This window comes from Modestobacter excelsi (genome assembly GCF_005930495.1).
Classification (GTDB): Bacteria; Actinomycetota; Actinomycetes; order Mycobacteriales; family Geodermatophilaceae; genus Modestobacter; species Modestobacter excelsi.
This window is the reverse complement of the sequence record NZ_SJEX01000030.1, coordinates 1-50,298: the sequence shown is the minus strand read 5'-3', so window position 1 is coordinate 50,298 and position 50,298 is coordinate 1. Positions and strand designations below refer to the sequence as shown.

The following is a 50,298-nucleotide window of genomic DNA, read 5'->3' as shown; positions in this document are numbered from 1 at the left end:
GTGGGGGGTCAGCGGGGGCAGGGCTGACGTGCCGGGCAGCTCGACGGTGCGGTCGGCCAGGGCGGCGAGGGCCGGCTCGTGGGTGACCAGCACGGTGCACAGCGAGCCGCGCAGCCGGAGCAGCAGCTCGGCGACGGCGGCGGTGGAGTCCGCGTCCAGCGACGCGGTCGGCTCGTCGAGCAGCAGCACCCGGGCGCCGCGCTGCACCCGGACCAGTGCCCGGGCCAGGGCGACCCGCTGCAGCTCGCCGGGGGAGAGGGTGCGGCAGGCCCGCTCGCGCAGGTGGGCGCCCTGCACCCAGTCCAGCGCGGTCTCGGCCAGGTCGGTGGCGCGGCCGGGCCCGACGTCCCCGGCGTGCCGGCGCAGCTCGTCGACGACGGTGTCGGCGACGGTGGTCGGGGACTGCGGGACGACGGCGACGTCGGCCGGCCGGAGCACCGTGCCGCCGACCCGGGCGCCCGCCCCGTCGAGCAGCTGCCCGGCGAGGACGGCGAGGACGGTGGACTTGCCGGAGCCGCTCGGCCCGCGCAGCGCGACCAGCTCACCGGGGTCGACGGTGAACGAGACGCCGTCCACCGCGGGGCCGCCGCGGCCGGGGAAGGTGACGGTCAGGTCGTCGACGGTGAGGCCGCGCGGCCGGCCGGCCGGGAGCCCGGCCACGACGGGCCGCGGTGCCGGGGTGGCGAGCACCGCGCGAGCGGCGGCCGCGGCCTCGGCGGCGTCCTCGGAGGCGTGGTGCGCCGAGCCCAGCGCGCGCAGCGGGGCGAACGCCTCCGGCGCCAGCAGCAGGGCGAGCAGGCCGACGTCCAGGGCAAGAGTCCCGGAGGTGAGCCGGACGCCGACGGTCACCGCGACCAGCGCGACCGACAGCGTGGCCAGCACCTCGAGCACCAGCGCGGAGAGGAAGGCGATCCGCAGCGTGGCCAGGGTGCGGCGGCGGTGCGCCTCGCCGAGCTCGGCCAGCGCGGCGAGCTGGTCGGCGGCGCGGCCGAGCCCGACCAGCACCGGCAGCCCGCGGACGAGCTCGGCGACGTGCCCGGCGATCCGGTCCAGCGCGCGGGCGGCCGCGGCCGTCTCGTCCCGGGTGTGCAGCCCGACCAGCGCCATGAACAGCGGCACCAGCGGCAGGGTGACCGCGACCAGCAGGGCGGAGAGCCGGTCGGTGACGCCGAGGACGACCAGCAGCACCGGCGGGACGACGGCGGTCTGCGCCAGCGCGGGCAGGTAGGTGGCCAGCGCAGGGCTGAGGTCGTGCAGCCGGGTGGTGGCCAGCACCGCGGCCGGCCCGGTCCCGCCGGCCGCGGCCGCGGCCTCGCCCTCGCCCTCGAGCAGCCGGGTGATCAGCCGGCGGCGGAGGGTGTCCTCGGCCCGGCGGGCGTCCCGCGCGGCCAGCACCTGGCCCAGCCCCGACCCGGCCGCCCGGACGGCCGCACCGCCGACGGCGACCAGCAGGGCGGTGCCGGGCGTCGTCCCGGCGGCGACGTCGGCCACCGCCCGCGCGAGCCCGGCGGCCAGCAGCACCACGCCGGCGGTCTGGACCAGCGCCAGCACCGCGGCTCGCACCAGCGCGCCGGTCAGCCCCGGCACCCCGGCCAGCGCCCCGAGCGGCCCGCGCCCGCCGCCGTCTCCGCCAAAGGCACGCCTTTGGCGAGGGACAGTCCGGGTCATGCGGTCACCGGCTCTGGCGACGTCTCCGGCTCGGCGGAGAGGCGCTTGCGGAACACCCAGTAGGTCCAGGCCTGGTAGCCGAGCACGACCGGGAGCCCGACGCCGGCCGCCCAGGTCATCACGGTGAGCGTGTAGTCGCTGACCGAGGCGTGGGAGACGGTGACGTCGAAGGCCGGGTCGATCGTCGAGGGGACGACGACCGGGTAGGCGGCGCCGAACACGGTGGCGGCCGAACCGAGCAGCACCACCGCCCAGGCGGCGAAGGCCTGGCCCTCCCGGTCGACCCGGATCCGCGCCCACGCGACGAGCACGGCCAGCGCGGCCACCAGCAGCAGCACCGCGGTGGCGACCGTGCCGGAGCGGAGCTGGACCAGCAGCGCCCAGAGCAGCAGCGGCAGCGCGGCCACCGGCGCCCAGCGCCGGGCGAACGCCCGGGCGGCCAGCCGCACCGGGCCGTCGGTCTTCAGCGCCAGGAACACCGCGCCGTGGACCAGGGAGAACCCGAGGACGGCGACCGCGCCCAGCAGCGCCGCCCAGCCGAGGCCGGCGAAGGCACCGCCGACCCGGTTGCCGTCAGCGTCGATCGGCAGCCCCAGCGTGGTGGCCCCGAGCGCGGCGCCGACGCCCAGGGCGGCGATGAGCGATCCGGCGGTGATGACGTGGGTCCAGGTCGTGTCCCACTGGTCGGTGTGGTGGGAGTGCCGCCACTCGAAGGCGACCGCGCGGATGATCAGCCCGACCAGCAGCAGCACGAACGGCAGGTACAGGGCGGGCAGCCAGGTGGCGTACCAGCCGGGGAACGCGGCGAAGACCGCGCCGGCGGCGGTGATCAGCCACACCTCGTTGCCGTCCCACAGCGGGCCGATCGACCGGAGCATCAGGTGCCGGTCCTGCGTCCGGCGGCCGAGCACCGGCAGCAGCGCGGCGACCCCGAAGTCGAAGCCCTCGAGCAGCAGGAAGCCGGTCCAGAGCACCGCGACGGCGACGAACCAGACGGTCTGCAGGTCCATGGTCAGCACTCCTCAGTACGCGAAGGACAGGACGTCGTCGGTCTGGTCGCGGCCACCGGGCAGGTCGTCGTCCGGCGTCCCCTCGGGGGTGTGGCCGGGGGTCGGGGCGCCGTCCCCGGTGGTGACGCCGCGGCGGACGAACCGCACCAGCAGCCACGCCTCGACGACGGCCAGCGCGCCGTAGAGCGCGGTCAGGGTGACCAGCGAGGTCAGCACCTCCCCGGCGCTGACGCCGGGGGAGACGGCCTGGGCGGTGAAGAAGTACACCTGGTCGGCACGCGGGACGTCGGGGTTCGGGTAGACCACGAAGGGCTGGCGGCCCATCTCGGTGAAGATCCAGCCCGCGGCGTTGGCGACGAACGGCGCGCCGACCGCCAGCAGCGAGCCGTAGACGGCGACGGGGTTGGTCGGCACCCGGCCCCTGCGGGTCGACCAGAGCGCGTAGGCCCCGACCGCGGCGGACACCGAGCCCATGCCGATCATCAACCGGAAGTTCCAGTAGGTGACCGCCAGCAGCGGCGTGTAGTCGATCGGCTCGCCGGCCTTGTCGCCGAAGGACGGGTCGTCGGGGTAGGTGGCGCCGTAGGCCGCGGCGTAGGTCTCCTGCAGCTCGTTGACGCCGGGGACGGCGGTGGAGAAGTCGCCGTGGGCGAGGTAGGAGAGCAGGTAGGGGACGGTCCAGGAGTGGACGTCGTCGCACTCGTTGGAGCCGAGCTTGCCGAAGGCGAAGATCGAGAAGGGCGCCGGTGCCTCGGTCTCGCACAGCGCCTCGGCCGAGGACATCTTCAGCGGCTGCTGCTCGTACATCAGCTTGCCCTGGATGTCGCCGGTGACGGCGGTGAGCAGGAACGCGGCGACCGAGACGTAGCCGCCCAGCCGCACCGAGCGGCGCCAGACCCCGTAGTCGCCACCATCCCGGCCCGCCACGTCCGTGGCCGGGGCGTCGGCGAGCTCCCGCTTGCGCAGGTGCCACAGCCCGATGCCCACGAGCGCGGCGCCGGCGACCATCAGCGCGGCGACGACGGTGTGGCTGAACGCGGCCAGGGCGGTGTTGTTGGTGAGCACGGCCAGGAAGTCGACCTGCTCCGGCCGGCCGGTGGCGTCGTCGGTGACGACACCGACCGGGTGCTGCATCCAGCTGTTGGCCGCGATGATGAAGTACGCGCTGACCACCGAGCCGATGACCGCGGCCCACAGCGTGGCCAGGTGCACCTTCTTCGGGATCCGGCCCCAGCCGAAGATCCACAGACCCAGGAACGTGGACTCGAGGAAGAAGGCGAGCAGCGCCTCCAGCGCGAGCAGCGACCCGAAGACGTCGCCGACGAAGCGGCTGTACGCGCTCCAGGCCAGCCCGAACTGGAACTCCTGGACCAGTCCGGTGGCCACGCCGAGGACGAAGTTGATCAGGTAGATGCGGCCCCAGAAGCGGGTCATCCGCAGCCACTCGGGCTTGTCGGTGCGCACCCACATGGTGTGCATGACCGCGACCAGGATCCCCAGGCCGATGGTCAGCGGGACCATCAGGAAGTGGTAGACGGTGGTGATGCCGAACTGCCACCGGGCGATGTCCAACACGTCCACCGGGGTTCCTCCAGCCGCTGACGTACGATCGACACGTTCTTTCTACGCCTAGTAGAAGAGTTTCTCTACGACACGTAGAAGAAGTGCCGTGTGAGCTGGCCGACAGGAGAGCGATGAACACCCTGGGAGATCTGGAGCGCGCGGTGCTCGAGCACCTGTGGGCCGTCGGCGGGCCGGTCACGGCCACCCAGCTGCGCGACTCCTTCGCCGACCGCGGCCTCGCACTGACCACGGTGCACACGGTGCTGAGCCGCCTGGAGCAGAAGGGCTTCGTGGACCACGACGAGGCCCGGCCCCGGCAGTTCCGGGCCCGCGGCAGCCGCGAGGAGCACGTCGCCGAGCTGATGCACGAGGTGCTCGGCCAGGCCGGCGACCGGCAGGCCGCGCTGGCCCGCTTCGTGGGCAGTGTCGGGGCCGACGAGGTGCGGATGCTGCGCGAGCTGCTGGCCGGCGCCGGAGAGCACCCGACCCGCTGACCGTGCTGCCCGCGACCGCGCTCGCCCTGGGGTTGCTGGCCGCCCTGCTGGCCTGGCCGGTGCCGGCGGCGCTGTCCCGGGCCCGGTGGCCGCGGCGGGACCCGCTGGCCGCGCTGGTCTGCTGGCAGGCGATCGGTCTGGCCGGTGGGCTGTCGATCATCGGCGCGCTGCTGACGCACGGGCTGGCGCCGTGGGGGCACTCGCTGCCCGAGGCGTGGTGGCACTGGGTCACCCGGCAGTCCGCCGAGGAGCCGGTGCGCGGTGACCACTGGGTCGCCCAGACCCTCGCCGCCGTCCTCGCGCTGGAGCTGCTCGGCGTGCTGGTGCTCTCGCTGGTGCGCACCGCGCGCACCCGGCGGCGGCACCGCGCGCTGCTGGAGCTGGTCGTCGAGCCCGCGGCGGCGGGGGAGGACACCCGCCTGCTGGACCACCCGGCGCCGGTGGCCTTCTGCATCCCCGGGGCCCGGCCACTGCTGGTGCTCTCCTCCGGGATGGTCGCCGAGCTGGACGGCGCCCAGGTCGACGCGGTCGTGGCCCACGAGCGCGCGCACCTGACCGAGCACCACCACCTGCTGCTGCTGCCCTTCGTCGCCTGGCGCGCGGCGCTGCCGGTGCTGCCTGCCGCCGACCGGGCGCACGACGCCGTCCGGGACCTGGTGGAGATGCGCGCCGACGACGTCGCCCTGGGCTCGCTGACCGGCCCGGACCGGCGGCGGACGCTGGCCGCGGCGATCGTCGCGGTCGCCGCAGGGGCCGGTGGTCAGCTGCCCGACGGCGCACTCGCGGTCACCGGGGGCGCGGTCGCCGTCCGGGTGCGGCGGTTGCTCGCGCCGGCCGCACCGCTGCCGGTCGCGGCCCGCGCGGCCGCACTGGCCTGCGCGCTGGCGCTGCTGCTGGTGCCCACCGTCCTGCTGGTGCTCCCCGCCCTCACCTAGTGGGAGTTCGCCGAAGGCGCGCCTTCGGCGACGACGGGCCTCCCGGGACGCCGAACGGGCACCCGTCCGCCGGCGTGGTGCCTGCGGTCGGGTGCCCGTTCGGGTGGCGCGGCCGGTCGGGCCGTGCGGTCGGATCAGTGGGTGCGGTGCGCCTCGGTGTGGGAGGCGTCGTTCCAGTCGTCGTCGCCCTCGGGCTCCTTGGCCAGCAGGCCGGCGCCGACGGACCAGATGATGCCGCCGACGAGGCCGATCCAGGCACCGATCTCGGTGGTCAGGTCGGCACCCCGCTCGAAGGCGCCCGGCACGTCGACGACGTAGCTCAGCGACAGCAGGACGGCGGCGATGCCGACGGCCATGGCGGTCAGCGAGAGCCCGCGGTGCTGACGGCCGCGGGCGCGGGTGGCCGCGTACTGCAGGCCGACGACCAAGCCGATGCCGAGGAAGGCGACCAGCGGGATGGTGGTGTCGGTCTCGTAGCCGGAGCCGGAGGTGCCGTCCGCACCCTCGGTGGACACCCATGTCAGGAACGTGGCGATCACGAAGACCACGACGCCGGCGGTCGCGACGTGCGCGCCCGTGGTGTTGGCGCGGCGGTCGCGCTGGACCGTGCGGCCCGTGGTCGAGTTGGTGGAGCTGTTTGTTGCCATGACCGTCCGATACCCGCCCGGCATGTCGTCCATCCGCCTTGGCGAGATCTGTGACGGATCTGTCATCCGCCTGTGAGCATTCGACCGGTCACTCGGCGGCGGCGTCGCGTTCCCGGCGGGCGGCGTCCCGTTCGTCCCGGGCGGCGTCGGCGTCGGCCACCGCGTCGGCGAGGTCGTCCTGCAGCTGGACGATCACCTGCGCGGAGGAGAGCGGGTGGCCGTCGTCCAGCAGGACGCGCACCCGGGCCGCGATCCGCAGCTGGGCCCGGGAGTAGCGCCGGTGCCCGCCGGGGGAGCGGTACGGGGAGAGGACGCCGCCGGAGTCGAGGCTGCGCAGGAAGGCCGCCTGGACGCCGAGCAGCTCGGCCGCCTGGCTCATGGTGAGCACCGGGTGGTCGGGGTCGTCCAGCGGCTGCAGCGGGTCGGTGCTCATGGTCCCTCCGGGTACGAGCGAGGGGCGGGGCCGCGCGGCCCCGCCCCTCGCTCGCGGTGTGCGCTCAGCTCTCGACGGACTGCTGCTCACCCTCGATGGTGCGGGCCTCGACCTGGGCGGGTGCGTCCGCCCGGGTCACGCTGATCTTGCGGGCCTTGGCCCGCTCGGCCACCGGGATGCTCACGGTCAGCACACCGTCGTGGTAGCTGGCCTCGAGCCGGTCGGTGTCCAGGCTGCGGCCGAGCACCAGCTGGCGGGTGTAGCTGCCGAACGGGCGCTCGGCGACCTGCCACTGCGCCCCCTCGATCTGCGGGACCGAGCGCTCGGCGCTGATGGTGAGGGTGGTGCCCTCGACCTGCAGGTCGATCGAGCCGGGGTCGACGCCGGGCAGGTCGAAGTGGGCGACGAAGTTGTCACCGACCCGGTAGGCGTCCATCGGCATGCCGGCGAGCGGGCGGGCGGTGGTGGTGCCGCCGCGGCCGGTGAGCTGGTCCAGCGCGCGGAGCGCGGCGGACGTGGCGGCGAACGGGTCGTTGGAGCTCAGCATCATGGCTGCGTACCTCCGGAGATCATGCGGTCGAACGGTCCAGGGATGCGCTGCCCGAGGGGGAGAACCTCTAGCGGCAACTAGAGATTACCTCGACCCGACACGGAGGTAAACCCCTCGACAAGATGAATCTTGCAGTCGTCACCGCAGGTCGTCAGTGCCGCCAGCGGACCGCTGTCGTGATCCCCTCCGGTGGCACCCCGTCGAACAGGGCGATCTCGCCGCGGCGCACCTCGGCGATCGTCGTCGCCAGCTCGACGCCGAAGACGCCGGTCAGCTCCTCGTCGGACTCGAACGCCCGCACCGCCTCCTCCAGCGACGCAGGCAGCGCCGCGATGCCCGCCTCCCGTCGCTCCTCCTCGCTGAGCGTGCCGGGGTCGATGCCGACCGGGTCGGGCAGCGCTGCGCCGGCCCGCAGCCCGGCCCGTCCGGCGGCGAGCAGGCCGGCCATCAGCAGGTAGGGGTTCGCCGCGGCGTCGAAGCTCTTCACCTCGACGTTGGCCGCGGACTGCCGCGCGCCGCTGGGGCCGGTGACGAACCGGACGGCGGCCTCGCGGTTCTCCAGGCCCCAGGCGGCGAACGCCCCGGCCCAGTGCGAGGGGACCAGTCGGAGGTAGGAGGCGACGCTGGGCGCCCCGACGGCGAGCAGGCCGGGCAGGTGCTGCAGCAGCCCGGCGGTGAACGCCTCGCCGTCCCGGGTGAGCCCGAAGGTGCCCGGACCGCCGCTCATCAGGTTCTCCTCCCCACGCCACAGCGACAGGTGCACGTGGCCGCCGTTCCCGACGCCGTCCGCGGTGACCTTCGGCGAGAAGCTGACGCGCAGGCCGTGCGCCAGGCTCACCGCGCGGATGGTGCTGCGCACCAGCAGGGCGGTGTCGGCGGCGGCGACCGGGTCCTCGGCGCCGACCGACACCTCCAGCTGCCCGGCGGCGTACTCGGGGTGGAACTGGTCGACGGCCACGCCCTGGTCGGCCAGCGCCTGGAGCAGGTCGCGCGCGTAGTCGGACACCTCGATGTGCCGGGTCATGCTGTAGGCGGGGCCGGACAGCGCCGGGACGAAGGTGTCGGGGTCGGCGCCCGCGGGGAGCACCGCCTCACCGATCACCCACTCGACCTCGTAGGCGGCCTTGAGGCTGAGCCCCTCGTCGGCGTAGTCGGCCACCAGCCGGCGCAGCAGCGAGCGGGAGCACTGGGCGTGCGGCACACCGTCCTGGGTCCACCGGTCCACCGGCGCCCAGGCCCAGCCGGGCTGACCGGCGAGCACGGTCAGCCGCTCGAGGTCCGGGTGCAGGCGCAGGTCGCCGATCGCGCTGCCGGCGTAGCTGCCGGCGACGATGGAGTCGTCGACCAGGAACCCGTCGAAGACCGGGCTCATCCCGACGCCCCACTGCGCGGCGCCCGGCAGCTTGGCGAGCGGCACCGACTTCATCCGGGTGATGCCGCTGGTGTCCACCCAGGGCAGGACGACGCCGACCACCCCGGCCTCGGCGAGTGCGCCGAGGCGGGCCTCAGCTGCGGCCCGTCGCTCGTCCCGCTCGTGCAGCTCCATCCGGGCCTCCGTCGTCTCGTGGCGCTGACCTGGCCCGCATGGTGCCGGGGCTCGCGTGAATCTTGTACGACAGAACCGCCCATCAGGGGCAGCTGTGGCGCACACTTCCCGCACTTCGCCGTTGACCGGCGCGACCGCGACCTGCAGGAGGGTGCCCGATGGCCGTCTCGACCCCCCGCCCCGACGGAGCGAGCACGACCGACCAGGCGCGGGCCGGCGGCCTCACCCGGTCGCTGTCGGTGTGGCAGGCCGTCGGCCTGTCCGTCGCGCTGATGGCGCCGTCGATGGCGGCCAACATCAACCCGCAGGGGACCGCCGGGACGGTCGGCCGGGCCGTGCCGCTGGCGTTCCTGCTCGCCGCCATCGGGGTGCTGCTGGTCGCCTACGGCTTCGTCCGGCTCTGCCAGTACTTCCACCACGCCGGCTCCGTGTACGCCTTCGTCGGCGCCACGCTGGGCCCGCGGACCGGGCTGGTCTCCGGGTTCGGCCTGCTCGGCACCTACTGCTTCTACGGCGTGGTCACCTCCAGCGCGACCGGCATCTTCGGGACGGCGTTCCTGCAGGCGGTCGGCATCTGGGAGAACCCGCCGTCCTGGGCGCCGTTCCTGCTCGCCGGCGTCGCGCTGGTGGGGGCGCTGGTGCTGACCATCGCGCCGGCCAAGCGCGGCACCTCGGTGCTGCTCAGCGTGGAGGGCGCCACCGTGGCGCTCATCCTGGTGGTCAGCGCGATCGTGCTGGTCCGGCTGGTGTCGGGGAACGTGCCGGCCGACGCGCCCTCCCCGGACGCCGGGTTCACCCTCGACGTGTTCACCGTCGCGCCAGGCACGGAGCTGTCGGCGGTCTTCCTCGGCGTGGTCTTCGGCTTCCTGTCCTTCGCCGGGTTCGAGGCCGCGGCGACGCTGGGCGAGGAGGCGCGCAACCCGCGCCGGGACATCCCGCGGGCGATCCTCGGGACGGCGGTGTTCGGCGGGATCTACTTCGTCGTCGTCACCGCGATCGAGATGATGGGCTTCGGCACCGACGAGGCGGGGGTGGCCGCGTTCGCGTCCTCGCCCTCGCTGCTCGGTGACCTGGGCAGCAGCTACATCGCCGGCTGGGTCGGCGACGTGATCACCCTGGGCGCGGCGATCAGCGCGTTCGGCTGCTGCCTGGCCTGCGTGGTCGGCGCGTCGCGGCTCACCTACGCCTTCGCCCGGGACACCCGGCGCGACACCTCCCGCGCCGGCGGGCTGGCCACCACCACCGCGGCCGGCACCCCGGCGGTCGCGGCCATCCTGGTCACCGTCGTGATGGCGCTGGTCCAGCTGGTCTGCGCGGTGTTCTTCGACGCCGAGGCCTTCGACACCTTCCTGTGGTCGGGCACCATCGGCACGCTGATCCTGCTGGTCGCCTACCTGCTGACCACGGTCGGCGCGATCCGGCTGGTGTTCGTCCAGCGCCGGATGCCGGCGGTGCCGATGTGGCAGGTCGTCGTCCCGCTGCTCGCCCTGGTCGTGCTGGGCTACACCGTCTACCGCAACGTCGCCCCGTACCCGGCGTACGACGACGGCCCGGCGTTCTGGTTCCCGATCGTCGCCGGGGTCTGGCTGCTGGTCGGGCTGGTCGCGGTGGTCGTCGCCCCGGCCATGGCGCAGCGGGCCGGGGCCGCCCTCACCGCGGCGGAGCTGGGTGCGCGCCAGGAGGAGCAGGTGGCGGAGGGGCGCTGACGGCGTCCGCCGGCTCGCTGGGGTCGGGCGGGTCGAAGGTGACGTGCACCGTCTCGAAGCCCTTCTGGCGCTGGGCCTTGGCCAGGCCGGTGTAGCTGCGCCGGTCGCCGGCGGTGAGGTCGACGGCGTCGGTGAACGGGGTCAGCAGCGCCCGCGGCCACAGCCGGTCGACGTGCACCACGTTGATCTCCACGCACAGCACGCCGATGACCGCGGCCAGGTAGAGGAAGGCGAGCAGGCCGAGGACCAGGGCGAAGACGCCGTTCACCGCGCTGGCGGTGCTGACCACGTGGCTCACGTAGTTCACGCCGAAGGTCTGCAGCAGCTGCCAGAGCACGGCGGCCGCGAGGGCGCCCGGCGCGACCTGGCGGACGGTGAGGTGCCGCGCGGTGGCCAGCCGGAAGGCGAAGACGAAGACGACGGCGTTCACCGCGACGGAGGCGACCAGTGCGAGGACGCGCAGGGCCACGCCCAGCGATCCCGCGTTGCCCGAGCCCATCGTCGACAGCGCCGTCGTCCCGAGGACCGCGAGCCCGGCGGTGCCCAGCAGCAGCAAGCTGCGGCCCCGGGCGAGGAAGGGGTTGGGCCTGCTGTTGCGCGGCACCGACCAGGCCGTGTTCATCATGTGCTGCACCGCCTGCGCCACACCGAGCCCGCCGTAGAGCGAGCCGAGCACGCCGATGACGATGCCCACGGCGCCACCGCTGAGCTCCTGCGGCGTGCCGAGCTTCTCGCCGACCACCGGGAACTGGCTGAGCGCGGAGTCGATCAGCCGCTGCCGCAGCTCGGGGTCGCCGGCCAGCACGTGGCCCAGGATCGTGGAGAACAGCAGCAGCAGCGGGAAGAGCGAGACGAAGGCGTAGTAGGTGATCAGCGCAGCCAGGTAGGGACCGGAGTCGTCGACGTACTTGTAGACGACGGCGATCGGGAAGCCGGCTGCCTTGTGCCGGCGCTGCAGGCGGTCGAGACGGTCGGCGACGGGCACGCACCCACTGCACCACGCTGATCGGTCGCGCACCACGGGAACGAGTCCCGGTCGTGATGTCAGCCGGTGCGGGTGGCGATCCAGCCGGCGGCCAGTCGCCGGGCCCGGCCGACCGGGTCGTCCCCGGGCAGCCCCGGTGTCGTCGCGGCGCGGGCGTACCCGCTCAGCGCGCCGTCATAGCAGAGCAGCAGCGTTGCGGCGACGTCCGCGGGATCCGGCAGGGCCGCGGCGACGGCCAGCTCGTGGAGCCGCCCGGTGAGCAGCCGGGAGTCGGCCTCGAGCCAGCGCTGGCCCGGGTGCCCCGGCGGCAGCTCGGTCGCTGCGGCGAGGAAGGCGCAGCCCCGGCGGTTGCCCTGCTGCTGCCGGAAGCGGCCGACCGCGTCGAACACCGACAGCAGCCGGTCGACCGGGTCGCGGTACCCGGCCAGCACGGCGTCCCAGGTCTGCCGCCAGGTGGTGTGCCGCTCCTCCAGGTAGGCGGCGACCAGCCCGTCCTTGCCGGCGAAGTGGGCGTACATCGTGGCGGGGGAGACCCCGGCCCGGGCGAGCACCGCGTCGACTCCCGTCGCCGCGATGCCGGACTCGTAGAACAGCTCACCGGCGGCGGTGAGCAGCCGCTCGCGTGCCGGTCGGGTCGCGGAGGAGGGGGCCATGCCGCTATCGTAACGATCGTTATGGTGAAACGATCGTTATGGTAAATGGATCCTCCCGGACGTCGTCCGGGCTGGTGCCCGCGGGGCTGGCCGTCATCGCCGTCACGTACGGGCTGGCCCGCTACGGCTTCGGCCTCTACCTGCCGCAGCTGCGCAGCGAGTTCGGTATCACGTCCAGCACCGCCGGGAGCATCGCCGCCGGCAGCTACCTCGCCTACTGCCTGACCGCGCTGCTGGCCCAGCGCTGGGTCGGCCGGGAGCGGCCCCGCGCGGCACTGTGGCTGGCCGGCGGCACCGCCGCCCTCGGCTCCGCGGTGGTGGCGGCCGCCTCGTCGACGGTCGTCCTCGCGGTCGGGGTGCTCGTGGCCGGTAGCGGCGCGGGCGCCGCGACCCCGGCGCTGGTCGCCGCGGTGACCGCCACGGTCCGACCCGCCGTCGAGTCGCGCGCCCAGGCGGTGGTCAACAGCGGCACCGGAGCCGGCGTGGTCGCCGGCGGCCTGCTCGTCCTCTCCATGCCCGGGCACTGGCGCTGGGCCTGGGCCGGGTTCGCCGTGCTGGCGCTGGCCGCCACCCGGGCGGCCGACCGCCGCACCGCCTGGCCGTCCGCCGTCCGGTGCGAGGACGCCGTCCGGTGGGAGGACGCCGCCCGGTGCGAGGACGCCGCCCGGGCACCGCTGCGCCGGCTGACCCGGCCGCTGGTCGCCGCGGTCCTCGGTGGGGCGGGCGGTGCCGGGGTGTGGACGTTCGGCCGGGAGCTCCTGACCGGCGACGGTGCGCTGTCCGACGGCGTCACCGGCCTGCTGTGGTGCGCGCTCGGGGCGGCCGGGCTGGCCGGCGGGCTCAGCGGCGACGTCGTCGCGCGGGCCGGGCTGCGCCGGGCGTGGGCCGGTGCCGTCACGGTCGCCGCGGCCGCCGTGCTGCTGCTCGCCGCCGCTCCCGGCAGCCCGGTCCCCGCAGGCCTCGCGCTGGCCGGCTTCGGCTTCGCGTTCGTGGTGCTCAGCGGGGTGCTGCTCGCCTGGGGAGCGCACCGGGTCCCGGCCGCGGCGCCGCAGGCCGCCGCCGTCCTCTTCGTCGGCCTCACCGTCGGCCAGGCCGCGGGCGCCCTCGTGCTGGGTGCCGTCGCCGACACGGCGGGCACACCCGCGTCGTTCGCCGGAGCGGCCGGCCTGCTCCTGGTCGCTGCCACCGCGGCCGAGCCCCGCTCCCGGCATCCCGCCCTGGCCCCGCCCGGAGGCTCGCCCCGAGCCTCCGAGGAGTGAGGAGGACGGGGGCCTTCAGGTGGGGAAGTCGACGCCGGTGAGCGCGGCCGACGCCGTCCACAGCTGCCGGGCGAGGGCCGGGTCAGAGGCCGCCGGACTGCGCCCGGCGAGCGTCGGCGTGCCGCGCACCAGGGGCCCGGACGGTCCGGCGTAGCTGCCGCCCGGCACGTCGGCGACCGCGGCGAACAGGGTCGGCAGCGCACCCTGCTCGCTGCTGACCGCGGCCACCCGGTTGCCCAGGGCCATCGCGGCGTCCTTCAACCGGCTGCCCGACCTGCTCTGCAGGTTGGTCGCCGCCCAGCCCGGGTGGGCCGCCGTGGCCCGCACCGGCGAGCCGGCCGCGGTCAGCCGGCGCTGCAGCTCCAGGGTGGACAGCAGGTTCGCCAGCTTCGACTGGGCATAGGCCCCGGTCGCCGAGTACGGGCGGCGCTCCCAGTTGAGGTCGTCGAGCACGATCCGCCCCGAGGTGTGCAGCCCGGAGGAGACCGTGACCACCCGGTCGGTGACGTGCGGCAGCAGCAGGTTGGTCAGCGCGAAGTGCACGAGGTGGTTGGTGCCGAACTGCAGCTCGAAGCCGTCCGCGGTGCGGGCCTCGGGCACCGCCATGATCCCGGCGTTGGCCACCAGCACGTCCAGCGCACCGGTCCACTCCTGCGCGAACGCGCGCACCGACCCCAGGTCGGCCAGGTCCAGCCGGCGCACCTCCACCTGACCCGGCAGCCCGGCCGCCGCCTGCTCGCCGCGGGCGGTGTCCCGCACCGCCAGGACGACGCGCGCCCCGGCCGCGGCCAGCGCCCGGGCCGTCGCCAGCCCCAGCCCGCTGTTGCCGCCGGTCACCACCACGGTGCGGCCGGTCTGCGCGGGGATGCCGGCCGTCGTCCACGAGGTCATGCAGCCGAATGTAGGTCCGCCGCCGGTGGTCCCGCCGGGGCAGGATGACCGGGTGAGCCAACCGGACCCCACCCTCGCCGACCTCCCGCTGGTCGACCACCACTGCCACGGCCTGGTGCGCCGCGACCTCGACCGCGCGGAGTTCGAGGCGATGCTGACCGAGTCGGCCGGACCGAGCACGCTGGGCGGCTCGCTGTTCGACTCCCAGATCGGCCTCGCCGTCCGGCGCTGGTGCGCCCCGGTGCTGGACCTGCCCGTGCACGCCCCGGCCGAGGACTACCTGGCCCGCCGCACCGAGCTCGGCGCGGACGAGGTCAACCGCCGGATGCTCACGGCGGCCGGCACCCAGACCTTCCTCGTGGACACCGGCTACCTGCCCGAGCCGATCACCAGTCCCGACGAGCTCGCCGCGCTCACCGGCGGGCGCGCCCGGGAGGTCGTCCGGCTCGAGGCCCTCGCGGAGGAGGTGCTGGCCGGCGGCGTCGCGGCAGGGGACTTCGCGGAGACCTTCGGCAGCCGGCTGGCCGCCCGCACCGTGGACGCCGCCGGGGTGAAGTCCGTCGCCGCCTACCGGGTGGGCCTGGCCCTGGACGGTGCCCGCCCCACCGACGCCGAGGTGACCGCGGCCGCCGACCGGCTGCTGCGCCGGGGCGGGCAGCCGCGGATCGCCGACCCGGTGCTGCACCGGTTCCTGGTCTGGAGCGGCATCGACCGGCAGCTGCCCGTGCAGTTCCACGTCGGCTACGGCGACGCCGACGTCGACCTGCACCGCTGCGACCCGCTGCTGCTCACCGACCTGCTGCGGGCCACCGAGCCGGCCGGGGTGCCGGTGATGCTGCTGCACAACTACCCGTTCCACCGCAACGCCGGCTTCCTCGCGCAGGTGTTCGGGCACGTGTTCGTCGACGTCGGGCTGGCCACCCACAACCTCGGCCACCGCTCCGATGCGCTGCTCCGCGAGCTGCTGGAGCTGGCGCCGTTCGGCAAGGTGCTGTTCTCCTCCGACGCGTTCGGCCTGGCCGAGCTCTACCTGCTCGGCACCGTGCTGTTCCGCCGCGGCCTGGGCCGGTACCTGGCCGACGGGGTCACCGAGGACGCCTGGACGGCGGCCGACGCCGCCCGGGTCGCTGCGCTGATCGGCGCCGGGAACGCCGAACGGGCCTACCGGCTGGGCACCTGACATCTGCCCGCAACGCCGGTCCGGGAGGATCGCCGGGTGAGCTCACCCGACCCGGCCGTCCCCCCGCCCGTCCCGGTCGGCGAGCCCGACCCCGTCCTGGTGATCTGGTACGAGCGGTTGTCGGCCGCGGTGGCCGAGGAGCTGCCGGCCGCGGTCGAGCTGCGCCACCAGCTGCACGCCGACCCCCGCATCTCCGGGGACGAGCAGGACACCGCGGACGCCGTCGTGGCCGCGCTCGGGCTGGGGGAGGGGCGCCGGGTCGCCGACACCGGGCGGCTGGTCCGGGTCGTCGACGGCGCCGGACGGGCGGTGGCGCTGCGCGCGGAGCTGGACGGGCTCGGCGTCGAGGAGCGGACCGGTGTCCCGTGGACCTCCACCACCGATGTCATGCACGCCTGCGGGCACGACGCCCACCTCGCCGGGCTGGTCGCCGTCGCCCGCGCTGTCACCCGGGTCGGCGGGCCGGCGCCGCTGGTCCTGCTGCTGCAGCCGCGCGAGGAGCGGGCACCCTCCGGTGCCGCGGACGTGGTGGCCGCCGGCGTCCTGGTCGAGGAGCGGGTCGACTCCGTGGTCGCCGCGCACGTGCAGCCGCAGCTGGCCGCCGGTGTCGTCAACGCCACGCCCGGGCCGGTCAACGCCGCCACCGACGAGTTCACCCTCACCGTCACCGGGCACGGCGGCCACGGCGGGTACCCGCACACCACGCTCGACCCGGTGCTCGCGCTGGCCGCGATCGTGGTCAACCTGCAGCAGCTGGTCAGCCGCCGGGTCGACCCCACCGTCGGCGCCGTGCTGGCGGTCACCCAGCTCGACGCCGGGTCGTCGTTCAACGTCGTCCCGGACACCGCCCGCGCCCGGGGCGGGCTGCGGGTGATGCGCGAGGAGGACCGCGCACTGCTGCTGCAGGCGCTCACCGACGTCGCCGAGCACACCGCCACCGCCTACGGCTGCACGGCGACGGTGCACAGCGAGAACAACGAGCCGGTGCTCGCCAACGACCCCGAGCTGGCCCGCGCGACCGTCCCGTGGCTGACCCGCAGCGAGATGACGGTGGACGACACCTGGCGGTCCTTCGGCGCCGACGACTTCGCGCACTTCTGCATCGGCCACCGCGGGCTGATGCTCTTCCTCGGCGTCGACGGCGGGCCGCCGAGCGCCGACGGGCGGCGCCCCGGGCTGCACTCGCCGCGCTTCCTGCCCGGTGACGACGTGATCGGCCAGGTCGCCGCCGCCCTGCTCGCCGGGTACCTGGCCGGTGCCGAGCTGCTCGGACCGGTGGCGCCCCCGGCCTGAGGTGGGCGACACCACGCCCGGCGGGCCGGAGCCGGCCGGACCGGCACCTAGCCTGACCGGGTGCCGGCCCACTCCCACAGTCCTGGACCCGACACCGGGGGCGGGGCCCAGCCGCCGGACCCGGCGGTCGTCGCCCGCCGTCGCCGCGCCGTCCGGCTGATGCTCTACGTGCTGGTGCCCATCGGGCTGGCCACCCTGGCCGGGCTGGTCGTGCTCTGGCCCAGCGGGGGGAAGACGGCCGCGCAGCAGGCGGCGGAGTCCTTCCTGCCGCCGGGCACCACCTACCCGGAGGCGACCATCGCCTCGCTGGAGCCCTACCAGTGCGCCGAGGCCACCGGCAGCGCGCCGGCGCAGACCTGCGCCACCGCGGTGATGGTGATCGGCGACGGTGCCGGCGCCGGGGACTACGTGCAGGTCGACCTGTCGGCCGACGTCGTCGCCGAGGGCGTCCAGGTGGGCGACGAGCTGGTGCTCAACCGCGACCCCGGCACCGACGGCGGGGACGCGGTCTACTCGTTCCAGGACTGCCCGCGCGGCACGCCGATCGTCGTCCTCGCGCTGTTGTTCACCCTGGTCGTCGGCGCGGTGGCCCGGCTGCGCGGGCTGCTCGCGCTGCTCGGGCTGGGCTTCGCGTTCGTCGTGCTGATGGAGTTCATGCTCCCCGCGCTGCTGGCCGGCGGGTCGCCGGTCTGGGTCAGCCTGGTCGGCTCCTCGGCGATCATGTTCGTCGTCCTGTACCTCGCGCACGGCTTCTCCGCCCGGACGACGACGGCGCTGCTGGGCACGCTGTTCGGCCTCGGGCTGAGCGCCGTGCTGGGCGCCGTTGCGGTCGCCGCCGCCCACCTCACCGGGTTCAACGACGAGAACACCGTCCAGCTGCTGCAGTTCGACCCGACGCTGGACTTCTCCGGGCTGGTGCTCGCCGCCACCGTCGTCGCCGGGCTCGGCATCCTCAACGACGTCACCATCACCCAGGCCTCGGCGGTCTGGCAGCTGCAGGAGGCCGCGCCCGCGGCCGGGTGGCGTGAGCTGTTCCGCCGCGGCATGGCCATCGGCCGGGACCACATCGCCTCGACCATCTACACGATCGTCTTCGCCTACGCCGGGGCGGCGTTGCCGCTGCTGCTGATCTTCGAGCTGTACCAGCGGCCGTTCTGGACGGTGCTCACCGGGACCGAGGTGGGCGAGGAGGTCGTCCGCACGCTGGTCGGCGGGATCGCGCTGGTGCTCGCCGTGCCGGTGACCACGCTGATCGGCGCGCTGGTCGCCACCGCCGCGTCGATGCGCGGCGGGCCCCCCGGGCCCGAGCCGACCGAGGACGACCGCGAGGCCCAGCGGCGCCGGGAACGGCTCCGCGCGCTCCGCGAGCAGGCGGCTGCATCCGGTCCGGCCGCGTCGGGTCCCGCCGCCGGGCCGCCCCGGCGGGACCCGCGGTGACCGCGCCGGGGGCCGACCGGGATGCTGCCCGGGTGACCGCCGACCTGCTCGCCGCCGCGGCCGCCGCGCCGGGCTTCATGCCGCCGGACGAGGGCCGCGCCCTGTACGAGGCGGCGCGCACGGTCGCCGTCCCCGGGCCGCTGCTGGAGATCGGCAGCTGGATGGGCAAGTCGGCGCTCTACCTGGCCGCCGCCGCCCGCGAGACCGGTCGCCAGGTGGTGACCGTCGACCACCACCGGGGCTCCGAGGAGCACCAGCCCGGCTGGGAGTACCACGACCCGTCGCTGGTCGACCCGCTCGTCGACCGGATCGACACCCTGCCGGCGTTCCGGCGGACGATCGCCGCGGCCGGCGCCGAGGACGTGGTCGTCGCCGTGGTCACCCGGTCGGAGGTGCTCGCGCCGCTGTGGTCGACCCCGCTGGCGCTGCTGTTCCTCGACGGCAGCCACACCGAGGAGTCCGCGCGCCGCGACCAGGACGCCTGGGTCGCCAAGCTGGCCGTCGGCGGCACCCTGGCCATCCACGACGTCTTCCCCGACCCGGCGGACGGCGGCCAGGCGCCCTTCGGCGTGTACTCACGGGTGCTGGCGTCGGGGGAGTTCACCGAGCTGCCGGGCACCGGCTCGCTGCGGCTGCTCCGCCGCGCTCCGTCCTGACACCGGGGTGGGGACGATGTCGCCGTGCCCGTCCGCATCTGCCTCCTCGGCCCGGTCGCCGTGGTCGACGACGACGGGCGGCCGGTCGACGTCGGCGGACCGCGGGCCCGGGCGCTGCTGGCCCGGCTGCGGCGGACGCCGCCCGAGGCGCCGCTACGCGCGCAGGCGCACGGCTACCTGCTCGACGTCCCGGCCGGTGCCGTCGACGTCCACCGGTTCGAGACGCTGGTCGCCCGGGCCAGGCGTGAGCACGGGCCCGAGCGGGTGGTCGCCCTGCTCCGCGAGGCCGAGGCGCTCTGGCGCGGCCCGGTGCTGGCCGACCTGCGCACGCTCGCGTTCGCCGGGCCGCTGGCCACCCGCTGGAGCGACCTGCGGCTCACCGCCGCCGAGCTCCGGCTGGCCGCCGAGCTGGACCTCGGCCAGGCCGGGGCGGTCCTGGTCGAGCTGGAGGAGCTGGTCGCCGACGGACCGCTGACGCCGGCTGACGGCCGCTGACGGGCACGATGGGGGCGTGACCGCAGTCGACGACCTGACCCGCACTCGGGCGGAGACCCTGGCCCACATCGCGGCGCTCACCGCGGAGTTCGACGGGGTGGTGGCGGCGTCGGCGTCCTCCAACGCCGACGACGAGCACGACCCCGAGGGCGCGACGATCGCCTTCGAGCGGCAGCAGCTCGCCGCCCTGCTGGAGCAGGCCCGGCAGCGGCTGGCCGACGTCGACGCGGCGCTGGCCCGCGCCGCGACCGGGGACTACGGGCGCTGCGTGGAGTGCGGCCGGGAGATCGCCCCCGAGCGGCTCGCCGCCCGCCCGCAGGCCCGCACCTGCATCGCCTGCGCCCGATGACGCTGTACCCGCCGATCGAGCCGCACGAGACCGGCATGCTCGAGGTCGGCGACGGCCACGCGCTGTACTGGGAGGTCTGCGGCAACCCGGCCGGGAAGCCCGCGGTGGTGCTGCACGGCGGCCCGGGCTCGGGGTGCACGCCCGCCAGCCGCCGGTACTTCGACCCGGCGCGGTACCGGGTCGTGCTCTTCGACCAGCGCAACGCCGGGCGCAGCACACCGTGGGCGGGCGAGCCGGAGGTCGACCTGTCGGCCAACACCACCGCGCACCTGCTGAGAGACATCGAGCAGCTGCGCGAGGACCTGGGCATCGAGCGATGGCTGGTCCAGGGCGGGTCGTGGGGCGTGACCCTGGCGTTCGCGTACGCCGAGGCGTTCCCGGAGCGGGTCAGCGAGCTGGTGCTGCTCGCCGTCACCAGTGCCGACCGGTGGCTGCTGGACTGGATCACCCGGGACATGGGACGGGTCTTCCCCCGGGAGTGGGACCGGTTCCGGGCCGGTGTGCCGGAGCGCGACCGCGACGGTGACCTCGCCGCGGCCTACAGCCGGCTGCTGCACGACCCGGACCCGGCGGTGCGGGCGAAGGCCGCCCAGGACTGGTGCGACTGGGAGGACACCCACGTCTCGCTCGCTCCGGGCGCCGAGCCCGCGATGTCGGTCATGGACCCGGCACGTCAGCTGGCGATCGCCCGCCTGGTCACGCACTACTGGGGCAACGGCTGCTTCCTCGAGGACGGTCAGCTGCTCCGCGACGCCGGCCGCCTGGCCGGTGTCCCCGGGGTGATGGTCCACGGCCGGTTCGACGTCAGCGGCCCGCTGGACGTGGCCTGGCGCATGCACCAGGCGTGGCCGGGCAGCGAGCTGGTGGTGGTGGGCGACGCCGGGCACGGCGGCGGCAGCACGGCCGCCGCGGTGGTCGCGGCCACGGACCGGTTCGCCGACCGCGGTCAGCTCACGTAGCGGCGGGCGGTGGAGCTGCGCTGGGTGTGCTCCAGCGCCGCGAACCGGGCCTCGGCGTGCGGCGGGAGCACGGTGCGCTCGCGGAGCACCCAGGGCAGCCCGCGGACGGCGGCGAGCAGCCCGCGGGCGGTCACCCGGTCCCGCGGCACGGTGCGCAGCAGGTGCACGGTGCGGCGCAGGGCCGGCCGGAACGGGCGGCGCAACCACGTCGTCCAGAGCGTGTTGCGGATGCCGTCGGCCCGCCGCTTGTGCGGGTCCCGTGCACTGCTGGCCTGGTGGTGGACGGTGAGCCCCGGCAGGTAGCAGAGCTCCCAGCCGGCCGATGCGAGGTCGCCGGCCATCAGCTCCTCCTCGCCGCCCAGCCAGAGCCGCTCGCTGAAGCCACCGACCTCGTCGAAGGCCTCCCGGCGGAGCACGCTGGCGCCGGCCAGGAAGCTGCCCAGCGCCGGGCCGGGCAGCCAGTCGGCGCCGACGACCGGGGAGTCGCGCAGCTCGGCGACGATCGGGTCCTCGGTGCTGCCGGGCTCGACCAGGATCCGCGCGGTGAGCACGGCCAGCCGCGGGTGCGCGTCGAGGGTGTCGGCCGCCATGCGCAGCGAGCCCGGCTCCCACCAGGTGTCGTCGTCGCAGAAGGCGACGTAGGGGGTGTCCAGCCGGGCGACGCCCAGGTTGCGGCCGACCGCGCCGAGGTTGGTGGGGCTGGCGATCAGCTCCACCCAGGGGTGCTGGACGCGGACGGCGTCGGCGGTGCCGTCGGTGGAGCCGTTGTCCACGACGACGACGTGCGGCTGCTCGGGCAGCCGGCGCAGCCGGGAGAGCGCCAGCAGCAGCTCCTCGCGCCGCTGGTGGGTGATGACCACGACCGCGACCCGCGGGTCCGCACCGACCCCGGTGGACAGCGGGGCGGCGAGCTCGCTAGTCACCGGGCCAGCGCCCGGACGCCGGCCATCACGTGCCGGGGCAGCACCCGGCGGCGGCGCAGCGCCGCGGGGACCCGGGGGAGGGCGCCGGCCAGCCCGCGCCGGCCGGGACCGCCCGCGCGCGCGGCCCGGACCAGCTGACCGGCCAGGTCGCGCAGCGGGTAGCGCATCAGGGCGGTGAGCACCCGGCTGCGCCAGATGCCCGCCTGCCGGGTGGTCGGTGCGTCGCGCGAGGTCGAGGGGTGGTGGTGCACGGTGACGCTGTCGACGTAGGACAGCCCCCAGCCGGCGGCAGCCAGGTCCAGGGCGAGCCGCTCCTCCTCCCCGGGGAAGCGGACCACCGGGTCGAAGCCGCCGGCTGCGGTGAACGCCTCGGTGCGCACCAGCGCGGCGCAGGCCACGAAGCCCAGCAGCGAGGGTCCGGGCAGGTCCGGCTCGGTGCCCAGCGGGCTGGCCGCCATCTCGGCGCAGACCGGGTCGAGCTCCTCCTCGCTGTCCACCAGGATCCGGGCGGACAGCAGCCCCAGCCGGGGGTGGGCGTCCATGATCTGGACGGCGCGGGCCAGGTCGCCGGGCGCCCACCACGAGTCGTCGTCGGTGAAGGCGACGTAGCGGGTGCCCGCGCGGGCGGTGCCCAGGGTGCGCGCGACGGCACCGGCGTTGCGGTCCAGCGGGACGACCGTGACGGCGGGGTGGGCGGCACGCACGGCCTCCACCGTGCCGTCGGTGGACGCGTTGTCCACCAGGACGACGTGGGCCTCGTGCCGCGGCAGGCTGGCGAGGAGGTCGGCGCGGCGGTTGCGGCTGGCCACCACGCAGGTCACCGCGGACAGCGGTGGGTGGAGCTGTGTGATCACGCCAGGACCCTGCCCGGTCCGCACGCCGGTCAACCTCGCACGACCCCTCCGCCGGGGGTGGCGTCGGGCACTCCCCGGGGCGCCGGGGGCGCCAGCGCGGCCGGTTCGGCGAACAACGCGGCGGCCGGGCCGGTGCCGGCGATCGCGTCGGCGGCCAGCACCACGGCGGCGGCGGTCCAGGTGGTGCGCTCGACCGGCCAGCGGGCGTCGTCGGCGTAGACCAGGCCGGTCCAGTACGAGCCGTCGTCCGCGCGCAGGTGCTGCATGGCGGCAAGCTGCTCGGTGGCGTCGTCCACCCGGCCGGCGGCGGCCAGCGCCAGTGCCAGCTCGCAGGTCTCGGCGCCGGTCACCCACGGCCGGTCGGCGACGCAGCGGACGCCCAGGCCGGGGACGACGAAGGTGTCCCAGCCTGCGGCCAACCGGGCCTCGGCCGGTGCGCCGGTGACCGCGCCGGCGAGCACCGGGTAGTACCAGTCCATCGAGTACCGCGACCGGTCGGCGAATGCCCCGGGCCGCTCGGCCAGCGCCCGGCCGAGGTCGTCGGCGGCGAGGTCCCAGTCCGGCTGCTCCTCGCCGACGAGGCCGGCCAGCGCGATGCCGGCGCGCAGGGCCTGGTACAGGCTGGCGTTCCCGGTGAGCAGCGCGGTGTCGTCGGGCGTGCCGTCCGGGCGCAGCGCCCAGCTGACCGCGCCGCTGGGCAGCTGCATCGCGGTCACCAGGTCCAGTGCGCGGCGCACGGTGGGCCACAGCCGGTCGACCTGGGCCTCGTCGCCGGTGCAGAGCCAGGAGTGCCACACGCCGACAGCGAGGTAGCCGGCGTGGTTGCTCTCGACGGCGGGGGCGGTGACGGCGCCGTCCCGGTACTCGGCGGCCCAGGAGCCGTCCGGGCGCTGCCGGCGGGCCAGCCAGGCGTACGCGGCGGCCGCGCGGTCGTGCCGGCCGCCGACGTCCAGCGCCATCGCCGACTCCACCATGTCCCAGGCGTCCAGCCGGCCGCGGCGGAACCAGGGCAGCGCACCGTCGCGGGACTGCTCGGCGGCGATCGCGGTCACGGTCTGCCGGACCTGGTCGGCGGTGAGCACCCCGGGCACCTCGGGAAGGTCAGCCGGGGCGTCAGGCACGCGCGAGGTCCCCGGCGGGCTTGGCGACGACCTCGTCGACCGGGATCCGCGGCTTGTCGGCGTAGATCACGAAGCTCTTGCCCAGCACCGGGTCCAGCAGCCGCTCGGCGGCGCGGGTGAGCCACGGCCGACGGACGAGGTCCCAGACGAGCAGCCGGTGGTAGGCGCGGACGGCCCGGGTGTCCCGGTCGACCCCGACGGCGCACTTCAGCCACCAGAAGGGTGCGTGCAGGGCGTGCGCGTGGTGGTCGTCGGTGGGCTGCAGCCCCGCTCCGGCGAGCCGCTCCCACAACTGGTCCCCGCGGTAGATGCGGATGTGGCCGCCCTCGTTGGCGTGGTAGCTGTCCGACAGGGCCCAGCAGATCCGCTCCGGCCCGTAGCGGGGAACGCTGATCGCCACCCGACCTCCGGGCCGGAGCACCCGGGCGATCTCGGCCAGCGCGGTCCGGTCGTCCGGGATGTGCTCGAGCACCTCGGAGGCGATCACCCGGTCGACGCTGGCGTCGGGCACCGGGAGCGCGCGCAGGTCACCGCGGGCCACCCCGGCGGTGGCGCCGGTCGGGGCCTCGCCGGCCGCGGCGATGGCGCCCAGCCACTCGGCGGTGGTGGCCACCTCGGACTGCCCCCAGTCCACGGCGAGGACGCTCGCCCCGCGGCGGTAGGCCTCGAAGGCGTGCCGCCCCTCACCGCAGCCGAGGTCCAGCACACGCATGCCGGGCCGGACGTCGAGCAGGTCGTAGTCGACCGTCAGCACGCAGCGCTCCTCGTGTTCGTCGTGCGGCGGTCCAGCACCTCGGCGTACCAGGCGGCGGTCCGCTCCGCGGTGCGCCGCCAGGTGTAGGTGCCCAGCACGCGGGCCCGGCCGGCCCGGCCCAGCTGCTCCTGCAGGGACGGGTGGTCGAGCACCAGCTCCAGCGCGGCGGCCAGCCGGTCGACGTCGCCGGCCGGGACCTGGACCCCGGCGTGCGAGCCGACCACCTCCGGCAGCGCTCCCGCGTCGGTGGTGACCAGCGGGGTGCCGCAGGCCATCGCCTCCACCGCGGGCAGCGAGAAGCCCTCGTACAGCGACGGGATGGCGGCGACCGTGGCCGTCTGCAGCAGTCGCACCAGCTCCTCGGTCGGCACGGGCCCGGTGAAGCGGACCGCGTCGCCGAGGGCCAGCCGGTCCAGCGCCGCGTGCGCGGGCCCCCCGGGGCGGGCGGTGCCGACGACGGTCAGCCGGACGTCCCGCTCGGTGCGCAGCTTGGCGACCGCGTCGAGCAGGTGCACCAGCCCCTTGAGCGGCACGTCGGCGCTGGTGGTCACCACGATGCTGGCCGGCTCCCGCAGGCCCGGCCCGGCCGGTGGCCGGAAGACGTCGGGGTCGATCCCGACCGGGATCACCTCCACGTCGGCGGCAGGCACACCCATGTGCCGGGTGATGTCGCGGCGGGAGCTCTCCGACACGGTGGTGACGCCGTCCAGCCGTCGGGCGACCCGGGCCTGCATGGCGGTGAAGGCGTACCAGCGGCGCAGGGTCAGCCGGCGCCGCAGGCCGGTGGCCGCGGCGAGCTCGAGGTCCCGGTCGATGGCGATCGGGTGGTGGACCGTCGCCACGGTGGGCAGGCCCCCGCGGCGGAGCCGCAGCAGCCCGTAGCCGAGGGACTGGTTGTCGTGCACGAGGTCGAACTCGCCGGGGCGACTGCCCAGGAGGCGGGCCGCCCGGAGGGTGAAGGTCAGCGGCTCGGGGAAGCCGGCCGTGCACATGGTGGCCCACTCGACCAGGTCGACGGGGCTGCGGAACTCGCTGGGCCGCGGGGTCCGGAACGGGTCGGGTTCCCGGTAGAGGTCCAGGCTGGGCACCCGGGTCAGCGGCACGCCGTCGTCGAGCTCCGGGTAGGGCTGACCGCTCAGCACCTCGACCCGGTGCCCGAGCTCGCGGAGCTCCCGGGACAGCGCGCGGACGTACACGCCCTGGCCACCCCCGTGGGGCTTGCTGCGGTAGGACAGCAGTGCCACGCGCAGCGACCGTCCCATGCCCGGACTCTAACGAGCGGGTCCGGGCACCCCCGGAGCCGGACCGGGCGCCGTGGCAGCTGGTCGGCCCGGCTGGCAGGGTGCGGGCATGCTGCGTCACGTCGTGCTCTTCACCTGGACCGAGGACACCGCCCCCGAGACCCGGGCCGCCACGCTCGCGGCCCTCCGCCGGCTGCCGGAGGAGGTGGGCGGGATGACGTCCTTCGCGATCGGCCCGGACCTCGGTCTCCGGGAGGGCAACGCGCACACCGCCCTGGTGGCCGACTTCCCCGACGAGGAGGCCTACCGCGGCTACGCGACCGACGAGCGGCACCTGGCCGTCATCGCCGAGCACGTGACGCCCCACCTGGCCGCGCGGTCGGCCGTCCAGTACGAGGTCTGAGCGTCCTGGCCGGACCTCGGGTCGGATCACGATCACCGGACCCCGCCGCCACCTCGGACCGCTCACCGCGGGGCTGCTGGGCGCGGCCGTGCTGGCCGGCTGCGGCTCCGAGGTGGAGGGACAGGGGTCGGCGACCACGTCCCCGCCCCTCCTCGGCCGGCGCCACCGCCGAGGACCTCTCGGCCGGTCTGCTGCCCGCCGAGGCGTTCGGCGCCGATGCGCAGGCCACACCGATCACCGCCGACCAGCTGCAGCAGCAGTCCTGGCTCGGCGGGCTGGGCGGACTGCGGGACGTCACGGTCACCCCCGGGGCGTGCGCGCCCGCGGTCACGTCGGTGCAGCCCGGCCTGGACGACCTGACCGGCCTGGGTGCCCAGACCGTCACCGCCGGCTCCACCAGCACGGCCGAGGTGCTCGCCGCGAGCCCGGGCGTGACCGACGGCGTCGACCAGCTGGCCTCCACCGTGCAGACCTGCCCCCAGGCGACGATCACCGCTCCCCAGCTCGGCACGGCCACCGCCACCTTCGCCGAGCTGCCCGTGCCGGATCTCGGCGACGGGTCGGCGGGGATGACGATGACGATCTCGCTGCCCGGACCGGCCGGGCAGCCGGTGACCGTGCCGCTGCTCATGGGAGTGGCCGCGGACGGCGACCGGCTGGTCAGCCTGACCGCCACCGACCCGACCGGGGCGACCCACCCCGCGGCCTTCGCCGCTCTGCTGCAGCAGGCCTACGGGCACCAGGCCGACGCCCTCGACTGAGTCGGCTGGCCGGCACGGGAACGGGATGCGCATGCCCGGACGGTGCACCCGGTCGCCGACGGCCCGCTGCTGGCCGTCCACAGGGACGGCCTCCGTCCACAACCCGGGCTGACGCCCGCCGCGGCGGTCCTGCCGGCAGCAGGGTCGCCGCATGCCCGACGCCGGTCCGCCATTCACCGTCCGCCTCTCCGACCCCGGCGAGGTGGCCGCCGCCCTGCCCCACCTCATCGGCTTCCAGCCGCGTGAGTCGCTCGTCGCGGTCAGCCTGCGCGGCCCGGACGGTCGCCGGCTCGGCCTCACCGGCCGGACCGACCTGCCGCCCGCCGCCCATCCCCGGCCGGTGCTGGACGGCCTGGTGCGCTCGATGCTCACCGACCGCCCTGCGGCCGTGCTGCTCCTCGTGGCGAGCGAGCAGGACGACGACGCGGACGGCGGTCCCAGTCCGGCCGAGCTGCCGCACCGGCCGTTGGTACGTGAGGCGGTGCTCGCCTTCACCGCGGCCCGGGTGGCCGTCCGCGAGGTCCTCCTGGTCCGGGGCGGTCGATGGTGGTCCTACGACTGCGACGCGGCCTGCTGCCTGCCCGGGGCGGGCACGCCGCTGCCCGGCGGCACCAGCCCGCTGGCCGCGGCCTCCGTCGTGACCGGGCAGGTGGTCGAGGCCGACCGGGCCGCGCTGGTCCGGCGTCTGGCCCCGGTCGGCTTCCTGGCCGCCGCGGGGATGGCCCGGGCCTGCGACGAGGTGGGGGACGAGCTGGCCCGCCGGACCGCCGAGCTCGGGTGGGACGCCGTCGCGGAGGAGGGCTGGGCTGCGGTGCTGGCGGCGGTGGACGCCGCTGGACCCGGGGCGGGCGCCGGGCTGTCGGACCGGCAGGTGGCCCGGCTCGCCTGGGGCCTGCGCGACGTCGACCTGCGCGACCGCGCGCTGACCCTGGCCCTGGGCCGCTCGGCCGCCGCCGCCGAGGGGGTCTGGACCGAGCTGACCCGGCGGGCCCCGGCTCCGCTGGCCGCGGCACCGGCCACCCTGCTCGCGGTCACCGCCTGGGTCCGCGGCGACGGCTCGCTGGCCAACGTGGCGCTCGAGCGCGCGCTGACCAGCGAGCCGACCTACACCTTCGCCGTGCTGCTGCGCGCGGCTCTGGACGCCTGCCTGCCGCCGGCCGAGGTGCGCCGGCTGATCCGCGACGCGTGCGGGCCCAGCGATGCCCGCCGGTGACCGGTCAGAGCAGCTCGGGTCGCCGCCACTCCTCACCCAGCACGTGCTCGGCCAGGAACGCGATCACCGTCTCGTACCAGACCGCGGCGTTGCCCGGGGTGAGCACCCAGTGGTTCTCGTCGGGGAAGTAGAGGAACCGCGACGGCACCCCGCGCTTCTGCAGGTCGTACCAGAGCCGGAGGCCCTCGCCGATCGGCACCCGGTAGTCCTTGTCGCCGTGGATGACCAGCATCGGCGTCCGGATGGCGTCCGCGTACCGGTGCGGGGAGTTCTGCTCGTAGCGTTTCGGCTCGGTCAGCGGGTTGCCGAACTCGCGCTCCCAGTAGAACGCCGAGTCAGTCGTGCCGCTGAAGCTGTCCAGGTGCCAGAGGCTGGCGTGGGTGACGATCGCGGCGAACCGGTCGGTCTGGGTGGCGACCCAGTTGGCCATGTAGCCGCCGAACGAGCCGCCCATCGCCGCGGTCCGGGTCTCGTCGATCTCCGGGAGTGCGACGGTGGCGTCGACCGCGCTCATCAGGTCGGTGTAGGGCTCGGCGCCCCACGCACCCCAGCCTCGCCGCACGAAGTCCTGGCCGAAGCCCTGCGACAGGCCGGGGTTGGGCAGCAGCACCGCGTACCCGCGAGCGGCCAGCACCCACGGCGTCCAGCGCCAGGACCAGGAGTTCCAGCTCATCAGCGGGCCACCGTGGATCCACAGCACGAGCGGCGCCGGGGCGTCGGGGCCGGCGCCCTCGGGGAGCACCAGCCAGGACTGCACCCGGCTGCCGTCGGCGGCGGTCGCGTCGAGCTCCCGGAGGGTGCCCGGGAAGCTGCTGATGGTGCCCGGGTTGGGCAGCGGGGACGGGTCCTGACCGGTCGCCTGCGGGTCCAGCCGGACGGGCACCGGCGGGGTGTCGTAGCCCGACCGCAGGGCGTAGAGGGCGCTCCCGTCCCGGGCCACCTGCAGGTCGCTGTAGGCGCCCTGGTCGGTCAGCCGCACCGGCGAGCCGCCGTCCAGCCCAACCCGGAAGACGGCGTGCCGGCCGTCGTCGTCGGCGAGGAAGAACACCGACCCCCCGTCCGCGGAGAACTGCGGTGCGCTCGGCCAGCGGTCGAAGCCGGCGGTCAGCTCCTGGGCCTCCGCGGCGGCCACGTCGACGACCAGCAGGGTGTGGTCCGGGGGCTCGGCGAAGGTCGACTGCGACTCCGAGACGCAGACCACCCGTGCCGAGTCGGGGGAGAACGACGGGGCGTACACGTCGGCCAGCGGGTCATCGAGGAGCACCCGGGTCTCCCCGGACGCCACCTCGGTGAGCACCAGCCGGGAGCGCCGGCCGGCCGGCCCGTCCCGGACGTCCTCGCTGCGGGCGAGGAAGCGGCCGTCGGGGGAGAGGGCCACGTCGTCCCCGGCACCCAGCGGCGGGCCGGCGTCCGGGGTGAGGTCGCGCCAGGTCGGCGTCGCCGCCGCGGTGCCGGGGGTGCTCTCGGCCGGCAGCCGGCCGATCCAGAAGACGTGCGGGACGGCCGGGCCCAGGTCGTGGTCCCAGAACCGCACCGGGTAGCTCTCGTGCAGGACGGCGCTGACCCCGGCGTCCTCGCGGGCCGTCCGGCGCTGCTCGTCCGCCTCGGCGTCCGCGGCACCGGGCATCGTCGACGCGACGACCGCGACGTCGCCGGTGTCCCGGGCGACGACCAGCCCCGAGATCCCGCTGGGGCGCTGCAGGACCAGCCGCGCCTCTCCGCCGTCGGCCGGCAGGCTCCACAGCGAGCCCTTCGGCTCCCCGCTCTCCTTGGCCTCCGGGTCCGGTCGGGCGGAGGTGAACAGCAGGTCGCCGTCCGGGGTGAACAGCGGTGCGGACTCGCCGGCGGCACCCCGGGTCAGCCGGCGCGCCTCCCGCTGCCCCGTCGGGTCGATCTCCCACAGCGCGGACTGCCACTTCTTCCCCTCGGCGTCCAGCGTGGCGACCGAGGTGACCAGCCGGCTCCCGTCAGGGGAGAGCGCCAGGCCGCCCAACCGGGGCAGCGCGACGAAGTCCTCGAGGCGGTGGAACGGGCTGGGCGGAGGGGTGTCCGCGGCCTGCTCGGGAGGAACTGCGGAGTCGCTCACCGGTGCCTTCTCTCTGCGCGTCCGGACGGGTCGTCCCCGAGCCTAGTGACCACATCGTGAGCAAGGCGAACGACTTGGGTCGAGCTCCGGGGCGCGCAGGGGCCGGGTCTCCCTCAGCCCACGCCGACAGCGGCCTCGGCGGCCTCGGCCGGGGTGAGGTCCCCGTCGACCGCGCTGACGAACACGTGCTGGGCCACCCCGGGCTGCACGGCGACGCCGTCGACCAGCACGGTGCCGTTGACCAGCGTGGCGGTGACCGTCGAGCCGGGACGGACGCCCTGGTCGGCCAGCGAGCGCAGCAGCGGCGCGTCCTCCTGCAGCTGCTCGCTGATCCGCCGGACGACGACCTGCCGGCCCTCCGGGGTCGCCGTCACCGACAGCAGGGTCAGTGCGTCCAGGACGGCGGAGGTGTCGCCGCCCAGCGCGTCCAGCCCGGGGATCGGGTTGCCGAACGGGGAGACCGTCGGGTTGCCGAGCAGGCTGAGCAGCTTGCGCTCGACGGCCTCGCTCATCACGTGCTCCCAGCGGCACGCCTCCTCGTGGACGTCCGCGTACTCCAGGCCGATGACGTCCACGAGCAGGCACTCGGCCAGCCGGTGCTTCCGCATGACCGCGGTGGCCAGCGCCCGGCCCTCGTCGGACAGCTGCAGGTGCCGGTCGCCCTGCACGGTGAGGAGGCCGTCGCGCTCCATCCGCGCCACCGTCTGGCTGACCGTCGGGCCGCTCTGGTGCAGGCGCTCGGCGATCCGCGCGCGCAGCGGGACGATGCCCTCCTCCTCGAGCTCGAAGATGGTCCGGAGGTACATCTCCGTGGTGTCGATGAGGTCGTTCACGTCCACTCCTCCGTCAGGTGGCCCCGATCTTACGAGGCGGCGGCCACCCGCCGGGGAGATCAGGACCGAGGCGTTCCACCGGCACAGTACGAGGGCGGCACCGGTAGCGTCGCGACGGTGATGCAGCTGGCCCGCTCGACGACGAGCACCGCAGCACCGGTGGCACCCCCGGCCTCCGGGGGTGGGCGGTCGTGAGCGACTCGGTGGCCGTCGTCTGGGACGACACGCTCCTGGGCTACACCATGGGCGGGGACCACCCGATGCACCCGGTCCGGCTGGACCTGACCGTCCGGTTGGCCGACTCGCTGGGGGTGCTGGCGCGGCCGCGGCTGGAGGTCGTGACGCCTGCCCCCGCCGGCCCGGAGCTCCTCACCCTGGTGCACGACCCGGCCTACCTCGAGGCGGTCCGCCGGGCACCGGAGGACCCCTACGGCGTCGGGCACGGTCTGGGGACGGCGGACAACCCGGTGTTCCCCGGCATGTACGACGCCGCCGCGCTGATCACCGGCGGCAGCGTGCGGGCCGCCGAGCTGGTGTCCACCGGCCGGGCACAGCACGCGGTGAACATCGCCGGCGGCCTGCACCACGCCATGCGGGACTCGGCGTCGGGGTTCTGCGTCTTCAACGACGCGGCGGTGGCCATCGCCTGGCTGCTCGGCCAGGGCTGGGAGCGCATCGCCTACGTCGACCTCGACGTGCACCACGGCGACGGCGTGCAGGCGGCCTTCTACGACGACCCGCGGGTGCTCACCGTCAGCGTCCACCAGACCCCGCTGACCCTGTTCCCCGGCACCGGCTTCCCGGAGGAGACCGGCCACCCGCAGAAGGCGCTGGGCAGCGCGGTCAACCTGGCGCTGCCCAACGGCACCGACGACTCGGGCTGGCTGCGGGCGTTCACCGCGGTGGTCCCCAGCGTGGTGCGCGCCTTCCAGCCGCAGATCCTCATCACCCAGTGCGGCTGCGATGCCCACCACGAGGACCCGCTGGCCGACCTCGGGCTCACCGTCGACGGCCAGCGCGCCTCCTACCGGGCCGTCCACGACCTGGCGCACGAGGTCTGCGACGGCCGGTGGATCGCCCTCGGCGGCGGCGGGTACGGCCTGGTGCGCTGCGTGCCGCGCGCCTGGACGCACCTCATCGCCGAGGCCGGCGGGGACCGGCTGGCACCGGACACGGAGATCCCGCAGAGCTGGCAGGACGACGTCCGGCGCCGCGGGCTGCGGACGCCGCCGCCGGTCACCATGACCGAAGGCGGGTACATCGGCTTCCACCGCTGGGACCCCTTCACCGAGACCCGGGTCGACCGCGCGATCATGCGGACTCGCACCGCCTCCTTCCCGTACTTCGGACTCGACCCGGATGACCCCCGTGATTAAGGACCACCCAGCCCCCCACCACTCGCAAGCTCGCGGCGGGTCCCTGCTGGGAGGCCGGGAGGACACATGACCACGAGCGAGAGATCACCGGCGCCCCCGCCCCCGCCGCCGCACTGGGAGGCCGACGTCGTCGCCGCCGACGGTGGGACGGTGCACCTGCGGCCGATCACCCCCGAGGACGCCGACGGCATCGTCGGGCTGATGGACCGCAGCTCCGACCAGACCCGCTACTACCGCTTCTTCGGGCCGATGCGGCGGCTGTCGGACAAGGACCTGCACCGGTTCACCCACGTCGACCACGACGCGCGGGTCGCCTTCGTCGTCCTGCTCGGTGACCGGCTGATCGGGGTCGGCCGCTACGACCGCTACCCCGGCACCGATGACGCCGAGGTCGCCTTCCTCATCGAGGACGCCCATCAGCGGCGCGGGCTCGGGTCGGTGCTGCTCGAGCACCTCGCCGCCGCCGCCCGCGAGCGTGGCATCAGCCGTTTCGTCGCCGAGGTGCTCAGCCAGAACAGCCAGATGGTGCGGGTCTTCCTCGACGCCGGGTACTCGGCCAAGCGGTCCTACGAGGACGGGGTGGTGCACCTGACCTTCCCGATCGCCCCCACCGAGCAGTCCCTCGCCGTCGCCCACGAGCGGGAGCAGCGCAGCGAGTCCCGCTCGATCGGCCGGCTGCTGAACCCCGGCTCCGTGGCGGTCGTCGGCGCCAGCAACGACCCGGCGAAGGTCGGTCACGCCGTCCTGCACAACCTGCTCGAGTACGGCTTCGACGGGCCGATCTACCCGGTCAACCCGACGGTGCGGCACGTGCGCGGCGTGCCCGCCTACGCCGACATCGAGTCGATCCCCGACGACGTCGACCTGGCGGTGCTGGCCGTCCCGGCGGACGAGGTGCCCGGCGTGGTGGAGGCCTGCCGTCGCAAGAACGTGCACGGCCTGGTGGTGCTCTCCGGGGGGTTCGGGGAGACCGGGCCGGAGGGTCGGGCCGCCGAGCGTGCACTGGTCGCCTCCGCCCGGGCCTCGGGGATGCGCGTGGTGGGGCCCAACTGCCTGGGCATCGTGAACACCGACCCGGCGGTGCGGCTCAACGCCAGCCTCGCCCCCGACGTCCCGGGCCGCGGCCGGGTGGGGTTCTTCGCCCAGTCCGGCGCGCTCGGCGTCGCGCTGCTCGAGCGGGCCCGCGGCCGGGGCATCGGGTTGTCCAGCTTCGTCTCGGCCGGGAACCGGGCCGACGTCAGCGGGAACGACCTGCTGCAGTACTGGGCCAGCGACCCGGGCACCGAGGTGGTGCTGCTGCACCTGGAGAGCTTCGGCAACCCGCGCAAGTTCGCCCGATTGGCCCGCGGGGTCGGCCGCACCAAGCCGGTCGTGGCGGTGAAGAGCGGCCGGCACGTGAGCATGACCGCAGGGCTGGCCGGCACCAGCGTGGCCGTTCCCGAGCAGTCGGTGGCCGCGCTGTTCGCCTCGGCCGGGGTGATCCGGGTCGACACCCTGGCGCAGCTGTTCGACGTCGGCACGCTGCTGGCCCACCAGCCGCTGCCGGAGGGCGACCGGGTCGCCGTGGTCGGCAACTCGACGGCGATGGGGGTGCTGGTCATCGACGCGATCCTCGAGCAGGGGCTGCAGCTGGCGCACGAGCGCCCCGTCGACATCGGCACCCAGGCCGGCCCGGAGGACTTCCGTGCTGCGCTGCAGGCAGCCCTGGACGACGACGGCGTGGACTCGGTGGTCGCGGTCTTCCTCCCGCCGCTGCTGCACGGCGAGCAGCCTTTCGGGCGGGTCCTGCGGGAGGTGTCCGCCGCGTCCCGGAAGCCGTTGGTGGCCAACTTCCTCTCCACCGACGGCATCCCCGACGAGCTGGTGGTCCGCGACGAGCGCGGCATGCCCGCTCGTGGCTCGGTGCCCTCCTTCTCCACGCCGGAGCGGGCGGTCATCGCGCTGGCCAGGATGAGCGAGCACGCCCGGTGGCGGCGCCGTCCGCTCGGCGTGGTGCCCGAGCTCAACGACGTCGACGAGGCAGCGGCCCGGGCGGTGGTCGACGGCGCGCTCTCCGACGCGCCGGGGGGCCGCGACCTCACCGACGACGAGTCGATCGCCCTGCTGTGCGCCTACGGGCTCCCGATGCTCGGGACCCGTCGGGTCGAGGACGTGGAGTCTGCCGTCGCGGCCGCCGAGGCGATCGGCTACCCGGTGGTGCTGAAGTCGACCGCGCCCTGGTTGCGGGACCGTCGGGACCTGGGCGGCATGCGCTTCGACCTCGCCGACGCCGAGGACGTCCGCGTCGCCTACGCCGCGATCCCGGCCGGTGACCCGGTCATCGTCCAGGAGCAGGCGGCGCCCGGCGTGAGCACCGTCGTGGAGATCGTCGACGACCCGTCCTTCGGCGCGCTGGTCAGCTTCGGGGTGGGCGGGGTGGCCACCGACCTGCTCGGCGACCGCGCCTACCGCACGCTGCCGCTGACCGACCTGGACGCGCACGAGCTGGTGCGCGAGCCGCGGGCCTGGCCCCTGCTGGACGGGTACCGCGGCAGCACGCCGGTGGACTCCGCGGCGCTGGAGGACCTGCTGCTCCGGGTGGCCCGGCTCGCCGACGACCTCCCGGAGGTCCTCTCGTTGAGCCTCGAGCCGATCATCGTCGGGCCGGCGGACGCCTGGCACGGCGGCCGCTCGCTGGTCATCGCCGGCGCCTTCATCCGGATCGGCCCCCCGACGGCGCGCATCGACCCCGGCCCCCGCCGCATGTTCCGGCCAGGCACATGAGAAGAGCCCGCCACCCCCAGGGGTGGCGGGCTCCCGACCCCGTCCAGAGGCTCGCCCGGGCGTGCGAGAGGGGAGGAGGACGGGGTCCTTCGACCTCGTTCAGCCGAGGTAGTCCCGAAGCGCGTCGGCGCGCTGGGGGTCACGGAGCTTGGTCATCGTCTCGCGCTCGATCTGCCGGACCCGCTCGCGGGAGAGGCCGAAGCGCTTGCCGATCTGCTCCAGGGTCCGCGGCTGCTCGCCGTCGAGACCGAAGCGCATGATCACCACGTCGCGCTCGCGGTCCTCCAGCGTCTCCAGGACGTTGCGGACGTCGCCCTTCATCATCTGGAAGGCGACGGCGTCCTCGGCGACCGCGGCGTCGGCGTCCTCGATGAAGTCACCGAGACGGGACTCCTCGTCGGCGCCGACGGTCTGGTCGAGGGAGACCAGGTCGCGGGAGTACTCCAGCAGCTCGGTGATCCGCTCGGGCGTCAGGTCCAGCTCGAGCCCGAGCTCCTCGGCGGTGGGCTCCCGCTCCAGCTCCTGGTGGATCCGGCGGCGGGTGCGCACCACCTTGTTGACCTGCTCGGCCAGGTGGACGGGCAGCCGGATGGTGCGGCCGGAGTCCGCCATGGCGCGGGTGATGGCCTGACGGATCCACCACGTCGCGTAGGTCGAGAACTTGAAGCCCTTGGTGTAGTCGAACTTCTCCACGGCGCGGATCAGGCCGACGTTGCCCTCCTGGATGAGGTCCAGGAACGTCATGCCGTGGCCGGTGTAGCGCTTGGCCACCGACACCACCAGGCGCAGGTTGGCCTCGAGGAGGTGTGCCTTGGCGGACTTGCCGTCCGCGGCGAGGAGCTTGTAGTCGCGCTGGAGCGCGGGGGTCAGCTGCTTCTCGTTGAGCAGCCGGTCGGCGTAGAGGCCGGCCTCGATCCGCTTCGCCAGCTCGACCTCCTGCTCGGCGGTCAGCAGCGCGGTCTTGCCGATGGTGTTGAGGTAGACGCGCACCAGGTCCGTCGACACCAGGCCACTGGTGTCCGGGGCGCGGCGCGGGGAGCGCACCTCGAGGGTGTCGGTGAGGGAGGACTGCAGCACGGTCACGGTGAGTCTTCGTCCTTGCTTCGGGATCTGGATGCGTCGCCGCCGTCGTCGGCGGTCGGCCCATCCCGATGGAGGCGGTCAGAGCGTCGTCCCGGGAGTCGTCCGGGTGGCTCTCCAGCCGTTCTGTCCGGTGTGGTACGTCGTGTACAACGGATCGGACCGGTGGGGTGTTCCGAGGCGGTGCAACTCACAGGCAATGTCCAGCCGGAGGGCGCCGGGGGTCTGCGACGAGGTCGTGGTACCCGCTTCCAGGGTGGCTAGACCTCCAGCTGGAGGGTCATCGGGCCTTCGTTCACCGAGGCCACCGACATCCGCGCGCCGAACCGCCCGGTCGCCACCTCGGTGCCCCGCCGGCGCAGCGCGGCGACGACCTCGTCGATCAGCGGCTCGGCCTGCTCGCCGGGCGCGGCGTCGGCCCAGGACGGGCGGCGGCCCTTGCGGGTGTCGGCGTAGAGCGTGAACTGGCTGACGACCAGCACCGGCAGGCCCAGGTCACCGACCGAGCGGGCACCGTCGTCGGTGGGGAAGACGCGCAGCTCGTGCACCTTCCGCGCCAGCGCCCGGGCCCGGTCGGCGTCGTCGTCCCGGCCCGCCCCGACCAGCGCCAGCAGGCCCGGACCGATCGCCCCGACGACCTCGCCGTCCACCGTCACCGACGCCTGGCTGACCCGGCTCACCACTGCGCGCACGCCCGGGATCCTCCCGGTCGGTCCTCGGGGAGCGGCACCGAGCCCACCTGCGCCGGCCGGTCAGGACCCGTGCGCCTCCAGGTACTCGTGCACGAGGGAGATGGTGGCGCCCTCCCCGGCGGTGGCAGCCACACGCTTGACCGACCGGGCCCGGACGTCCCCGGCGGCGAAGACCCCGGGCCGGCTGGTCCCCAGCAGCATCGGCGGGCGGCGCAGCGGCCAGCGGGGTCCTGGCTCCACCCGGAGCAGGTCCGGGCCGGTGAGCACGTGTCCCCGGTCGTCGCGGGCGACCGTGCCCGCCAGCCAGGCCGTCCTGGATTCCGCGCCGATGAGCACGAACACCCCCGCGGCGGGCAGGTCACGGGTCGTCCCGCTGTCCCGGTCCCGCACGGTGACCGACTCCAGACCCGCTCACCGGCAGCCGCAGGTTGCTCCGGCCCACCCTGCCGAGCAGGGCGCGGCCCTTCTCGCTGTCCGGGTCGTAGGAGCGGAACGGGACCGCGGCCCGGGAGAGCTCGTCCTGGATGTCGTGCGTCCGGGCGTCGGACCGGTCGCCGACGACCCGCAGCGCGACTCCATGGGCGTCGTGCCACCTGTCCCAGGCGGACAGGATCTCGCTGACCGCCGGGTAGAGGTTCCGCTCGAGCGGGACCCACGGCAGTAGAGGTGGTGGTCCACCTGCCCGAGGGCCATCGCGCCCACGACCGGGTGCCGCGAGGACCAGTTGCCCCGGTGGACGAGCAGCACCCGCTTGGTCTCGGGATCGGCCTCGTGCGCCCGGGCGGACAGCTCCCACGGCGAGGGACCGGTCACCCGCTCGTCGACGACGACGAGCGCCGTCCGGCACCCGTCGACGGCCGACCGCTGGAGGAGCCCGGGGTCGCTCATCTGGTCCGGTGGTGCGGGCCGGGCGATGGCTGCCCGACCCCTGCCACTGCCGCAGGCCCGGCTGCCGATGGCGCCCGGCAGTGGGGCCTCGGGATCGAGCCGGCGCCCCGGGCCCGCCTGCGGTCCTGAGCGGCGCCGGTCAGTAGGGGGCGACCGCGGGGACGTCGGGCACCGATGGGTCCAGCCGGTGGGCCGCGCGCTGTCCGCGGGCGGCCAGAGGCACCAGGCTGGTGGCGCCGCCGAGACCGAAGTCCCCGGGCATGTTGACGTAGACGGTCTCGTGGCGGTCCACGACGAAGGTCTCGTGGAAGATGCCGACGTCGCCGTTGTCCCGGACCCGCCGGTTGAACTCCCGCCAGGCGGGCAGGTGGGCGTGGTCCCGGGCGCGGGCGTAGCGGTCGAGGTGTTCGGCGCTGCGCCAGTACTGCAGGGTGAGCACCGTGCGCCCGCTGACGTAGGTGCGGTGGGCGAGCAGGCCGAGGTCGGGACGCGCGGCCAGTTCCTGGAGCATCCGGGGCATCGCCGTGGCGACCGGCAGCCACTGCCGGATCTTCCACGGCCGGTTGATCCGCATGCCGATGAGGAAGGCGACCGTCCCGGGCGGTGCCTCGGCGGTCATCCGGCCGCTGAGTCCTGTCCTGCTCATAGTGGTCCTCCTGTCGGTGGCGCCCCGGACGGCTCCGAGGGTGCCCACGCGATGTGGACACCGGCAACATGCACACCACAACACGAGTGGTGGACACTGTCAACATGCTCGAAGGTCCCGGCGCCGCACGTCCCTACCACCACGGCAACCTCCGGGCCGCGCTGATCGCCACCGCCGTCGACCAGGCCCGCGCCGGCGGCGCCGACGCCGTCGTGCTGCGCGACGCCGCCCGCCGCACCGGGGTCTCGCACAACGCCGCCTACCGTCACTTCGCCGACCGCGACGATCTGCTCGCGGAGGTCTCCGAGCGAGCCATGGCCGAACTGGAGCAGCGGATGCGGGACCGGCTGGCCGACCTCCCCGATGACGACCGCGGTGAGCCGGCTTCCGCGCGGCTGCGGGCGGTGGGCCGGGAGTACGTGCACTTCGCGCTCGCCGAGCCGGGGCTGTTCGCCACGGCCTTCGCCTGCGCCCGGCCGAAGGACGGCGCACCCGGGCAGGGCCCCTACGGGGTGCTCTCCACCATGCTCGACGAACTGGTCACCACCGGAGTGCTACCCGCCGAGCGACGTCCCGGCGCCGACGTCACGTGCTGGGCGGCGGTGCACGGGTTGGCCGTGCTCTGCCTGCAGGGCCCTCTGCGGGATCTGTCGGAGCGGGAGCGGGAGGAGCAGCTGGACGGGCTGCTCGAGCGGTTGTCGCGGGGGCTCTAGCGGCCGGGATCGTCCGTCGAGCGCGCCGTCCATCGACGGACCGCGCTGCAGCAGGTGAGTGCACCCGGACCGGGGTACGGCACCATCTCGGGCGTGCCGACGATCCGGATCGCCCAGGACGACGCCGCCGACGAGCTGCTCGGCCGCGACCCGCTGGCCCTGCTGCTCGGCATGCTGCTGGACCAGCACGTGTCAACAGGAACAACAAGATCTGCAGTGCGCGACGCGACCTGACGCGGCGCACTGTCGGCCCGGCTGCCGAGTGACCGCCGCCCGCACCGGCGTCGATGCCGGCTTGCCGACTCCCGGCCTCCGGCCGGCCTGACCACCAGCAGGCCCCGATGACCGCTCGCTCGTGCCGGTGGTATCGGGCAGGGATGTTGTTGCGCTGACCGGAGTTCTTGGCACCGGCGCGCGTCCAGCAGAGCACCACTGTGGTCTCGGCCCGGCGCCGAATCACACACCTCAGTGTGTGACAGCGCGACGGCGCGCGCGGGCTTCGTGGCAAAGGCGCGCCTGCTGGACCTCGGCCTGGCTACAGCGTGTCCTGGTGGTCGTGACCGACGGACGGTCAGCGGTCGAGCGTCCCTGTGCGGGTGAGGTCCTCGGCGACCACGTGCAGCTTGCGGTTGGTGTCCTGGCTGACCTTGGCCAGCACGTCGAACGCCTGATCCGCGGTGAGCTGGAACCGCTCCATCAGGATGCCCTTGGCCTGCCCGATGATGTCCCGGTTGACCAAGGCCAGGGCTGCGTGCCCCAACTTCTGGGCGTCGGCGACGGCGATGGCGGCGTGGCTGGCGAGCAGCAACCCGATGTGCTCGGACTCGTCGGTGAAGGCTGACTTCGCGTGTGCGAGCAGGTCCAGCGCGCCCAACGTGTCCTCGTGAACGAACAGTTGTAGGCACAACATGCTGCCCACCCCCCGCTCAGCGGCGCGGGGGCCGAGGACGGGCCAACGGGGGTCGATGGCCAGGTGGTCGACCCGGGTCGTCTGCTGTTTCCACATGGCATCCAGGCACGGCCCATCACCGGTCTCGTTCTGGAGGACGTCGAACCACCTGGCCAGGTCTCCCGTGGCCGCCGCTGAGTAGACGTGGCGACGGGCGCGGACCATGGTGATCGTGGCTTCGTCGGCACCGGGGACCATGGCCACCGCCAGGTTCACGACGCGGTCCAACACCTGCTGAGGGTCGGTCTGCTGCTGCAACCCGCGCGCGGCCTCGGCCAGTCGCCGGGCCAGGTCGTCCAGGTCGACCGTGGTGCCGGTGTCCTGCGCGGAAGGCTGCCCCCGTTGAGTCGGGTCGCCGCCGCCCTGGGTGCTCACAACGCACCATGGCACGGACAAGCCCGGCTAAACAGGGTCAGCTCGGCGGTCGTGCGGATGACCTGGCGGTCCCGGCCGCGGTGCACCGCACGCGGCTCCTGGTCGGCGGTGCGAAGCCGCGGCGCCGACCCGGTGGGCGCGCGATGTCTACGACGTCGGGCAGCATGTGTCGCCCTTGAGGCATCAGCGTCATGCCCGATAGACAGGAGTCAGTTCGGGACGCGGAGCGCGGTGCGGCTCGGCCGATGACTCGAACCCCGCTCCGGAGCGCCTTCTGACGAGCGTGCAGGGACCTGCCCAGTCGGACTGCCGTGCACGCGCGGCGGCGCGTAGCGTTTCGTCGGTGAGCACTGTCGGGGCGGTTCCCGGCACCGAGTGCGGCGAGCACGTCCTGCAGCTGCACCGGACCGAGGAAGAACGGCTGGCCAGTCTGGCCGCCTGGGTGTGCCGCGGTCTGGACCTGGGTGAGAAGGTCATCTGTACCGAGCTGCCGCGGCTGCCCGAGGACTCGCTGGCGCCGGCGCTGGAGGCATGCGGGGTCGACGTGGCCGCGGCCGTCCGCGATGGACGACTGGCGGTGCCACCGGCGGCGGACTTCTACGCCACCGAGGGCCACGCCGCAGTTGTGGAGCGCGCGCTTGCCGAGGGGTTCGCCGGGGTGCGGATGTCGGCCGAGCGGCGGGTGGCGCTGACCGTGCTGTCCCCGGCCGCTCACCGGGTCGTCGAGCAGCAGATGGACGAGCTCGTTCGGACCCGGCCGGTGCACACGCTGTGCCAGTACCCGCAGGCGGGCACCGCTGGGACGCAGCTGGAGGACACCGTCTCGGTCCACCGGTCCGGTGTGCGCCAGGCCAGCTTCGGCACCACCCGTGACCTAGACGGACTGGCCCTGCACGGGGAGGTCGATGGCACCAGCATCGACGTCTTCCAGGCCGTGCTCGCCGCAGCCAGTCGCAGCGCTTCACGGGTGTTGTGGCTGGATCTGGCTGAGGTGGCGCACCTGGACGCCGGCGGCTGCTGGCGGTTGGACGACGCGACCCGCGCCTTCCGGATCGCTGGCGGCCGCAGCCGTGCCGTTTCTCGCCGACGGGCTGGCTGCCGGGGAGATGGCGGTGCTGGCCTGCGCGGAGGACCACAACGCGCTGCTGGCCCGGGCGCTCGGTGACGACGGCCGCATCCTCCGGCTGCCTCATGAGGACATCTACTCCGGCAACGCGCACGCACTCGCCGCGTACCGCCGGATGCTGCACGGCCAGGTGGCCGCAGGCGTCCCGGGGATCCGGCTGGTCGGCGCCCTTCCGCTCGACCAGCGCCCGCAGCAGTGGGCGCAGTGGCACCGCTACGAGGCGGTCTTCAACGTCGCGATGGACGCGATGCCACTGTCAGCCGTGTGCGCCTACGACCGACATGAGATTTCCGACGCGATGCTGGACGGGGTCAAGGAGACCCACCCCGCGCTGCTGACCCCCGGTGGTCTCGTGGTCAACGACCGCTACCTTGAGCCCGCGACCGTGCTCCGCCGGACCGCGACCACCCCGGGGAACATCGTGTCGGACAGTCCTCCCACCCTGGTCCTGGCCGACCTGGCCGACGCCACCCGGCTGCCGGAGCTGCGCGCGCGGGTGCGGGCCGCGCTGGACGGCGCGGATGGGCGCGAGCACCCGCGCGGCCGCTTCGCCGCCGCGGTCACCGAAGTGCTCGGCAACGCCTTCCGGCACGGCGCCCCGCCGATCACCGTCCGGCTGTGGACAACACCTATCCGGCTAGAGGCCACGGTCACCGATTGCGGGCAGGGATTCGACAATCCACTGGCCGGCTACATCCCGCCCGGCAATGGCTCTTTGCCCGCCGGGGCCGGCCTCTGGGTAGCCCGGCAGGCCTGCGACACCTTCGAGGCGTTCCGCAGCCCGACCGGTTTCACCGTCCGCCTGACCACCGCCTTGCCCGGACCTGACACTGCTGTCGGGCCCACCGGCCCCGCAACCGCCGACTCTTCGACCGCCCGAGCGGACCGGGCCCGCGCCGACGCCCGAGAGCTGGCCCGCCAGCTGCACGCGGGGATCGAGAACCGCCTGGTGGCGCGGCAACCGGGGGTTGAGGTCCCGACCGGAGGCTGAGATCCTGGGTCGGTTCCCGCTACCCGACCTGCCCTGCGCCGAACACGTGCGCCGCGTCGTTGCGGCGGGCGGTCGCCGCACCTCGGCATGGGGGTCGCGGGGGGAGAGCTCGGCGCGTCAGCAGGCTTCGGCTGCGAACTTCTCGATGAGGTGGCTGGCGCCGGACACGATGAGCAGGTCGTTGTCCTTGACGATGGTGTCGGGTACGGCATGGGCGAAGTCCTCACCGCCGCGCTTGACGCCGATGATCGTGACGCCGTACTTGCTGCGCAGGGCCGATTCGCCGAGCGTCTTGCCAAGCGCCTCTCGCGGCGCCTTCATCTTGACGATAGCGAAGCCGTCGTCGAATTCGATGTAGTCGATCAAGCGACCGGACAGGAGATGAGCGGTGCGCTCGCCGGCGTCTCGCTCCGGGTAGATGACGTGATTGGCGCCGCTTCGCTCGAGGATGCGTCCGTGTGCCGGCGTGATGGCCTTGGCCCACACCTCCCGCAGTCCCAGGTCGAGCAGGACGCCCGTGCTGAGCAGGCTGGCCTCGATGTCGTCCCCGATGCCGACCACGGCGATGTCGAACTGATCGGCGCCCAGTTGTCGCATCGCATCCTCGCTGGTGGCGTCGACCTGGGTGACGTGCCGGAGCCGGGTGGACCACTCCTGCACCAGCTCCAGGTTGGCGTCGACGGCCAGGACCTCGTGCCCCAGGCGTTCCAGGGTCGTGGAGATCGAGCTGCCGAACCGCCCCAGTCCCACGACGAGGACGCTGTCTTCGTGGTTCTTACCCAACGAGCATCCGCTCCTCTGGCTGTCGGAACAGGCGGCGCCGTTCACGCAGGACCAGGGCGGTGGCCAGGGTGACCGGGCCGGTTCGGCCCAAGAACATGAGCACGATCAGAACGTACTGCCCGGTGGAGGGCAGGTCAGCAGTGATCCCGGTGGAGAGCCCAACGGTGGCGAACGCCGAGACGGTCTCGTACAGCACCTGATCCAGGGGTAGCCCGGAGACCGCGAGCAGAATGAGGGTCCCGGTCACGACCAGGGCGACGCCGAGCAGCGCCACGGTGAGCGCCTGCCGCAACACGGGTGATCTGATCTCCCGGCCGAGGGCGTCGACGTGGGGATCGCCGCGCGTTTCGGCCACGATGGCGAAGAACAGCACCATGAACGTGGTGACCTTGATTCCGCCGGCGGTGCTCGCGCTGCCGCCGCCGATGAACATGAGCACGTCTTGCACCAGCAGGCTCTGCGGCTGCATGGCGGCGATGTCCACGGAGTTGAAGCCGGCCGTTCGAGGCTGGACGCCACCCTGGAAGAAGCTGGCGAGCAGCTTGCCGGGCACGCTGAGCGGGCCCAGGGTGCCAGGATTGGTCCACTCGAAGGCCCCGATCACCACGGCGCCGCCGAGCAGCAGCACGGCGTAGGTCAGCAGCGTCGTCTTGGTGTGCAACGACCACTGCCTCGGCGACGTCAGCTCGCGTCGGAGCTCGAACAGCACCGGGAAACCCAGCCCGCCCAGCACGACGGCCACCGCGATCGGCAAGCACACGAACGGGTCGGAGGCGAAAGACATCAAATTGTCGCTGTACAGGGAGAAGCCCGCGTTGTTGAACGACGAGACGGCGTGGAACACCCCGCTGTAGACCGCGTCGCCGAATGTCTGGTCGTGCCCGAGCCAGAACCTCGCCGTCAGAGCGAGCGCGACCAACCCCTCGACCAGGAACGTGGTCCGCGCGACGCTACGCAGAACGCGACGGACGTCGCCGAGCCCCTCAGCCTTGGTCTCCCAGCTGGTCAGCAGCCGAGTGCGCAGACCGAGGCGCCGGGAGGCAGCCAGCCCCAGCAACGACGCCAATGTCATGATCCCGAAGCCGCCGGCCTGGATGCCGACAAGGACGACGACTTCGCCGAAAGACGACCAGTGGCTGGCAGTGTCCACCACAGCCAGACCCGTCACGCACACCGCGGAGGTCGCCGTGAACAACGCCTGCCGAAAGGTCGTCATCTGTCCCGGCTCGGCAGCGACCGGCAGCATCAGCAGCGCCGTCACCGCCAACACGGCCACCCCAAAGGCCACCACGCCGACCTGAGCCGGGTGCGGCGTCCGCACCACCCGGGCCAGCCTTGCCCGCACTCGACCCATGCGCGTCGGCCGCGGCTGTGCGTGGCCGCTCCCCAGCTCCGTCGCGCGCACCGGCCCCTCCCTCCGCCCGCGGGCCGGCCATTACGCATGCAGCACCCGTCGGCGCCGCGAAGCTACCCTGTCCCTTTCGGCCACCTCCCATGTGCCGCGAGCGGTTCAGCAAGCCGTCTGGCCGTTTGCTGCCGGCGACTGTGACGCCCCGTTCGAGGCGTACGGGATGTCGCCGAGGACCGTGGGCGACGTGTCCCCCGCTGCTTGACCGAGAGGAGCGAGATGTGAGGGAGTGGCCGCTCGACCGCGGACCCGGTCGGCCCTCCCTGCCGGCGTGAGATCGTGCGACCGAGCCCCTGATCCTCTGACAGTGAGGAGTCAGGGGGAACTCGAAATTTCAGCTCACCACCAGGGCCGCTCCAAGGCCCGGTCGGTTGCTCCGGTGCGGTCGAGCCCGTCCAGCGCGGTCATGTCCTCGTCGGACAGCTCGAAGTCGAAGACCTGCGCGTTCTCCTCGATGCGCTCGCGGTGGGTCGACTTCGGCAGCACGACGAGGCCGCGCTGCAGCGACCAGCGGATCAGCACCTGGGCCGGCGTACGTCCCAGGTGCTCAGCGATGCCGGCCACCTGCCGATCGCCTAGATGGCGGCCGGTGCCTAGCGGGCTGTAGGCCTCCAGCACCACGCCCCGGCGCTCGCACGACTCCAACAGGCCGCGCCGGAACTCGAAGGGGCTGAACTGGACCTGGTTGATGACGGGCGGCGCATCGGCGACCCCGAGCACGGCTTCGATGTCGGACACGCCGAAGTTCGAGACGCCGATCGAGCGCGCGTGCCCGCTGTCGCGGGCGCGTTGCATCCCCTCCCACGCCCGCGTCGGGCCGCCCTGCGGCCAGTGGACGATGTAGAGGTCGACCGATTCCACGCCCAGGAGTTCGAGGCTCCGCTGCAGCTCCGCCGCCGGGTCGCGGCGTCCCGGGTGGAACTTGGTCGTGAGGAAGACGTCCTGGCGTGACAGGCCGCTGTCGCGCAGGGCGCGGCCGACGCTGCCCTCGTTGCCGTAGGACTGCGCGGTGTCGATGTGGCGGTAGCCGGCCTCCAGCGCCCACCGCACTGCGTCCTCGCACTCCGGCCCGTCGGGCACCTGCCACACGCCCAGCGCAAGCAGCGGGATCTGGTTGCCATCGGTGAGCACGCGGGCCCGCCCGTCGTCCGTCAGCTCTGCTGCTGCCATCTCGCTCTCCTCAGTTCGAGATCGGCGCCTGCCCTCGAGGGACAGCCAGCGCCGGGGGGTTCTCCTTCAGGTTGTTGCTCAACGGAGTGCGTGGCTACTCGGGCGGCCCGCCGTGCCGGGCGTGGGTGGCGAGTTCGCGCCATCAACAGCGAGGTCACGATCAGCGCGGCGCGCTGCTCAGAGTCCGGGGGCTGTCTCCTCGGCCAGCGCCTGGAGAAGTCGGTCCTGCAACGCATGGTCGAATCAAGCGGGTGACCCGATCGAACCGGCATGGCCAGCATGGCGGGCTTGACGCCGTGATGCCCGGGCCGCACCTGGTGTCCTCGCTGCTCAAGCGCTGGACCGCCGGCACGTTGCACTACCGAATCAGCCGCCAGCATCTGCCGTACTACCTCGACGCATTCACGTTCCGCTTCAACCGGCGAACGTCCAGAGCACGAGGAATGCTCTTCTACCGACTACTGCAGCAAGCCGTTGACACCGATCCGCACCCGCTCAAGGAACTCATCGGCGGCTGACCTGCACAACTGCAGTCAAGCAGAGACGCGGGACGTATGTTCGATTACTTCGCGCAGTGATCATGCACGAGGTGATCACCGGGCGGGGAGGGTCGTCCAGGCGCGCGTCGTCGCCGTCATGCCTTGCATGGCGTCGCCATGCCGGGCATGGTCAGAGGTCGGCGGAGAAGGTGTCGGCCGGGATGAGGTCGATCGGCAGGAGCGCCAGCCAGACGAAGCCGGTGGCCGGGTCTTCTTCAGCGTCGAGGGTGAAGCGCACACCGTCCGGGCCGGTCAGGGTCAGCGGCGACCGCCCGGCAGTCGGCAGCTCGACCGTGACGTTCGCGGGCAGCCAGACCAGGAGCTCGGCCCCGTCAGACGTGAGGAGCCCGTCGACCTCCGGACCTCTGCGGCCGACGATGGTGCGCAGCCGGACGTCCACCGACTCAAGGCGCAGGTCGATGCCCAGCTGGCCCGCCACTGTGACAACGGCCTGGCGCAGCAGCTCGTCCAGCGGACCGAAGGGGGTCTGCTGGTCCGTGTCCAGCTCCACCGGGGTGGATGGCCTCCGGTCGAACCAGGTGATGGCCTCGTCGTAGATCATCACGGCTTCACGTCCCGGTTCGTCGTGGCCTCGCTGTACCGCTGGTCAACGAGGCTGGCAGCCCGATCGACGACCTCCGGCTGGAGCCAGATCCGGGCTCCGAGGAGCCGGGTGGCCACGGCTGCCACGGAGAGGGACATCGACTCGAAGCCTCCGAGCACGTTCTGCAGATGACCTGCGGACAGACCGAAGTCCTGTCCGGCGTGCTCGTCGCACCAGGTCGCGAGGGACTGGTCCTGCAGGGTCACTGCCCCGGTGATGCGGATGACCAGCACGTGTCAAGAGGAGCAGTTGCCCCGCCCTGCGTTCAGCGGGGCCCGGTCCTGACGCGGCGACGGTAGTCGCCGCGGGGTTGCGCCGGTAGGAGTGGCCGTGGTGCTCGGCCGGCGGGGTTGGGCCGATCTCGCCGTGCACCCGCTAAAGGACGAGCGGGGGTTGTAGTGCGTCGGAAGCCGTCGGGTGCCGATAGGGAGTTGCATGACCCCCAGTGAGGCCGTCGGCCCCAATGTGGCCGTGGAGCCCATCGCCGACGACGCCAACGATCCCGGCGGCGTCGAATCCGCCGCGGACCCCTATGGCACCGCCGAGCACCTAGCGGCCATCGAGCGGGCCTACGCCGAGGCGCTGGCGCACATCGCCGCGATGGCTGACAGCGAAGTTGCGGCGGAGGTCGCAACCCTGGCGACAGGCAAGCTCGCCGTCGCGACCGGCCGGCCAAGTGTTACAACTCCGCACGCTGCCTGAACGCCGCTCGTCCGGGGGCAACACGGGGAGGACGTTGATGGTGCTCCGTACTACGCGCTGCCCGGAGCAAGTCGGGCCACGCCGCCCGCGCGCCTTCTGACAGTGCTTAGCGAGCCGGTCAAGGTCGGCCTCACTCGGGGCTCCAGGCCGACGCGTCGGGGCCGCGGGACCTACGCTCCGGGTCGCCGCGGCAAGATCTGCAGTTTGGCAGAAGCCTGCCGCAGGGCCGACTGGCGGACACCACTGATGCGTGCCGAAAAGCCACGAGCGGCCTGACGGCCGGCTACTCCGAACGCGGTCAGTGCCGACTCAATCTCCGACCGTCGGTCCCGTCCGGCGCGCATCCACGTCACAGCGGCGACCACGGTCGTCAGGGCGGCGATCAGAATGGCAAGGGCCCACACGCCAAGCAGCTGCTGAAGGCCAGCAAATGGACCTTGCCATTTCCCCATCGCGCGCCCCCCGCTTGTGGATTGCTGAAGGCGATGGTCGCTCGCGCCCAACGTCGCCGCCGAGGTACAGGCGGTGCTCTCATCCCAACGGAGGAAGGGCGAGTCGCCGTAACCCACCCAGACGTCGTCGTCGACGCCTGTTCCGCGTGCAGTGACCACCAGCGAAGCGACGCCGTCCTCGCGGCTCTCGTCCGCCTCGCGGCGGTTGACGGAGGCCGGGACGACGACGCCCTGGCGTTGCTGCTGCACCTGCTGAGCGGCTGGTCTGGACCATGGTCCGACAGCTGCGCGACCTCACTCCGAACATCGTCGCGGTGGTGGTCGGCGAGCTCGCCTGTCAGATCCGCTGCTACCCGTGGCAACGCCGGCCCCGCTCGATCGCCGCGAACCTCCGGCTCGACACCCGTCACGCAGTGCTCGCCGATCTGCGACCACGGGACCGACGCCAGCCCGAGCGCGGGGAGGTCCTCACGGCCGACGGGGACCTCACGCGACTGGTGCGAACTGGCGCCTCCTGCGCGGTCGAAAGGGTCACTCCGCCGATCGACCACCCCAGATGCCGGTGGCCTCCTGGGCCAGCGGCGGGACAGGTCTCCAGCCGCCCGCTGAGTAGTCCTCTACCGAGACATCTCAGACCCATCCATGACGACGTGCGATGTCGACGGCGGCGTGCCGATTGGGTGCGCCCAGCTTCGCGGCCGCCGCGGACAGGTAGTTGCGCACGGTCCCGGGCGAGAGGTGGGCGCGGGCGGCGATCTCCTCGACCGGCGCTCCGCCGGCGGCGAGTTCGAGCACGTCGGCCTCGCGGGGGGTGAGTGGGCTGTCGCCGGCGCTGATCGCCTCGGCGGCCAGTTGTGGGTCGACATACCTGCCGCCGCGGTGGACGGTGCGGACGACGTCGGTGAGGACGGCGGCGTTGACGGTCTTGGGGAGGAAGCCGCGGACGCCGGCCGTCAGGGCCCGTTTCAGGTGCCCTGCCCGGCCGTGGCCGGTGACGATGATCGTCGCGCACCCCGGCAGGGTGGTGGTGAGCTCTGCGGCGATGGAGATGCCGTCGCGGCCGGGCATCTGCAGGTCCAGGACGGCGACGTCGGGGTGGTGGGCCCGGGCCATGGCCAGCGCCTCGGCTCCGGAGGCGGCCTCGGCGACGACGTCGAGGTCGTCCTCCAGCGCGAGGAGGGCGGCCAGCGCGGTGCGGATCAGGTTCTCGTCGTCGGCGAGCAGGACGCGGATCATGCTGGCACCGCCACGGGCAGGGTCGCGGTCAGCTCGAACCGGCCGTCGTCCCGGACGGTCGCGAGCCGGCCGCCCGTGCCGTCGAGCCGCTCGGCGACACCGGTCAGCCCGTTTCCCCAGCGACGGTCCGCCTGCTCGACCGCGCCGTCGTTGACCACCCGGAGCTCCGTCTCACCAGCGGCGGAGCTCAAGGTGATGGCGCACGTCGTCGCCCGGCTGTGCCGCAGCACGTTGGTCACCGCCTCCCGCACCACCCAACCGAGCGCGACCTGGACCGCTGCCGGGAGCAGGGCGGCCTCCTCGTCGCCGCTCACCGTGCAGGACACGCCGGCGGCGCGGAGCACGGAGCGGGCGCCGGCCAGCTCGCCGGGGAGGCTGGCGCTGCGGTAGCCGCCGACGACACCGCGCATCTCCCGCAGGGACTCGTCGGCGATCCGGCTGATGTCGGCCACCTCCTCTGCCGCCTCGGCCCGCCCCCGCCGCACCAGCTCGGCGGCCAGCTGACCTTTGACCGCGATCGTCGAGAGGTTGCGGCCCATGACGTCGTGCAGGTCGCGGGCGAAGCGGAGCCGTTCCTCGGCGACGGCGAGCCGCGCCTGCACGTCCCGGGTGCGCTCCAGTTGCGTGACGACGTCGAGCACCCACACCGAGAAGCGGAACGACAGGGCCGTGGCGGTGCAGGTGAGTCCGTACAGCGCGCCGAGTATCAGTGCCTGGCCGGCTGGGCGCCCGACACTGAGCAGCACAGCGCCCACCAGGACGCCGATCCCGGCGCCACCGACCGTCAGGGTCCGGGTCGGCCAGACCGTGCTGCAGGCGATGAGCACCACCAACGGGGCCAGTGCCACGACCCACGGCAACACCGAACCCTGATCGCCGCCGCCCGGGACCGCGCCCACCCCCGCCC

At 74.1% G+C, this 50,298-nt stretch carries 51 protein-coding genes and 1 pseudogene; 22 read left to right on the top strand and 30 right to left on the bottom strand.

Annotated features, from left to right (window positions below; genetic code table 11):
* From FHL80_RS12055 to FHL80_RS12045, 3 genes are all read right to left on the bottom strand, one after another.
* A partial coding sequence (locus tag FHL80_RS12055; RefSeq protein WP_138733658.1) for an ATP-binding cassette domain-containing protein occupies positions 1–1,668 on the bottom strand: 1,668 nt, incomplete at its 3' end.
* Positions 1,665–2,678: a cytochrome d ubiquinol oxidase subunit II gene (gene cydB, locus FHL80_RS12050; RefSeq protein ID WP_138733657.1), complete on the bottom strand. Its 1,014-nt coding sequence runs from the start codon at positions 2,676–2,678 to the stop codon at positions 1,665–1,667. The genes FHL80_RS12055 and cydB, both read right to left, overlap by 4 nt.
* Positions 2,679–2,690: 12 nt before the next feature.
* Complete coding sequence (locus FHL80_RS12045; protein ID WP_138733656.1) at positions 2,691–4,259, bottom strand: cytochrome ubiquinol oxidase subunit I; 1,569 nt, start codon at positions 4,257–4,259, stop codon at positions 2,691–2,693.
* Between the two features lie 113 nt (positions 4,260–4,372).
* Here FHL80_RS12045 and FHL80_RS12040 point away from each other — a divergent pair, with 113 nt between their 5' ends.
* Together FHL80_RS12040 and FHL80_RS12035 are read left to right on the top strand one after the other, a co-directional pair.
* The gene (locus FHL80_RS12040; protein WP_138733655.1) at positions 4,373–4,735 is read left to right on the top strand and encodes a BlaI/MecI/CopY family transcriptional regulator; all 363 of its coding nucleotides are present in this window, start codon (positions 4,373–4,375) and stop codon (positions 4,733–4,735) included.
* 2 nt (positions 4,736–4,737) lie between these two features.
* Positions 4,738–5,670 carry a M56 family metallopeptidase gene (locus FHL80_RS12035; RefSeq protein WP_138733654.1) on the top strand — a complete coding sequence of 311 codons (933 nt, stop codon included), beginning with the start codon at positions 4,738–4,740 and terminating at the stop codon, positions 5,668–5,670.
* Positions 5,671–5,804: 134 nt separating this feature from the next.
* Here FHL80_RS12035 and FHL80_RS12030 read toward each other — a convergent pair whose 3' ends face one another.
* From FHL80_RS12030 to FHL80_RS12015, 4 genes are all read right to left on the bottom strand, one after another.
* Positions 5,805–6,317 (bottom strand): hypothetical protein, encoded by a 513-nt coding sequence (locus FHL80_RS12030; RefSeq protein ID WP_138733653.1) that lies wholly within the window; start codon positions 6,315–6,317, stop codon positions 5,805–5,807.
* A gap of 88 nt (positions 6,318–6,405) precedes the next feature.
* Positions 6,406–6,750, bottom strand: coding sequence for a helix-turn-helix domain-containing protein (locus tag FHL80_RS12025; RefSeq protein ID WP_138733652.1), 345 nt, complete (start codon positions 6,748–6,750; stop codon positions 6,406–6,408).
* Positions 6,751–6,814: 64 nt separating this feature from the next.
* Positions 6,815–7,300: an Hsp20/alpha crystallin family protein gene (locus FHL80_RS12020; protein ID WP_246078630.1), complete on the bottom strand. Its 486-nt coding sequence runs from the start codon at positions 7,298–7,300 to the stop codon at positions 6,815–6,817.
* 151 nt (positions 7,301–7,451) lie between these two features.
* Positions 7,452–8,846: a glutamine synthetase family protein gene (locus FHL80_RS12015; protein WP_138733650.1), complete on the bottom strand. Its 1,395-nt coding sequence runs from the start codon at positions 8,844–8,846 to the stop codon at positions 7,452–7,454.
* 158 nt (positions 8,847–9,004) lie between these two features.
* On the opposite strand from FHL80_RS12015, the gene FHL80_RS12010 reads away from it, so the two are divergent.
* Positions 9,005–10,552 (top strand): APC family permease, encoded by a 1,548-nt coding sequence (locus tag FHL80_RS12010; protein WP_138733649.1) that lies wholly within the window; start codon positions 9,005–9,007, stop codon positions 10,550–10,552.
* On the opposite strand, the gene FHL80_RS12005 is transcribed toward FHL80_RS12010, so the two are convergent.
* Together FHL80_RS12005 and FHL80_RS12000 are read right to left on the bottom strand one after the other, a co-directional pair.
* A complete protein-coding gene (locus FHL80_RS12005; protein WP_138733648.1) occupies positions 10,497–11,537 on the bottom strand; it encodes a YihY/virulence factor BrkB family protein in 1,041 nt (346 codons plus the stop codon). The genes FHL80_RS12010 and FHL80_RS12005 overlap by 56 nt on opposite strands.
* Positions 11,538–11,596: 59 nt before the next feature.
* Complete coding sequence (locus FHL80_RS12000; protein WP_138733647.1) at positions 11,597–12,190, bottom strand: TetR/AcrR family transcriptional regulator; 594 nt, start codon at positions 12,188–12,190, stop codon at positions 11,597–11,599.
* A 38-nt stretch (positions 12,191–12,228) separates the two neighbouring features.
* Between FHL80_RS12000 and FHL80_RS11995 the strand changes: the two genes are divergently transcribed.
* Positions 12,229–13,449: an MFS transporter gene (locus FHL80_RS11995; RefSeq protein WP_138733646.1), complete on the top strand. Its 1,221-nt coding sequence runs from the start codon at positions 12,229–12,231 to the stop codon at positions 13,447–13,449.
* 15 nt (positions 13,450–13,464) lie between these two features.
* On the opposite strand, the gene FHL80_RS11990 is transcribed toward FHL80_RS11995, so the two are convergent.
* Entirely contained in the window at positions 13,465–14,340 is an 876-nt protein-coding gene (locus FHL80_RS11990) for an oxidoreductase (protein WP_138733645.1), read from the bottom strand.
* A gap of 52 nt (positions 14,341–14,392) precedes the next feature.
* Between FHL80_RS11990 and FHL80_RS11985 the strand changes: the two genes are divergently transcribed.
* Genes FHL80_RS11985 through pip form a run of 7 tightly spaced genes read left to right on the top strand, consistent with a single transcriptional unit; the run spans position 14,393 to position 20,709 of the window.
* On the top strand, positions 14,393–15,520 hold the full coding sequence (locus FHL80_RS11985) for an amidohydrolase (protein ID WP_138733644.1): 1,128 nt from the start codon (positions 14,393–14,395) through the stop codon (positions 15,518–15,520).
* Between the two features lie 36 nt (positions 15,521–15,556).
* Positions 15,557–16,813 (top strand): M20 metallopeptidase family protein, encoded by a 1,257-nt coding sequence (locus FHL80_RS11980; RefSeq protein ID WP_138733643.1) that lies wholly within the window; start codon positions 15,557–15,559, stop codon positions 16,811–16,813.
* Positions 16,814–16,873: 60 nt separating this feature from the next.
* Positions 16,874–18,250 carry a YibE/F family protein gene (locus FHL80_RS11975; RefSeq protein WP_138733642.1) on the top strand — a complete coding sequence of 459 codons (1,377 nt, stop codon included), beginning with the start codon at positions 16,874–16,876 and terminating at the stop codon, positions 18,248–18,250.
* On the top strand, positions 18,247–18,906 hold the full coding sequence (locus FHL80_RS11970; protein ID WP_246078629.1) for a class I SAM-dependent methyltransferase: 660 nt from the start codon (positions 18,247–18,249) through the stop codon (positions 18,904–18,906). Before FHL80_RS11975 ends, FHL80_RS11970 begins: the two co-directional genes overlap by 4 nt.
* A gap of 24 nt (positions 18,907–18,930) precedes the next feature.
* Complete coding sequence (locus FHL80_RS11965) at positions 18,931–19,401, top strand: AfsR/SARP family transcriptional regulator (RefSeq protein WP_138733641.1); 471 nt, start codon at positions 18,931–18,933, stop codon at positions 19,399–19,401.
* Between the two features lie 16 nt (positions 19,402–19,417).
* On the top strand, positions 19,418–19,750 hold the full coding sequence (locus FHL80_RS11960; RefSeq protein WP_138733640.1) for a TraR/DksA family transcriptional regulator: 333 nt from the start codon (positions 19,418–19,420) through the stop codon (positions 19,748–19,750).
* Positions 19,747–20,709, top strand: a complete 963-nt coding sequence (gene pip, locus FHL80_RS11955) for a prolyl aminopeptidase (protein WP_138733639.1) — start codon at positions 19,747–19,749, stop codon at positions 20,707–20,709. The genes FHL80_RS11960 and pip overlap by 4 nt, the downstream gene beginning before the upstream one ends.
* On the opposite strand, the gene FHL80_RS11950 is transcribed toward pip, so the two are convergent.
* From FHL80_RS11950 to FHL80_RS11930, 5 genes are read right to left on the bottom strand one after another with little or no spacing between them, the layout of a single operon-like run.
* Positions 20,697–21,632, bottom strand: a complete 936-nt coding sequence (locus FHL80_RS11950) for a glycosyltransferase family 2 protein (protein WP_138733638.1) — start codon at positions 21,630–21,632, stop codon at positions 20,697–20,699. The two genes, pip and FHL80_RS11950, sit on opposite strands and share 13 nt — an antisense overlap.
* Complete coding sequence (locus FHL80_RS11945; RefSeq protein ID WP_246078628.1) at positions 21,629–22,486, bottom strand: glycosyltransferase family 2 protein; 858 nt, start codon at positions 22,484–22,486, stop codon at positions 21,629–21,631. The genes FHL80_RS11950 and FHL80_RS11945 overlap by 4 nt, the downstream gene beginning before the upstream one ends.
* 29 nt (positions 22,487–22,515) lie before the next feature.
* Positions 22,516–23,607 (bottom strand): prenyltransferase, encoded by a 1,092-nt coding sequence (locus tag FHL80_RS11940; RefSeq protein WP_138733636.1) that lies wholly within the window; start codon positions 23,605–23,607, stop codon positions 22,516–22,518.
* The gene (locus FHL80_RS11935) at positions 23,600–24,361 is read right to left on the bottom strand and encodes a class I SAM-dependent methyltransferase (RefSeq protein ID WP_138733635.1); all 762 of its coding nucleotides are present in this window, start codon (positions 24,359–24,361) and stop codon (positions 23,600–23,602) included. Before FHL80_RS11935 ends, FHL80_RS11940 begins: the two co-directional genes overlap by 8 nt.
* Complete coding sequence (locus FHL80_RS11930) at positions 24,355–25,623, bottom strand: glycosyltransferase family 4 protein (protein WP_138733634.1); 1,269 nt, start codon at positions 25,621–25,623, stop codon at positions 24,355–24,357. The genes FHL80_RS11935 and FHL80_RS11930 overlap by 7 nt, the downstream gene beginning before the upstream one ends.
* Before the next feature lie 88 nt (positions 25,624–25,711).
* Here FHL80_RS11930 and FHL80_RS11925 point away from each other — a divergent pair, with 88 nt between their 5' ends.
* The 3 genes from FHL80_RS11925 (at position 25,712) to FHL80_RS11915 (ending at position 27,979) form a co-directional block, all read left to right on the top strand.
* A complete protein-coding gene (locus FHL80_RS11925; RefSeq protein ID WP_138733633.1) occupies positions 25,712–26,005 on the top strand; it encodes a Dabb family protein in 294 nt (97 codons plus the stop codon).
* A gap of 335 nt (positions 26,006–26,340) precedes the next feature.
* A complete protein-coding gene (locus FHL80_RS11920; protein ID WP_138733632.1) occupies positions 26,341–26,766 on the top strand; it encodes a hypothetical protein in 426 nt (141 codons plus the stop codon).
* A 151-nt stretch (positions 26,767–26,917) separates the two neighbouring features.
* Positions 26,918–27,979 carry a DUF4192 domain-containing protein gene (locus FHL80_RS11915; protein ID WP_138733631.1) on the top strand — a complete coding sequence of 354 codons (1,062 nt, stop codon included), beginning with the start codon at positions 26,918–26,920 and terminating at the stop codon, positions 27,977–27,979.
* A 4-nt stretch (positions 27,980–27,983) separates the two neighbouring features.
* On the opposite strand, the gene FHL80_RS11910 is transcribed toward FHL80_RS11915, so the two are convergent.
* A complete protein-coding gene (locus FHL80_RS11910; protein WP_138733630.1) occupies positions 27,984–30,065 on the bottom strand; it encodes a S9 family peptidase in 2,082 nt (693 codons plus the stop codon).
* A gap of 113 nt (positions 30,066–30,178) precedes the next feature.
* A complete protein-coding gene (locus tag FHL80_RS11905; RefSeq protein WP_138733629.1) occupies positions 30,179–30,898 on the bottom strand; it encodes an iron-dependent transcriptional repressor DtxR in 720 nt (239 codons plus the stop codon).
* 191 nt (positions 30,899–31,089) lie between these two features.
* Here FHL80_RS11905 and FHL80_RS11900 point away from each other — a divergent pair, with 191 nt between their 5' ends.
* Together FHL80_RS11900 and FHL80_RS11895 are read left to right on the top strand one after the other, a co-directional pair.
* Positions 31,090–32,274 carry an acetoin utilization protein AcuC gene (locus tag FHL80_RS11900; protein WP_138733628.1) on the top strand — a complete coding sequence of 395 codons (1,185 nt, stop codon included), beginning with the start codon at positions 31,090–31,092 and terminating at the stop codon, positions 32,272–32,274.
* A gap of 66 nt (positions 32,275–32,340) precedes the next feature.
* The gene (locus FHL80_RS11895; protein ID WP_138733627.1) at positions 32,341–35,037 is read left to right on the top strand and encodes a bifunctional acetate--CoA ligase family protein/GNAT family N-acetyltransferase; all 2,697 of its coding nucleotides are present in this window, start codon (positions 32,341–32,343) and stop codon (positions 35,035–35,037) included.
* Positions 35,038–35,136: 99 nt separating this feature from the next.
* Here the strand turns inward: FHL80_RS11895 and sigB are convergent, their stop codons facing one another.
* From sigB to FHL80_RS11875, 4 genes are all read right to left on the bottom strand, one after another.
* A complete protein-coding gene (gene sigB, locus FHL80_RS11890; RefSeq protein WP_138733626.1) occupies positions 35,137–36,120 on the bottom strand; it encodes an RNA polymerase sigma factor SigB in 984 nt (327 codons plus the stop codon).
* A 257-nt stretch (positions 36,121–36,377) separates the two neighbouring features.
* The gene (gene dtd / locus FHL80_RS11885; protein WP_138733625.1) at positions 36,378–36,809 is read right to left on the bottom strand and encodes a D-aminoacyl-tRNA deacylase; all 432 of its coding nucleotides are present in this window, start codon (positions 36,807–36,809) and stop codon (positions 36,378–36,380) included.
* Positions 36,810–36,869: 60 nt separating this feature from the next.
* Complete coding sequence (locus FHL80_RS11880; protein WP_138733624.1) at positions 36,870–37,199, bottom strand: NAD(P)/FAD-dependent oxidoreductase; 330 nt, start codon at positions 37,197–37,199, stop codon at positions 36,870–36,872.
* Between the two features lie 637 nt (positions 37,200–37,836).
* Positions 37,837–38,343 (bottom strand): DUF4188 domain-containing protein, encoded by a 507-nt coding sequence (locus FHL80_RS11875; RefSeq protein ID WP_138733623.1) that lies wholly within the window; start codon positions 38,341–38,343, stop codon positions 37,837–37,839.
* Between the two features lie 104 nt (positions 38,344–38,447).
* Between FHL80_RS11875 and FHL80_RS11870 the strand changes: the two genes are divergently transcribed.
* Both FHL80_RS11870 and FHL80_RS26240 read left to right on the top strand, forming a co-directional pair.
* Positions 38,448–39,056, top strand: a complete 609-nt coding sequence (locus FHL80_RS11870; RefSeq protein ID WP_138733622.1) for a TetR/AcrR family transcriptional regulator — start codon at positions 38,448–38,450, stop codon at positions 39,054–39,056.
* A gap of 54 nt (positions 39,057–39,110) precedes the next feature.
* Positions 39,111–39,290, top strand: a complete 180-nt coding sequence (locus FHL80_RS26240) for a hypothetical protein (RefSeq protein ID WP_246078627.1) — start codon at positions 39,111–39,113, stop codon at positions 39,288–39,290.
* Between the two features lie 337 nt (positions 39,291–39,627).
* Here the strand turns inward: FHL80_RS26240 and FHL80_RS11860 are convergent, their stop codons facing one another.
* The gene (locus FHL80_RS11860) at positions 39,628–40,380 is read right to left on the bottom strand and encodes a GAF and ANTAR domain-containing protein (protein ID WP_138733621.1); all 753 of its coding nucleotides are present in this window, start codon (positions 40,378–40,380) and stop codon (positions 39,628–39,630) included.
* Positions 40,381–40,723: 343 nt separating this feature from the next.
* On the opposite strand from FHL80_RS11860, the gene FHL80_RS11855 reads away from it, so the two are divergent.
* A complete protein-coding gene (locus FHL80_RS11855; protein ID WP_216870650.1) occupies positions 40,724–41,545 on the top strand; it encodes an MEDS domain-containing protein in 822 nt (273 codons plus the stop codon).
* Positions 41,451–42,497, top strand: coding sequence for a sensor histidine kinase (locus tag FHL80_RS11850; RefSeq protein WP_216870649.1), 1,047 nt, complete (start codon positions 41,451–41,453; stop codon positions 42,495–42,497). The genes FHL80_RS11855 and FHL80_RS11850 overlap by 95 nt, the downstream gene beginning before the upstream one ends.
* Positions 42,498–42,614: 117 nt before the next feature.
* Here FHL80_RS11850 and FHL80_RS11845 read toward each other — a convergent pair whose 3' ends face one another.
* From FHL80_RS11845 to FHL80_RS11835, 3 genes are all read right to left on the bottom strand, one after another.
* Positions 42,615–43,280 (bottom strand): potassium channel family protein, encoded by a 666-nt coding sequence (locus FHL80_RS11845; RefSeq protein ID WP_138733619.1) that lies wholly within the window; start codon positions 43,278–43,280, stop codon positions 42,615–42,617.
* On the bottom strand, positions 43,273–44,685 hold the full coding sequence (locus FHL80_RS11840; protein WP_216870648.1) for a TrkH family potassium uptake protein: 1,413 nt from the start codon (positions 44,683–44,685) through the stop codon (positions 43,273–43,275). The genes FHL80_RS11845 and FHL80_RS11840 overlap by 8 nt, the downstream gene beginning before the upstream one ends.
* A gap of 342 nt (positions 44,686–45,027) precedes the next feature.
* Positions 45,028–45,858, bottom strand: a complete 831-nt coding sequence (locus FHL80_RS11835) for an aldo/keto reductase (protein WP_138733618.1) — start codon at positions 45,856–45,858, stop codon at positions 45,028–45,030.
* Positions 45,859–46,157: 299 nt separating this feature from the next.
* On the opposite strand from FHL80_RS11835, the pseudogene FHL80_RS27215 reads away from it, so the two are divergent.
* A pseudogene (locus tag FHL80_RS27215) lies at positions 46,158–46,376 on the top strand (IS1595 family transposase); the annotation flags it as partial.
* A 151-nt stretch (positions 46,377–46,527) separates the two neighbouring features.
* On the opposite strand, the gene FHL80_RS11825 reads toward FHL80_RS27215, so the two are convergent.
* Both FHL80_RS11825 and FHL80_RS11820 read right to left on the bottom strand, forming a co-directional pair.
* Positions 46,528–46,962, bottom strand: coding sequence for a hypothetical protein (locus FHL80_RS11825; RefSeq protein ID WP_138733617.1), 435 nt, complete (start codon positions 46,960–46,962; stop codon positions 46,528–46,530).
* On the bottom strand, positions 46,959–47,234 hold the full coding sequence (locus FHL80_RS11820; RefSeq protein ID WP_138733616.1) for a hypothetical protein: 276 nt from the start codon (positions 47,232–47,234) through the stop codon (positions 46,959–46,961). The genes FHL80_RS11825 and FHL80_RS11820 overlap by 4 nt, the downstream gene beginning before the upstream one ends.
* A gap of 202 nt (positions 47,235–47,436) precedes the next feature.
* Between FHL80_RS11820 and FHL80_RS11815 the strand changes: the two genes are divergently transcribed.
* Positions 47,437–47,703, top strand: coding sequence for a hypothetical protein (locus tag FHL80_RS11815; RefSeq protein WP_138733615.1), 267 nt, complete (start codon positions 47,437–47,439; stop codon positions 47,701–47,703).
* Between the two features lie 170 nt (positions 47,704–47,873).
* Here FHL80_RS11815 and FHL80_RS25495 read toward each other — a convergent pair whose 3' ends face one another.
* The 3 genes from FHL80_RS25495 to FHL80_RS11800 all read right to left on the bottom strand — a co-directional run.
* Entirely contained in the window at positions 47,874–48,404 is a 531-nt protein-coding gene (locus tag FHL80_RS25495) for a hypothetical protein (RefSeq protein WP_216870647.1), read from the bottom strand.
* A gap of 381 nt (positions 48,405–48,785) precedes the next feature.
* Positions 48,786–49,391 carry a response regulator transcription factor gene (locus FHL80_RS11805; RefSeq protein WP_138733614.1) on the bottom strand — a complete coding sequence of 202 codons (606 nt, stop codon included), beginning with the start codon at positions 49,389–49,391 and terminating at the stop codon, positions 48,786–48,788.
* A partial coding sequence (locus FHL80_RS11800; RefSeq protein WP_138733613.1) for a sensor histidine kinase occupies positions 49,388–50,298 on the bottom strand: 911 nt, incomplete at its 5' end. The genes FHL80_RS11800 and FHL80_RS11805, both read right to left, overlap by 4 nt.

What these genes read in the sequence shown, in the direction of transcription:
- cydB (WP_138733657.1), bottom strand. Translation starts at nt 2,678, where the DNA reads ATGGACCTGCAGACCGTCTGGTTCGTCGCCGTCGCGGTGCTCTGGACC.
- FHL80_RS12040 (WP_138733655.1), top strand. Translation starts at nt 4,373, where the DNA reads ATGAACACCCTGGGAGATCTGGAGCGCGCGGTGCTCGAGCACCTGTGG.
- FHL80_RS12030 (WP_138733653.1), bottom strand. Translation starts at nt 6,317, where the DNA reads ATGGCAACAAACAGCTCCACCAACTCGACCACGGGCCGCACGGTCCAG.
- FHL80_RS12025 (WP_138733652.1), bottom strand. Translation starts at nt 6,750, where the DNA reads ATGAGCACCGACCCGCTGCAGCCGCTGGACGACCCCGACCACCCGGTG.
- FHL80_RS12020 (WP_246078630.1), bottom strand. Translation starts at nt 7,300, where the DNA reads ATGATGCTGAGCTCCAACGACCCGTTCGCCGCCACGTCCGCCGCGCTC.
- FHL80_RS12015 (WP_138733650.1), bottom strand. Translation starts at nt 8,846, where the DNA reads ATGGAGCTGCACGAGCGGGACGAGCGACGGGCCGCAGCTGAGGCCCGC.
- FHL80_RS12010 (WP_138733649.1), top strand. Translation starts at nt 9,005, where the DNA reads ATGGCCGTCTCGACCCCCCGCCCCGACGGAGCGAGCACGACCGACCAG.
- FHL80_RS12000 (WP_138733647.1), bottom strand. Translation starts at nt 12,190, where the DNA reads ATGGCCCCCTCCTCCGCGACCCGACCGGCACGCGAGCGGCTGCTCACC.
- FHL80_RS11995 (WP_138733646.1), top strand. Translation starts at nt 12,229, where the DNA reads ATGGTAAATGGATCCTCCCGGACGTCGTCCGGGCTGGTGCCCGCGGGG.
- FHL80_RS11990 (WP_138733645.1), bottom strand. Translation starts at nt 14,340, where the DNA reads ATGACCTCGTGGACGACGGCCGGCATCCCCGCGCAGACCGGCCGCACC.
- pip (WP_138733639.1), top strand. Translation starts at nt 19,747, where the DNA reads ATGACGCTGTACCCGCCGATCGAGCCGCACGAGACCGGCATGCTCGAG.
- FHL80_RS11930 (WP_138733634.1), bottom strand. Translation starts at nt 25,623, where the DNA reads ATGGGACGGTCGCTGCGCGTGGCACTGCTGTCCTACCGCAGCAAGCCC.
- FHL80_RS11925 (WP_138733633.1), top strand. Translation starts at nt 25,712, where the DNA reads ATGCTGCGTCACGTCGTGCTCTTCACCTGGACCGAGGACACCGCCCCC.
- FHL80_RS11915 (WP_138733631.1), top strand. Translation starts at nt 26,918, where the DNA reads ATGCCCGACGCCGGTCCGCCATTCACCGTCCGCCTCTCCGACCCCGGC.
- FHL80_RS11895 (WP_138733627.1), top strand. Translation starts at nt 32,341, where the DNA reads ATGACCACGAGCGAGAGATCACCGGCGCCCCCGCCCCCGCCGCCGCAC.
- FHL80_RS11875 (WP_138733623.1), bottom strand. Translation starts at nt 38,343, where the DNA reads ATGAGCAGGACAGGACTCAGCGGCCGGATGACCGCCGAGGCACCGCCC.
- FHL80_RS11870 (WP_138733622.1), top strand. Translation starts at nt 38,448, where the DNA reads ATGCTCGAAGGTCCCGGCGCCGCACGTCCCTACCACCACGGCAACCTC.
- FHL80_RS11835 (WP_138733618.1), bottom strand. Translation starts at nt 45,858, where the DNA reads ATGGCAGCAGCAGAGCTGACGGACGACGGGCGGGCCCGCGTGCTCACC.
- FHL80_RS11815 (WP_138733615.1), top strand. Translation starts at nt 47,437, where the DNA reads ATGACCCCCAGTGAGGCCGTCGGCCCCAATGTGGCCGTGGAGCCCATC.
- FHL80_RS11805 (WP_138733614.1), bottom strand. Translation starts at nt 49,391, where the DNA reads ATGATCCGCGTCCTGCTCGCCGACGACGAGAACCTGATCCGCACCGCG.